At 64.2% G+C, this 54,980-nt stretch carries 53 protein-coding genes and 2 pseudogenes (1 of these 55 running past the window's edge); 29 read left to right on the forward strand and 26 right to left on the reverse strand.

Annotation, left to right across the window (positions count from 1 at the left end):
- Positions 1–451: pseudogene (locus BN2476_RS14365) on the reverse strand (hypothetical protein); the annotation flags it as partial.
- A gap of 1,093 nt (positions 452–1,544) precedes the next feature.
- Positions 1,545–1,757, reverse strand: coding sequence for a hypothetical protein (locus tag BN2476_RS14370; RefSeq protein WP_087734897.1), 213 nt, complete (start codon positions 1,755–1,757; stop codon positions 1,545–1,547).
- 218 nt (positions 1,758–1,975) lie between these two features.
- On the opposite strand from BN2476_RS14370, the gene BN2476_RS14375 reads away from it, so the two are divergent.
- From BN2476_RS14375 to BN2476_RS14385, 3 genes are all read left to right on the forward strand, one after another.
- Complete coding sequence (locus BN2476_RS14375) at positions 1,976–2,935, forward strand: substrate-binding domain-containing protein (protein WP_087734898.1); 960 nt, start codon at positions 1,976–1,978, stop codon at positions 2,933–2,935.
- Positions 2,936–3,023: 88 nt separating this feature from the next.
- The gene (locus BN2476_RS14380) at positions 3,024–4,289 is read left to right on the forward strand and encodes a leucine-rich repeat domain-containing protein (protein ID WP_087734851.1); all 1,266 of its coding nucleotides are present in this window, start codon (positions 3,024–3,026) and stop codon (positions 4,287–4,289) included.
- A 303-nt stretch (positions 4,290–4,592) separates the two neighbouring features.
- Complete coding sequence (locus BN2476_RS14385; protein ID WP_087734852.1) at positions 4,593–5,972, forward strand: MFS transporter; 1,380 nt, start codon at positions 4,593–4,595, stop codon at positions 5,970–5,972.
- Between the two features lie 84 nt (positions 5,973–6,056).
- Here BN2476_RS14385 and BN2476_RS14390 read toward each other — a convergent pair.
- Positions 6,057–6,254 (reverse strand): annotated as a pseudogene (locus BN2476_RS14390) (FMN-dependent NADH-azoreductase); the annotation flags it as partial.
- Between the two features lie 221 nt (positions 6,255–6,475).
- Here BN2476_RS14390 and BN2476_RS14395 point away from each other — a divergent pair.
- The gene (locus tag BN2476_RS14395) at positions 6,476–7,069 is read left to right on the forward strand and encodes a CDP-alcohol phosphatidyltransferase family protein (RefSeq protein WP_173819623.1); all 594 of its coding nucleotides are present in this window, start codon (positions 6,476–6,478) and stop codon (positions 7,067–7,069) included.
- 13 nt (positions 7,070–7,082) lie between these two features.
- Here BN2476_RS14395 and BN2476_RS14400 read toward each other — a convergent pair whose 3' ends face one another.
- Positions 7,083–7,388, reverse strand: a complete 306-nt coding sequence (locus tag BN2476_RS14400; protein WP_087734854.1) for a DUF4148 domain-containing protein — start codon at positions 7,386–7,388, stop codon at positions 7,083–7,085.
- Between the two features lie 364 nt (positions 7,389–7,752).
- Positions 7,753–9,270, reverse strand: a complete 1,518-nt coding sequence (locus BN2476_RS14405; protein ID WP_173819622.1) for a sensor domain-containing diguanylate cyclase — start codon at positions 9,268–9,270, stop codon at positions 7,753–7,755.
- Between the two features lie 10 nt (positions 9,271–9,280).
- Here BN2476_RS14405 and BN2476_RS45485 point away from each other — a divergent pair, with 10 nt between their 5' ends.
- Positions 9,281–9,619, forward strand: coding sequence for a hypothetical protein (locus tag BN2476_RS45485; protein WP_143810965.1), 339 nt, complete (start codon positions 9,281–9,283; stop codon positions 9,617–9,619).
- Positions 9,620–9,748: 129 nt separating this feature from the next.
- Here BN2476_RS45485 and BN2476_RS14410 read toward each other — a convergent pair whose 3' ends face one another.
- Complete coding sequence (locus tag BN2476_RS14410; RefSeq protein ID WP_087734855.1) at positions 9,749–10,396, reverse strand: DsbA family oxidoreductase; 648 nt, start codon at positions 10,394–10,396, stop codon at positions 9,749–9,751.
- Positions 10,397–10,568: 172 nt separating this feature from the next.
- Here BN2476_RS14410 and fusA point away from each other — a divergent pair, with 172 nt between their 5' ends.
- Positions 10,569–12,614 carry an elongation factor G gene (fusA, locus tag BN2476_RS14415; RefSeq protein WP_087734856.1) on the forward strand — a complete coding sequence of 682 codons (2,046 nt, stop codon included), beginning with the start codon at positions 10,569–10,571 and terminating at the stop codon, positions 12,612–12,614.
- Positions 12,615–12,654: 40 nt separating this feature from the next.
- Here the strand turns inward: fusA and BN2476_RS14420 are convergent, their stop codons facing one another.
- From BN2476_RS14420 to BN2476_RS14445, 6 genes are all read right to left on the reverse strand, one after another.
- On the reverse strand, positions 12,655–13,317 hold the full coding sequence (locus BN2476_RS14420; protein ID WP_087734900.1) for a DUF2894 domain-containing protein: 663 nt from the start codon (positions 13,315–13,317) through the stop codon (positions 12,655–12,657).
- A 35-nt stretch (positions 13,318–13,352) separates the two neighbouring features.
- A complete protein-coding gene (locus BN2476_RS14425; RefSeq protein ID WP_087734857.1) occupies positions 13,353–14,000 on the reverse strand; it encodes an OmpA family protein in 648 nt (215 codons plus the stop codon).
- Positions 13,997–16,096, reverse strand: coding sequence for a DUF802 domain-containing protein (locus BN2476_RS14430; RefSeq protein ID WP_087734858.1), 2,100 nt, complete (start codon positions 16,094–16,096; stop codon positions 13,997–13,999). Before BN2476_RS14430 ends, BN2476_RS14425 begins: the two co-directional genes overlap by 4 nt.
- Before the next feature lie 10 nt (positions 16,097–16,106).
- Positions 16,107–16,859 carry a DUF3348 domain-containing protein gene (locus BN2476_RS14435; RefSeq protein WP_087734859.1) on the reverse strand — a complete coding sequence of 251 codons (753 nt, stop codon included), beginning with the start codon at positions 16,857–16,859 and terminating at the stop codon, positions 16,107–16,109.
- Between the two features lie 229 nt (positions 16,860–17,088).
- A complete protein-coding gene (locus tag BN2476_RS14440; protein ID WP_087734860.1) occupies positions 17,089–18,105 on the reverse strand; it encodes an alcohol dehydrogenase in 1,017 nt (338 codons plus the stop codon).
- Between the two features lie 213 nt (positions 18,106–18,318).
- Positions 18,319–19,266: a DMT family transporter gene (locus BN2476_RS14445; protein WP_087734861.1), complete on the reverse strand. Its 948-nt coding sequence runs from the start codon at positions 19,264–19,266 to the stop codon at positions 18,319–18,321.
- A gap of 250 nt (positions 19,267–19,516) precedes the next feature.
- Here BN2476_RS14445 and BN2476_RS14450 point away from each other — a divergent pair, with 250 nt between their 5' ends.
- Positions 19,517–19,858, forward strand: a complete 342-nt coding sequence (locus BN2476_RS14450) for a zinc ribbon domain-containing protein YjdM (protein ID WP_087734862.1) — start codon at positions 19,517–19,519, stop codon at positions 19,856–19,858.
- A gap of 93 nt (positions 19,859–19,951) precedes the next feature.
- Here the strand turns inward: BN2476_RS14450 and BN2476_RS14455 are convergent, their stop codons facing one another.
- Both BN2476_RS14455 and BN2476_RS14460 read right to left on the reverse strand, forming a co-directional pair.
- Entirely contained in the window at positions 19,952–20,461 is a 510-nt protein-coding gene (locus tag BN2476_RS14455; protein WP_087734863.1) for a DUF1269 domain-containing protein, read from the reverse strand.
- A gap of 148 nt (positions 20,462–20,609) precedes the next feature.
- The gene (locus tag BN2476_RS14460; RefSeq protein WP_087734864.1) at positions 20,610–20,894 is read right to left on the reverse strand and encodes a hypothetical protein; all 285 of its coding nucleotides are present in this window, start codon (positions 20,892–20,894) and stop codon (positions 20,610–20,612) included.
- Between the two features lie 254 nt (positions 20,895–21,148).
- Here BN2476_RS14460 and BN2476_RS14465 point away from each other — a divergent pair, with 254 nt between their 5' ends.
- From BN2476_RS14465 to BN2476_RS14480, 4 genes are all read left to right on the forward strand, one after another.
- Positions 21,149–21,634 carry an adenosine-specific kinase gene (locus BN2476_RS14465; protein WP_087734865.1) on the forward strand — a complete coding sequence of 162 codons (486 nt, stop codon included), beginning with the start codon at positions 21,149–21,151 and terminating at the stop codon, positions 21,632–21,634.
- 75 nt (positions 21,635–21,709) lie between these two features.
- Complete coding sequence (locus BN2476_RS14470; protein ID WP_087734866.1) at positions 21,710–22,636, forward strand: ATP adenylyltransferase family protein; 927 nt, start codon at positions 21,710–21,712, stop codon at positions 22,634–22,636.
- A gap of 39 nt (positions 22,637–22,675) precedes the next feature.
- Positions 22,676–23,707: a Vgb family protein gene (locus BN2476_RS14475; RefSeq protein ID WP_087734901.1), complete on the forward strand. Its 1,032-nt coding sequence runs from the start codon at positions 22,676–22,678 to the stop codon at positions 23,705–23,707.
- 191 nt (positions 23,708–23,898) lie between these two features.
- Entirely contained in the window at positions 23,899–24,528 is a 630-nt protein-coding gene (locus tag BN2476_RS14480; RefSeq protein WP_087734867.1) for an MlaC/ttg2D family ABC transporter substrate-binding protein, read from the forward strand.
- A gap of 90 nt (positions 24,529–24,618) precedes the next feature.
- Here the strand turns inward: BN2476_RS14480 and BN2476_RS14485 are convergent, their stop codons facing one another.
- On the reverse strand, positions 24,619–25,299 hold the full coding sequence (locus BN2476_RS14485) for a haloacid dehalogenase type II (RefSeq protein WP_087734868.1): 681 nt from the start codon (positions 25,297–25,299) through the stop codon (positions 24,619–24,621).
- Positions 25,300–25,354: 55 nt separating this feature from the next.
- Positions 25,355–25,984 carry a CGNR zinc finger domain-containing protein gene (locus BN2476_RS14490; RefSeq protein ID WP_087734869.1) on the reverse strand — a complete coding sequence of 210 codons (630 nt, stop codon included), beginning with the start codon at positions 25,982–25,984 and terminating at the stop codon, positions 25,355–25,357.
- Between the two features lie 183 nt (positions 25,985–26,167).
- Here BN2476_RS14490 and BN2476_RS14495 point away from each other — a divergent pair, with 183 nt between their 5' ends.
- The 3 genes from BN2476_RS14495 to BN2476_RS14505 all read left to right on the forward strand — a co-directional run bounded on the left by BN2476_RS14495 (position 26,168) and on the right by BN2476_RS14505 (position 28,874).
- On the forward strand, positions 26,168–27,022 hold the full coding sequence (locus tag BN2476_RS14495; RefSeq protein ID WP_087734870.1) for an alpha/beta fold hydrolase: 855 nt from the start codon (positions 26,168–26,170) through the stop codon (positions 27,020–27,022).
- Between the two features lie 77 nt (positions 27,023–27,099).
- Complete coding sequence (locus tag BN2476_RS14500) at positions 27,100–28,071, forward strand: zinc-binding alcohol dehydrogenase family protein (RefSeq protein ID WP_087734871.1); 972 nt, start codon at positions 27,100–27,102, stop codon at positions 28,069–28,071.
- 32 nt (positions 28,072–28,103) lie between these two features.
- On the forward strand, positions 28,104–28,874 hold the full coding sequence (locus BN2476_RS14505) for an SDR family oxidoreductase (RefSeq protein WP_087734872.1): 771 nt from the start codon (positions 28,104–28,106) through the stop codon (positions 28,872–28,874).
- Positions 28,875–28,938: 64 nt separating this feature from the next.
- Here the strand turns inward: BN2476_RS14505 and BN2476_RS14510 are convergent, their stop codons facing one another.
- Both BN2476_RS14510 and BN2476_RS14515 read right to left on the reverse strand, forming a co-directional pair.
- On the reverse strand, positions 28,939–29,805 hold the full coding sequence (locus BN2476_RS14510) for a DUF2182 domain-containing protein (protein ID WP_087734902.1): 867 nt from the start codon (positions 29,803–29,805) through the stop codon (positions 28,939–28,941).
- A gap of 8 nt (positions 29,806–29,813) precedes the next feature.
- Positions 29,814–30,578: a DUF899 domain-containing protein gene (locus tag BN2476_RS14515; protein ID WP_087734873.1), complete on the reverse strand. Its 765-nt coding sequence runs from the start codon at positions 30,576–30,578 to the stop codon at positions 29,814–29,816.
- Between the two features lie 129 nt (positions 30,579–30,707).
- On the opposite strand from BN2476_RS14515, the gene BN2476_RS14520 reads away from it, so the two are divergent.
- The 3 genes from BN2476_RS14520 to BN2476_RS47440 all read left to right on the forward strand — a co-directional run bounded on the left by BN2476_RS14520 (position 30,708) and on the right by BN2476_RS47440 (position 33,298).
- A complete protein-coding gene (locus BN2476_RS14520; RefSeq protein WP_087734874.1) occupies positions 30,708–31,928 on the forward strand; it encodes a helix-turn-helix domain-containing protein in 1,221 nt (406 codons plus the stop codon).
- A gap of 53 nt (positions 31,929–31,981) precedes the next feature.
- Entirely contained in the window at positions 31,982–32,653 is a 672-nt protein-coding gene (locus BN2476_RS14525; protein WP_087734875.1) for a Vgb family protein, read from the forward strand.
- Between the two features lie 276 nt (positions 32,654–32,929).
- Positions 32,930–33,298 (forward strand): hypothetical protein, encoded by a 369-nt coding sequence (locus BN2476_RS47440; RefSeq protein ID WP_087734876.1) that lies wholly within the window; start codon positions 32,930–32,932, stop codon positions 33,296–33,298.
- 138 nt (positions 33,299–33,436) lie between these two features.
- On the opposite strand, the gene BN2476_RS14535 is transcribed toward BN2476_RS47440, so the two are convergent.
- From BN2476_RS14535 to BN2476_RS14555, 5 genes are all read right to left on the reverse strand, one after another.
- Positions 33,437–34,438 carry a LysR family transcriptional regulator gene (locus BN2476_RS14535; RefSeq protein WP_087734877.1) on the reverse strand — a complete coding sequence of 334 codons (1,002 nt, stop codon included), beginning with the start codon at positions 34,436–34,438 and terminating at the stop codon, positions 33,437–33,439.
- An 85-nt stretch (positions 34,439–34,523) separates the two neighbouring features.
- A complete protein-coding gene (locus BN2476_RS14540) occupies positions 34,524–35,330 on the reverse strand; it encodes a hypothetical protein (RefSeq protein ID WP_087734878.1) in 807 nt (268 codons plus the stop codon).
- Positions 35,327–36,241, reverse strand: coding sequence for a substrate-binding domain-containing protein (locus BN2476_RS14545; protein ID WP_087734879.1), 915 nt, complete (start codon positions 36,239–36,241; stop codon positions 35,327–35,329). The genes BN2476_RS14540 and BN2476_RS14545 overlap by 4 nt, the downstream gene beginning before the upstream one ends.
- Before the next feature lie 88 nt (positions 36,242–36,329).
- Positions 36,330–36,767: a c-type cytochrome gene (locus tag BN2476_RS14550; protein WP_087734880.1), complete on the reverse strand. Its 438-nt coding sequence runs from the start codon at positions 36,765–36,767 to the stop codon at positions 36,330–36,332.
- A 215-nt stretch (positions 36,768–36,982) separates the two neighbouring features.
- Positions 36,983–38,800 (reverse strand): methanol/ethanol family PQQ-dependent dehydrogenase, encoded by a 1,818-nt coding sequence (locus BN2476_RS14555; protein WP_087734881.1) that lies wholly within the window; start codon positions 38,798–38,800, stop codon positions 36,983–36,985.
- A 386-nt stretch (positions 38,801–39,186) separates the two neighbouring features.
- On the opposite strand from BN2476_RS14555, the gene BN2476_RS14560 reads away from it, so the two are divergent.
- The 9 genes from BN2476_RS14560 to BN2476_RS14600 all read left to right on the forward strand — a co-directional run bounded on the left by BN2476_RS14560 (position 39,187) and on the right by BN2476_RS14600 (position 47,594).
- Complete coding sequence (locus BN2476_RS14560) at positions 39,187–39,573, forward strand: 4a-hydroxytetrahydrobiopterin dehydratase (RefSeq protein ID WP_087734882.1); 387 nt, start codon at positions 39,187–39,189, stop codon at positions 39,571–39,573.
- Between the two features lie 394 nt (positions 39,574–39,967).
- Entirely contained in the window at positions 39,968–41,041 is a 1,074-nt protein-coding gene (locus tag BN2476_RS14565) for a beta-ribofuranosylaminobenzene 5'-phosphate synthase family protein (RefSeq protein ID WP_087734883.1), read from the forward strand.
- Between the two features lie 146 nt (positions 41,042–41,187).
- The gene (locus BN2476_RS14570) at positions 41,188–42,114 is read left to right on the forward strand and encodes an NAD(P)-dependent methylenetetrahydromethanopterin dehydrogenase (protein WP_087734884.1); all 927 of its coding nucleotides are present in this window, start codon (positions 41,188–41,190) and stop codon (positions 42,112–42,114) included.
- Positions 42,115–42,142: 28 nt separating this feature from the next.
- Positions 42,143–43,408, forward strand: coding sequence for an ATP-grasp domain-containing protein (locus BN2476_RS14575; RefSeq protein ID WP_087734903.1), 1,266 nt, complete (start codon positions 42,143–42,145; stop codon positions 43,406–43,408).
- On the forward strand, positions 43,383–44,483 hold the full coding sequence (gene mch / locus BN2476_RS14580) for a methenyltetrahydromethanopterin cyclohydrolase (RefSeq protein ID WP_087734885.1): 1,101 nt from the start codon (positions 43,383–43,385) through the stop codon (positions 44,481–44,483). The genes BN2476_RS14575 and mch overlap by 26 nt, the downstream gene beginning before the upstream one ends.
- Positions 44,480–45,502: an ATP-grasp domain-containing protein gene (locus tag BN2476_RS14585; protein WP_087734886.1), complete on the forward strand. Its 1,023-nt coding sequence runs from the start codon at positions 44,480–44,482 to the stop codon at positions 45,500–45,502. Before mch ends, BN2476_RS14585 begins: the two co-directional genes overlap by 4 nt.
- Positions 45,489–46,382: a triphosphoribosyl-dephospho-CoA synthase gene (locus BN2476_RS14590; RefSeq protein WP_087734887.1), complete on the forward strand. Its 894-nt coding sequence runs from the start codon at positions 45,489–45,491 to the stop codon at positions 46,380–46,382. Before BN2476_RS14585 ends, BN2476_RS14590 begins: the two co-directional genes overlap by 14 nt.
- Before the next feature lie 156 nt (positions 46,383–46,538).
- Positions 46,539–47,048, forward strand: a complete 510-nt coding sequence (fae, locus tag BN2476_RS14595; protein ID WP_087734888.1) for a formaldehyde-activating enzyme — start codon at positions 46,539–46,541, stop codon at positions 47,046–47,048.
- Positions 47,049–47,180: 132 nt separating this feature from the next.
- The gene (locus tag BN2476_RS14600; RefSeq protein ID WP_087734889.1) at positions 47,181–47,594 is read left to right on the forward strand and encodes a hypothetical protein; all 414 of its coding nucleotides are present in this window, start codon (positions 47,181–47,183) and stop codon (positions 47,592–47,594) included.
- Positions 47,595–47,711: 117 nt separating this feature from the next.
- Here BN2476_RS14600 and BN2476_RS14605 read toward each other — a convergent pair whose 3' ends face one another.
- The gene (locus BN2476_RS14605) at positions 47,712–48,197 is read right to left on the reverse strand and encodes a dihydroneopterin aldolase (RefSeq protein WP_087734890.1); all 486 of its coding nucleotides are present in this window, start codon (positions 48,195–48,197) and stop codon (positions 47,712–47,714) included.
- Between the two features lie 359 nt (positions 48,198–48,556).
- Between BN2476_RS14605 and BN2476_RS14610 the strand changes: the two genes are divergently transcribed.
- Genes BN2476_RS14610 through BN2476_RS14620 form a run of 3 tightly spaced genes read left to right on the forward strand, consistent with a single transcriptional unit; the run spans position 48,557 to position 52,656 of the window.
- Entirely contained in the window at positions 48,557–50,668 is a 2,112-nt protein-coding gene (locus BN2476_RS14610; RefSeq protein WP_087734891.1) for a sigma-54-dependent Fis family transcriptional regulator, read from the forward strand.
- An 18-nt stretch (positions 50,669–50,686) separates the two neighbouring features.
- Positions 50,687–51,286: a flavoprotein gene (locus BN2476_RS14615; protein WP_087734892.1), complete on the forward strand. Its 600-nt coding sequence runs from the start codon at positions 50,687–50,689 to the stop codon at positions 51,284–51,286.
- Positions 51,265–52,656, forward strand: a complete 1,392-nt coding sequence (locus BN2476_RS14620) for a DUF6513 domain-containing protein (protein ID WP_087734893.1) — start codon at positions 51,265–51,267, stop codon at positions 52,654–52,656. The genes BN2476_RS14615 and BN2476_RS14620 overlap by 22 nt, the downstream gene beginning before the upstream one ends.
- A 129-nt stretch (positions 52,657–52,785) precedes the next feature.
- Here the strand turns inward: BN2476_RS14620 and BN2476_RS14625 are convergent, their stop codons facing one another.
- A complete protein-coding gene (locus tag BN2476_RS14625) occupies positions 52,786–53,658 on the reverse strand; it encodes a phosphoribulokinase (protein ID WP_087734894.1) in 873 nt (290 codons plus the stop codon).
- A 236-nt stretch (positions 53,659–53,894) separates the two neighbouring features.
- Positions 53,895–54,980 carry the 3' portion of a class 1 fructose-bisphosphatase gene (locus BN2476_RS14630; RefSeq protein WP_087734895.1) on the reverse strand. The gene runs 39 nt beyond the window's last position, so 1,086 of the gene's 1,125 nt are visible here — the last part of the coding sequence; the start codon falls outside the window, past its right edge; the stop codon is at positions 53,895–53,897.

Below are 54,980 nucleotides of genomic sequence, written 5' to 3' on the forward strand. Positions count from 1 at the left end.
GGGTGGGCGTCGGAGTCGGCGCGGGTGCCGGTGCCGGCGTGGGCGTCGGCGAGGGCTTCACCGACGGAGCGGGTGACGGTGCCGGCGCAGGCGCGGGAGCAGGCGTAGGAGCCGGTGCCGGTGCCGGAGTGGCCGCGACAGCGCGCACCCAGCACGCCTTGTCATAGCCGACCGCGGGGTCCGTCTGCGAAACCGCGCCGACATAGCAGCCAACGCCGTTGCTAAAAGTACTCGGAGCCGTCAGCATCGCCGATGGCGAATTGGGCGGCACGGCCCCGAACACGACTGACCCCGTTCCGAGGAACGAGCAGTTATCGTTTTCCAGTCCGCACAGCGTGTATTGCTGGCCCGCTACGGTGATCGTCTTGGTCTGAGCCTGCACGTGTTCCGCACCGAACGATGCCAACACGGTTGCCGACGCAACCCCCAGTAGTTTCCAATATCTCATCATTGTCCGTATGTTTCGCTGAAAAGCAGTTGTCCCCGAAGGTCCAGCAAGATCGATCGGAGTCGTCCCGCCTTGGCGTTATCGAATAGAAGGAGAAGTGAAACGGAGAACGCACCGCGTGCGTTCATTGCCTGATCCGCCTGTGCTTGTGCCCGTTGCGTTTTCACGCATTTGCACGAAGACGCACCGCATACAAACCCGCAAACTTGCACCCGTTACCGCTTTGTTGCGCACTTCGTCACTGCGAAGTTCATGGAGTCCGTCGTCCGTGCCGTGACCGAAAAATAGCTAGCGCCACTGTTTTTCAGAAAATTTAGGATCACTGATTGCCGCGCGAAGTACTTCGCGTTTCTTTGGGCAAAACAATGCCATCGCCGAACCTCATCGGTTCAACGACGCTAGACACGATCCCGCGATTGAACAGCCAAGATCCATGCGTCGGTTTCTCGCAAACGAGAACCGGGCAGGAAGTGACAACCGGACTTCAAGAACTTCAGGAACCGCCTCTTCGCCGCTGCAAACGGCGAAGTGATGCCTGGCTATGCGCCATGCCCTCTCCAGCAATTATTACTCTATGGATGGCGGCTTAATGCTTGATCCGGTATTAATTACGGAAGATTTTTTGGGCAGACGAATTATAAACGTTTCATCCGTGTAACGTGACACGTAAAAATGCAGAAAAGAACTAATCTCAATTGCGTGGAGGAAAATCGGCCCGGTATTTTCTTGATCGGCGGGAGTCGGGGGCGATCTGCCTACGAAGGCCCGATAAAAGGTATATCTATGATCGATCTGGATATTTTTTATCGGCAAGCCTATTTATAATATTAATATTAATTACCGATCTGACGCCTTTCTAATCGTAATTATTTAATGAATCCGATAGATCGCGCGAAAACGCGCGGCATTATTTTACTTCACTCATTTACGTAAATAGGCCGGATTTTGCATTAGTGAATTTTTATTCGTCCCATCTGCGCCTGGCATTCAATTCAATCCAGACACACGTGGTCGAGACGCCGCCCACGCGCTTCGCATTTCAAACGAATTGGTTCGTGGTGTGATATGCCGGAATTCCCGCAGAAGAGGCCTGCTGTTACGAACTGCCATTCCGGTGCCCCTTACCGATCGATCTGAGTATCGAGTGTCCGCGGGCCGTCAAATGCACGTGCGCGTGACCCCATGCGAGCTTTTCCAGCGAGACCAACTGGCGCTCGCACAACGCGTGGAGATCGTCGCGGTCCAGATCGTCTGGGTATCGCGTCGTACCGATCAACATGAGCGCTGCGATCTCGTGTGGACTGAGCATGATCGTCTCCATCGGCTTGATGTCCGTTAAGCGCCTGCACATCGTGCGCGAGGCGGGTCACGCTTCAAGCATAGAAGCTCGCCACAGCTTGTCGACGCGCACTTTGTCGCATGGAAAACCCTTCGAATTCCCCCGCAATACCTGCCCTCCCGTTGCTGGCATACACTGTCGTATTCACGCCCGCGCAAGACGCCTTGCTGCCTCCAATTCATTCAGTCATGCCTCACCAACAACGCCGTCGTTTCATTGTCGCGAGCGCGCTTGCCACCATGGGTATCGTCGTTCCCAAAGTATCGAAAGCCGAGAGCCGCCATGGCACGATCGCCCTTGCGCTGAAGTCCATTACCGACCCGTTCACCTCGACGATGATCGACGCCGCCCGCGCATTCCAGAAGCACTCACCTTACCCATTCGACCTCGTCGTGCACGGCACTGCGACGGAGACCGATGTCGAAGGCCAGATACGTATCGTCGAGAACCTGATCGCGCAACGCGTCAGCGCCATCGTGCTCGCGCCGGCCCATTCGACAGCGTTAATCCCCGCCGTGAACGAGAGCATCAAGCGCGGCATCATCACGTTGACCATCGACAACCCTCTCGATCAGGACGCATCGAACGTCGATGGCATGCGCATTCCCTTCGTCGGACCGGACAACCTCCGCGGCGCGAAGCTGATCGGCAACTATCTCGCGCAAAGACTGCATGGCGGCGACCACGTCGGGATTGTCGAAGGCGTACCGTCGGACCGCAACGCGCAACAACGCACGGCTGGATTTACGGACGAGATGAAGGCTGCGCATGTCGAAATCGTTGCCGTCGAAGCCGGCGACTGGGAATACGCGAAAGGCAAGCGAGCCGCTGCTGCGATACTCGCGCGCAGGCCCGAGATACGCGCGCTGCTGTGCGGCAACGATAATATGGCGATGGGTGCGGTCGACGCGGTTCGCGACGCGCGCAAGACAGGCAGCGTATTGATCACCGGCTACAACAACAGCGACGCGATCAAGCCGCTGCTGAAGAATGGCCGCGTGCTTGCGACTGTCGATCAGTTCGCCGCAAAGCAGGCCGTGTATGGCATCGACGTGGCGTTGCAGGCGTTGCTGCAACAGCGCAGACAAGAGGATCTGTCCGCATTCATAGAAACGCCCGTGGCGCTGGTTACGCGCGGCAACGCCTGACTACGCCGACGCAAACGGGCACGACAATCGAAATCATTGCAACGCTCTTCGTGTATAAAGAGAGCAATCCAAAGCAAGCGGAGCTGCCATGCCCGATACGCCAACCCAGGATTCGAAACCGGCCGCCGAAACCTTGCGCGCTTCGCTCCCACCACGAGCGAAGCTGTGGATCATCGGTGGCGGCATCGTGCTCCTGCTTGTGATCGTGTTCAGTATCCTCAGGCCTTCGGGAGAAAAGCGCGACCTGCGCGAGTTGACCGACCTCGGATTCTCGATCGACACGTGCATCGACGGCAATAGTTCAGCTGCCATTCCCAGGTCCGAATGCCTTGCATTTCGAGCGAGGCCTGCACTGACCACATCACAGCTCGCGACAGCGCTGCCGCACCTGAAGGGACTCGATCGCAGGCTCGAACTGAATCTTGCCGGCACGCAGATCGACAGCATCGATTCATTGAACGGACTCGATACGCTCGAATCGCTCGACCTGACGGGCACTTCCGTATGGCGCATCGATGCGCTAAAGGGAATGCATTCGCTGAAGCGGCTCGTGCTTCACCGGACGGAAGTCGAGAACATTGATGCGCTAAAGGAATTAACGGGATTGCAATCGCTCATTCTGTGGGACACGCGGGTTGCAAATCTCGACGCATTGAAGAGTCTCACGAATCTTCAACTGCTCGATCTGCGGGATACGCAGGTTCGCGATCTCGATCCGCTCGAAGACTTGCCTCATCTGGAAACGCTCAAGCTGGGCGGCGCAAGAAACGTCCGTGACATCGATCCGCTGGGCCAGCTGACCACCTTGAAAACGCTCGATCTCAACGAGACTCAGGTCGAGAGCATAGGTGCTTTGAGGAAGCTGCGCGATCTGCAAGCGCTCTATCTCGCGAACACGCCGGTGCGCAACATCGACGCATTGAAGGGAACGACGTCGCTGAAAACGCTGGTGCTCGACGGCTCCAAGGTCGAGAACATCGATGTGATGCGCGGACTGCCCCAGTTGGAAACGCTTGTTCTTGCACGCACGCAAGTCACCCGGATCGATGCGCTCAAGGACCTGAAGAAGCTGCAACGGCTTAACCTTGCTGACACAGCGGTAGACAACATCGACGCGCTCGGCGGCTTGAAAGAGCTTCAATCGCTAAATCTCTTCCGCACGCGAGTTCGCAACATCGACGCGCTGAAAGGCATGACCAGTCTGCGAGAACTCTATCTCGCGAACACGCCCGTCGATGACGTCGATGTGCTGAAAGGCCTGACCGGGTTGCGAGAAGTCGTGCTCTACGGCACCAGGGCGAGAAACGTCGACGAGATCAAATCGGCGCTGCCGAAGACCCGCGTCGTCTGGTGATTGTTCCGTCAGCGCCCGGCGTCGATAAGTTCGACGTCGAAGCGCACGGCACCCATTACCTCATTACATACTCTTTACACCCCGCGACAACCGCTTCTCGCGGACGTCCGCGCACGCATTTGCCCCCACTCGCTTTCCCTTGATGCGCCTTGCCTCAAGGCCGTGGGACGAGCATTCGACAGCCGACGATACAGGGGAAATCCCCAATACGAACATCGTCCTATGACAAAAGGAAATATATCTGGCGACGTTACCTTAGATCACATCAGCGACCCGACGGGCCGCAGCTAAGCGAGGAAGCCAATGCGTTACGCGCAACCCTGGAATGCCACACCCGCCGCCCCGTCCTTCCAGGACGAAGCCGATCAACGTGAACGCGCAAGTGACGCGTCAAACCTGCTGAAACGTGCCATCACCGCCGCCGCACTCGGCAATGCAACCGAGTGGTTCGATTACGGCATCTATGCGTATGGCCTTGCCTATATTTCAGCAGCGCTCTTTCCCGGCAGCGCCGCAAGCGCGACATTGTTCGCTCTCGGCACGTTTGCCATTTCGTTTCTTATCCGTCCGCTCGGCGGCCTCTTCTGGGGTCCGCTCGGCGACCGCCTGGGACGCAAGCGCGTGCTCGCGCTGACCGTTCTGTTGATGTCCGGCGCAACGCTGCTCGTCGGCGTGATTCCATCTTATTCGTCGATCGGATGGCTGGCGCCCGCCGCGCTGATCGTGCTGAGAATGCTGCAAGGCTTCTCCACGGGCGGCGAATATGGCGGCGCCGCGACGTTCATGGCCGAATACGCACCCGACGATCGCCGCGGCTTTTGCGGCAGCTTCCTCGAGTTCGCGACGCTGGCCGGCTTCTCGCTCGGCGCGCTGCTGATGCTCGGCTGTTCGCTCATGCTCGGCGATCAGGCGATGCACTCATGGGGCTGGCGTCTGCCGTTCCTTGTGGCCGCGCCGCTCGGTCTCGTCGGCTGCTATCTGCGCTCGCGCCTCGAAGAAACGCCCGTGTTCCGCGAACTGGAAGAGAAAGCGCACAACAAGAACGAGCAATCCGTTCCGCTGAAGACCCTCTTCGTTCAATACAGCAAGCCGCTGTTTCTGCTCGGCGGACTCGTCGTTGCGCTCAATGTCGTGAACTACGTGCTGCTCGCGTATATGCCGACGTTCATGCACAAGCAGTTGGGCGTCAGCGAGAACATGTCGTTGCTGATTCCCCTGATCGGCATGCTCACGATGATGGCGTTTCTTCCCTTCGCGGGTTCGCTGTCCGATCGTTTCGGGCGCAAGACGATGTGGTGGTTCTCGCTCGTCGGCCTGTTCGTCGCGGCCGTGCCGATGTTCACGCTGATGACGCATGGCGTTGCAGGCGCGCTGATCGGCTTCGCGGTGCTGGGTCTGCTGTACGTGCCGCAACTTGCGACCATCTCCGCGATGTTCCCGGCGATGTTCCCGACTCACGTCCGCTATGCGGGCATGGCCATCGCCTACAACCTGTCGACGTCGATCTTCGGAGGCACCGCGCCGATCATCAGCGACTGGCTCGTGGACAAGACGGGCAGCGCGCTCGTCCCTGCCTACTACATGATGGGCGCATGTGTGGTCGGCGCGATCGCGTTGCTGTTCGTGATCGAGACGAAGGGCTGCTCGCTGCGCGGTCAGACGCTACCGGGAAACAAGCGCTGATGTCACGCGCTTGACGCAAAACAAAGTCGAATGACGGGCGCAGCAGCGCCCGTTTTTCTTTTGCTCGCGGTTATCGGTGGATCGCTATCGACGATGCGCTGAAACAGCAGACGCCGATGCCACTGCCTGTTCACGCGCAGCCTGTCTCGCCACGTGATCCACTGCCGCGCCGAACAGCGTCTTCTCGACGACGATCAATTCGATGTCGGTGACACCAACGAAGCGCGTCCACGCTTCGACATACGGCCGCTGAAAATCGAAAGATCCGGCGGGTGTGGTCGACTGCCCGATGTCCATTTCACGCTGTTCGCGGCGGCGGGGCCCTCCGCGCCTGTAGCCGACGGACTGGGCAATGCGATCATGCTCGCAATCGCGCACAATGGCGAAGCGCTGTCGTTCGCGCAAGGCACGCGCCTTGCATCCGATAGCCGACAACCATGAGGAGAATGACGTTGCCACGTTCACCGCTCGACAACACCACGTCCGGCAAGAAGCGATTCTCGATGATTCGCGAGTTCCATCTCGCCGACTGGTTCACGCTCGGCAATGCGATCTGCGGCACGGGTGCGCTGTTTTCGATGATGAGCTACATCGGCAGCGCCGACGTCATGCACATCTATTTCGCGTGTGCGCTGGTGTTCGCCGCACTAGTTTTCGACGTGCTCGACGGACGCATCGCGCGCTGGCGTCAAACGTCTTCGCTGCTCGGCAAGGAACTCGATTCGCTCGCCGATGTGATTTCATTCGGCGTCGCACCCGCCGTGATCGGCTATGGATGCGGCATGCGCGGTCTTTACGACCGCTTTCTGCTCGCGTATTTCGTCGCGTGCGGCGTGTCGCGGCTCGCGCGCTACAACGTGACAGCCGATGCGATGTCGGGCGGCACCGGCAAGGTCACGCACTTCGAAGGCACGCCTATTCCGACATCGTTCGCGATCGTTCTGCTGCTCACCGTCGCTGCATGGCAAGAAGCGCTCGGCGCGCAACTGTGGCTAGGCGAATGGCGTATCGCGGGGCATGTGCTGCATCCGTTGACGCTCGTCTTTGGCATCTCGGGATCGTTGATGATCAGCCGGATCCGGATTCCAAAGCCCTGAACGCATCGCTTCATCAATGATGCGTGAACGGCGACGTGCTCATCGGTGCTTTTAATGGCGTGCCCGATTGCGAGAAGTTCAAGGGCATTGTTCCGTATGCTTCCGTAGACTGGCGCGCAACACCCGTCTGCGCCGCCGTATAGTCCGGATAGTGCACTTTCGATTGATGCAGCGTGCCGTCCTTTTCGGCCTGAACGATCTGCGCGTTGACTTCGCTGCGCGTGGTCGGGTCCTGAGTGGACTGCGCTGACTGCGCATACGACATCGCGGGCATAGCCAGCGCGGCGACAATCAAAGAAACGGTGAGTGAAGTTTTCATCTCGCTCTCCTTTTGAGCTTGCGAATCTGAAACAGTGCAATCAGCCCGGCAATCATCGCTACGTCATTCAAAAGACATGCGGCGGCCGGGTCTGTCGTGCTGTTCAAGTTCAGATTAGGGCGCTTAACTTAAAGCATCCTTAGTCGCGCCATCGAATTTGCGTTCTATTCACTGCATGTCGAAAGCGGTGAATGACTCGCGTGATCGATTGTCGTCGTGCGACGCTGACCAATGACTGACCAGTCGATGACAATTCTGTTATCCGCCGAACGAACGTTGCTGGCGCAACTGCGCGAGCGCGCCTGTCTCCCCGGGCGGGAGTGCGAAAGAAGGGATTGTCGAAACGCCGGCGAGCGAACGGGCGTTAGCCGTTCGAGACCCGATAGGTGCCTCTGCCCGCCTGCTTGGCGGTGTACAGCGCCTGGTCCGCGCGCCGGATCAGGCCGTCGACGGACTCGTCATTGGCCGCGAGCGCAATGCCGATGCTGGTGCCGATGCTGATCGCTTCGCCCGTCGACAGGTGATACGGCATCGCAATCTCACGGATCACACGTTGCGCGAGTGCGACGATGGAGGGCAGCGTCGCGTAGTCGGCGATGATCGCGAATTCGTCGCCGCCCAGGCGCGCGACCAGTTCGCCTGGGCGCAGCGTGCGTGTCAGGCGCAATGCCACCGTCTCCAGCACTTCGTCTCCCGCGCAATGGCCAAGCCGGTCGTTGACCTGCTTGAAGCCGTCGAGATCGAGATACATCATCGCGATAGCGGCCTCTTTGCGCTTCGGCGCAGAGGCAAGAATGCGCTCCAGCCGATCGCGCAGTTCACGCCGGTTCGGCAGGCCGGTGAGCGAATCGTGCCGCGCCAGATGCAGGATTTGCGCCTCGCTCTCGCGCCGTTTCGTGACGTCTTCGATGATGATGACGGCGCTGCCGTCGGGCACCGGGTTGCGGGTCATTTCGAGCTGGCGGCCGTCTCCCAGTTCGAGATCGAGAGGCCGGCCCTCGTCGGAAAGCCATGCGGTGCATCGTTCGACCATTCGCTTGCGCAGCGTTTCGCCGAACTGCGTGAGCCCCACCTGGCCGATGAACTCGGGCAGCGGAACATTGAGCTTCAGCGTTTCGACGGTCGCGCCGAAAAGCTCCGCCGTCCGGCGATTCGCGATGATGACCTTGCCGTTGGAATCGATCGTGCACAGGCCATGCGGCATGTGGGCGAGCGCCGCATCGAAGCGGGCCGCCAGTTCGGCGTGCCGCTGCTCGGCCGTCATCAGCGCGACCAGGCCCTCGTAGTGGCGCCCGACCACCGACACCATCGCGCCGATATACGCAACGAGCGGCGGGACCAGAATCCACAGGCCGTTCTTCGCGGCGAACAGCGCGCCGACGCCGATCGGAATCGCGCCCAGGCAGATCTGCGCGATGGCAAGCCGCGGCAGCGCCGCGTTGCGTGAAGCGATCCCGCCGAGGATGCCGGCCGTCACCATGATGGCCAGCAACGCAAGCTGCCTGTCCGCCGACATCACGCACGCCATCGTGCCCAGACCGAACACGAGGCACGCGACGAGGCCGACGGGCGCATAGCGTGTCGCCCACGCCGCGGGATGCACGACGCTCGCGCGGCTGCGCATGAGATACAGACGCACGATGCAAAGGCGCGTGAGCAGCAGGCCGATATCGGCGACGAGCCACGCCGCCGTCCACGGCTCGCGCAGACGGATGAACGCGACCAGCGCGACGAAAACGCTTGCGATGCCGGAAAGGAACAGCGGCCACACGTTATCGAACAGCGTCGAGAGCAACGACGCGCGGATCGACGGGCTGATGATGCACTTTCCATGCGCTGGCGTCGCCAGGAACGGATCGAACAGGGAAGGTCTCTCTGACATGGGTGGGGCCGTGGCCAAGAATGTCGAACTCCGGCTCATGGTGGGCAAGCTTCGCTTTCTTTCTTCGCTTTCTGCCTTTGATCTCTGCATTATCGGCACGAATTCGCAATTCTTGATTATTACCCGATTACGGACCGTTTGTTCTTCTCCTTACAAAGCGACAGCCCGCAAAAACGAAGCCCCTTCGCATCAGCGAAGGGGCGACATCGTTTCGCGTGCAATGAAAATGAAACGCGCGCTATCCGACGATGATCTTCTCGCGCGGATGGATCAGTATGATCTCGTAGCGGGATGCGAACGCGGGCAGGATAGCGCCGCGCCCGCTACGAATGCGGTGGCGTTCGAATAGCACGAAGCAAGACCTGGCACCGCTGTCCGCGCACGGCGATGCGTGCGCCGACAGCGATGAAACAACCGGCCTTCACGTGAACGCGCATGCGGTGTAGCGCCGGGCTCACGCGGGCTTGCGCGAAGAGAACTACGCTTGCGGTTCGGCGAGAATCTGCTGAATGGCCTGCTCGAATGCCTCGGGCGGCTGTCCGCCCGTCACCAGATAGCGCTGGTTGAAGATGATCGACGGCACCGACTCAATGCCCATCGACTGAGCCTCGTTTTCTTGTGCGCGGACATCCTCGGCATAGTCGCTGCTTTCGAGCACGGCACGTGCCTGCGCCGCATCGAGCCCAACCGATTGCGCAGCCTCGACCAGCACGTCGTGATTGCTCGGGTCCTTGCCGTCCGAATGATAGGCATGCAGCAGCGCGAGCTTGAGCGGCAGTTGCTTGCCTTCGATGCCGGCCCACTGCAGCAGCCGATGCGCATCGAACGTGTTGTACACGTGCTCGCGCGGCCCGAACGCGAAGCCCACGCTTGCGCCGCGCTCGCGGATCGCCGCTTGCGTTTCGGCGATCTGTTCCGGCGTGCGTCCATATTTCTTGCCGAGATAATCGACGATGCGCTCGCCTTGCGGGCTCATCTGCGGATTCAACTCAAAGGGATGCATGACGATCTGCGCATCGACCGAGTCGCCGAGACGCGTTAGCGCAAGCTGCAATGAAGACAGGCCGATAGCGCACCAGGGGCAGGCGATATCGGAGACGAAATCGATTCTGAGTGGTTGAGTCATTGGCCTTTCGATCAAGGAAGTTGGTGGAGGTCAGCCCACCTTAACAGAATCCGGCGAGATCGTTTTATGCCGCGCCGCAGCACATCTGCCGGCTCGCGAATCGCCGTCCCAGGTGGCGGCCCGCGCCGTTTTCACGAATAATGGCCGAATAACTGTCGCAGGGAGGACGGACATGGAATATCCACCCGAAGCCATCCGTACCATTGCGTTGGTCGGCCATGCCGGTTGCGGCAAGACCTCGCTAATCGAGGCGCTGCTGCATCAGGGAGGGGCGATCCATGCGGCAGGCAGCGTCGACAAAGGCTCGACCGTCTGCGACTTCGATCCGCTGGAGCGCAAATACCACCACTCCCTGACCTCCGCGATCACCCACCTGCATTACCAGAACACCCGCATCTACCTCGCCGACACCCCTGGCTACCCCGACTTCTCCGGTCTCTCGATCAGCGCGCTGCCCGCCGTCGAAACGGCTGCGATCGTGGTCAATGCGCGCACGGGCATCGAGATGACCACGCGCCGCATGATGGCGTGGGCGGAAGCGCGCAAGCTGTGCAGAATCATCGTCGTGAACGGCATCGACGGCGAGAAGGTCAATTTGCCCGAACTGCTCAAAGAGATTCAGGAGACATTCGGCAAGACCTGCTTGCCCATCAATCTGCCCGCGCAAGGCGCGCAGGCGGTGGTCGACTGCTTTTTTAATCCGTCCGGAGCAGCCGATTTTCTGTCGGTCGAATCCGCGCACGACGCGCTCGTCGATCAGGTGATCGAGCTCGACGCGAAGCTGATGGAGCTTTACCTCGAACAGGGCGAGGCGATCAGGCCCGAGCAGTTGCACGAGCCGTTCGAGCGCGCGCTGCGCGAAGGCCATCTGGTGCCCGTCTGCTTTACGTCGTCGGCGACGGGCGCGGGCATCCAGGAACTGCTCGACGTGTTCGTGCGGCTGCTGCCAAATCCGCTCGAAGGCAACCCGCCCCTTTTCTATCGCGACGTCGATGACCGGCGCGAGACGGTGCAGGCCGAGCCGTCCGCCGACAAGCACGTGCTCGCGCATGTGTTCAAGATCGTGATCGACCCTTACATCGGCAAGATGGCCGTGTTCCGCATTCATCAAGGCACGGTGCGGCGCGACAGCCAGCTTTATATCGGCGATGCCCGCCAGCCGTTCAAGGTCGCGCACCTGATGATGCTGCAAGGCAAGGACCACGTGGACGTCACCGAGGCGTGCCCTGGCGACATCTGCGCGACCGCGAAGGTCGACGAGATCGGCTTCGATGCCGTGCTTCACGATGCGCCCGAAGACGGCAACATCCATCTCGCGCCGCTCGCGTTCCCGACGCCGATCTACGGTCTCGCGATCGAGCCCGAGCGGCGCGGCAACGAGCAGCGTCTGTGGGAACTCCTGCAAAAGCTCGCGGCGGAAGATCCGTGCCTGAAGATCGAGCATCCCGTCGGCACTAATGAAACTGTCGTGCGCGGGCTCGGCGAACTGCATCTGCGGCACATGCTCGAACGGCTCGCCGATCAGTACAAGCTCGGCGTCATCACGCGGCCACCGAAGATCGCGTATCGCGAGACCATCGGCGGCAAGGCCGAGGGCCATCACCGGCACAAGAAGCAGACGGGCGGCGCGGGACAGTTCGGCGAAGTGATGCTGCGCGTCGAGCCGCTGCCGCGCGGCGCGGGCTATGAGTTCGTCGATGCCGTCAAGGGCGGCGCCATTCCGGGCCAGTTCATCCCCGCCGTCGAGAAAGGCATCTTGCAGGTGATCGAAAGCGGGCCGCTGGCGGGCTTCCCGATGCAGGACGTGCGCATCACCGTGTTCGACGGCAAGAGCCATCCCGTCGACTCGAAGGAAGTCGCGTTTGTCACGGCGGGCCGCAAGGCATTCATCGATGCCGTGCTCAAGGCCCAGCCGATCCTGCTCGAACCCATCGTCGACATCGAAGTGATGACGCCCGAAACGACGATGGGCGACATCATCGGCGATCTGTCGGCGCGGCGCGCGCAGGTCCAGGGCACGCGCAACCTCGCGGGCCACGCGGTCGTGGTGGCGGGCAAGGTGCCGCTGTCGGAGCTGGCGGACTATCAGTCGCGCCTGAACGCGATTGCGGGCGGGCACGGCAACTACAGCATCGAATTGAGCCACTACGACCCTGTGCCGCCGAACCAGCAGGACAAGCTCGCTTCGCAGTACAAGAAGCAGAGCGACGCCGTGTAGCAGGCATCGCGCCCGCCTGTTTCAGCGCATCAGCGGTGCGTCAGCGCGATCTGCTTCGCGTGCCCTTCTTCGGGCTCGCGGCGCGAGGCGCATCTTTGGCCGGCGACGCGATGCCGCCTGTCATCTGCTCCATCCACGACAAAGCGTCGACGTACGACAGGAACTGCTGCAGATACCCCGGCGACAACTCGCGCATCAGCGAGAGCGACCGGTGCACGAGACTGCTCGAATTGAGCGGCCCCGCGTTGCCGGGCACCTGTTCGAGCGACTGGCGCAACTGTTTCTCGGCGCTGAGCTTCGACCAGGTTTGTCTGAAATAATCCAGTGTTTCTAGCTGTGGGTTTGACGAGACGCGGTGCCATGCATGAGCGATTAGCTGGCTGTCGACTTCCGCCGGCGCCTGGCTTGCCGCGATGTAGTCGGCCAGTTTGCCTAGCGGGCCACGAGCGTGTGCGGGGCTGTTGCTGACCGCATCGGCATCGCATGCGTCGTTCTTGCGGTGCAGATCGGCGGCGTACGCTTCGAGCAACGCCGACAGACGCTCGTCGAGAATACGCCGCGCTTCGCCGTGGTGAGCGGCTGCACGCCGCGCCATCGCGTCGATGAAATGAAAGCGCGTGGGGTCGAGACGATCGGCGCCTTGCTTGCGCCATGCTTCAAGTGTTGCGCGCGCCTGGGTCTCATCTTGCATCTGGCCTTGCATCTCGCCGTCCACGCCGCCTGGCATGTCGTCCACACTCACGGCGCCCGCCCGCCGCTCGACGAAGCCGGCCTCGGCACCGCCGCGATTTCGACGCGCCGGTTCCTGGCCCGTCCCGCGTCATCGGCGTTCGAGCTGACCGGCTGCTCGGAGCCGAACGCCGCCGCAAACACCGACGAAGCGGGGATGCCCGCGTCGATGAATGCACGCGTCACCGTCAGCGCGCGCTGCGCCGACAGTTCCCAGTTGTCGGCGAAGCGGCGATTGCCCGCGCGCACCTGCTGATCGTCGGCAAAGCCGCTCACCATCAGGATCTCGTCGCGCGACTTCAGATACGTGGACAACGGCCCCGACAGGCTCTTCAAGAGTTCGCGGCCCTGCGGCTGCAACTGGTCGGAGTTCAGCGCGAACAGCACGTTGCCGCTGATGCCGATGCGTCCGTTGACGAGCGTCACCCGCCCCGCCGCCAGCGGCCCGGCGAGCGCCTGCTCGAGCGTCTTGCGGCGCTGCGCTTCCATCTGACGCTGCCTGACCTCATCGTGAAGCCTCGTCGTCAGTTCGAGCTGCATGCCGATGACGCCCACCAGGATCAGCACGAACGCGCCCAGCAGCACCGACATCAGATCGCCGAAAGCCGCCCAGATGGGCGTCGTCGGCTCCATGCCGCCGTCGATTTCGTCGCTCATGCCGATTCGGCTCCCGCCGACGCCCGCTGCGCGGCAAGCTGCTGCAGGTCTTCGACGATCTGCTTCTGCGACAGCATGCTCAGATCGATCACTTCCTTCGCCTGCGCGACGTAGTAGGCAAGCTGCTCGTCGCTGCGCATCAGCGACTTGTCGAGCGCGGCTTCGATCCGCTGCAAGTGGGCCATCAGCTTGTCGTTCGACTCGCCGAAGAGCTGCACGGCCACGCCGAACGCGTCGCCGAGGCTCGCCACTTCGACGGCGCTGCCCGTGACCTGCGCGGCCACGTCCTCGAGCTTGCGGGTTTCGGCCTCGACCTTGTCGGTGAATTGCGTGCCGACGCGAGCGAGCATATCCGCCGACGTCGCGACGAGCGCATCGACGGCCGTGCGCTGTTCGGTCGACGCGTGGTTCACGGCGTCGAGCAGGGTGTCGAGCGTTTCGAGCAGGCGGCTGCGCTCTTCGAGCATCGCGTTGTCGCGCGCCATGCTGTCCGTGAGCTTCTGGCGCAGTTCCGCGATCACTTCCGCCGCAGCCCGTGGCGCTTCCGACGCGGCCTGCACGAGCCGCGAGATCTCCGCGATCGTGCCGCTCGCGTGCGCCTGCGTCTGGGCCGAAATGTCGCTCGCCGTGCGCGCAAGCGTGTCGAAGATGTCCTGCTGGCGCGTCGCGGCGCGCGCGCCCGCTTCTTCCCACTCCTTGCTCAGCGTCGCGGCCACTGCGCCGAGCGACTCGCGCCACGCCGCCAGACGCTCTTCGTCGCGCGCGGCCCATTGCGTCTGCAAATCGGCGTGCGACTGATCGACGGCGCGCAGCAGCGCCGCCGCGTGCTGCTCGAAGGTCGCCGCAGCCGTCGCGAGCGCCTGCTGGTTGCGCTCCGCGATGGACTCGCTCGCGCGCTCCTGCCGCGTCAGCGCCTCGTTCCACGCTTGCGAGACGCCGCCCGCCGTGGCTTCGAGACGCGTCGACACGCCGTCGAGCAGACCCGCCGAGCGTTGCTCGAAAGTCTGCGTGAACTGATCGAGCGACGCGCGCAAATCCTGGACCAGCGATTCGCTCGACCGCTGATGTCCCGCGAGCGCCTTGTTCCACAGGTCCGCGACAGTCGTGGTCGTCGCCTGGAAGCCGCTCGACAGCCCGTCGAGTTGTTGCTGCACCGCGTGCGTGACGGTCTCGCGCAACGCGGCCATCTCGCGCGCGTGACCGGTCATCGTGGCCTCCATCGCCGGTTGCAGCGCGGCGCCGGCGGCGCGCGCGCTTTCGGCGGCGCTCTCCTTCAACGACTGCGCCACCGACGATGCAAGGCGCGCATACGCCGCTTCCGTCTTGCTGTGAAACGCTTGCTGGCTGGCCGCGAGGCGCTCGTTCAGCGCGAGGCTCTGGTGCTCGATGGCCGTCATCATCGTCTGCAGACGGTCGACCAGCGCGGGCATCATCTCGGCCTGCCGCTGCATGAGCCTGAAGGTGTCCTCGCGCTGCTGGCCTTGCGAATAGACGCGCAATGTCGTCGCGATCTTCGCGTCGAGCGATTGCGCGGCCTGAGCCCGCTCGCGCCGGCACAACGCAGAGAGCAGCCCGAGCATCGCGGACGTCGCGACACCAGCAATCGACGTGCCGAACGCAAAGCCGAGCCCTCTGACGGGCGCCGCGAGCGATTCGCGTATCGCCTGAATGTCGGCCGCGCTATCGAGCGCCGCGCCCGTGCCCCTCAGCGTCGTGACCATGCCGAGCAGTGTGCCCAGCATGCCCAGCAACACCAGCAGACCGACCAGGTACGGCGTGAGCGCCGGTCCCGGCAGCGCCACGCGCTCGCCTTCGATGCGCAGGCGCACAGCACTGCGCAGGCCGGAATGCAGCCCGTCGAGCCAGGCGGACAGACGCGGCGGCGTCTCGGACAGACCGGCGATGGCGGCCGTCAGCGTCGAGGTCGCCTGCTGATAGCGGTGCAACTCCAGCGCGCCCGCCACATAGCAGGCGGCGATCACCATCGTGACCGTCAGGGCCAGCAGATTCGAGCCGATGTAGCCCGCGCCGACCCAACCCACGGCAACAAGACCCACCAAAAACACAACGACAAAATCAATGCGATATCTGGACATGTTGTCCCAGTTAGCTGATGCGAAGGGCCGCGAGCAACCCTTCGACCGGTTGAAAACGAATCTCCAGTTCGGCGAGCAATACGCCCTGCATGTCCTTGCGGAACACGTCGAGCCATGCGCCGGGCTTGACGGCTGCTTTAGCGCCTTCCGGAGCGTGCGCGTCCGCCAGTTGAGCCAGCGCATCCTGCTCGGCCTGGCGCAAGCGCTCGAAGTGCGCGCGGAGCATGCCCGGCACGCCGGCCAGCAGGTTGTGCTCGCGCGCGCCCAACGCGCGCTCCATGATCGCGTCGACGACCGCGAGCCGCGTCATCTCGGGCGTCTTCGCCGCCAGCATGCTCCGCAGCCGGCCGCGCAGATTTCCGATCGCGGTTTCCATCGACTGCTGCATCGCCAGATAGCGCTGCCGGAAATCCGCGTAATCGGGGGCCGGTTCGGTCGGCTCGCTCTGCGCGGATATCGGCGCGGACCCGCGCCGGCGGACCGAGGCGGACGCGCTATCCCCGGCGATGGCTCTCGCGAGCGACGCGCGCACCTGCGCGCACTCGCTTTCGGCGCCGCCGTGCGGCCGCGCGCCGCCCGCGACGGCGGGCGGATTGCCGTTCAGCGCCGTCGATAGGGCGATAGCGTCGGTCCAGCCGAGCCATTGGCTCAACTGGTCCGACAGCGACTGGCTGGATGCGGGAACGTCGACGGCCGTCAGGCGGGCCAGCAGCCGGATGAGCGACGGGCCGCTGACCGCTGCGCGCTGAGGGGCTTGAACCATACAACCAGAACCGTAAAAAGGCAGCAGTTTACACGCTGGCGGGGTGGCCGCCGCCAGCCGGGAATGATTTCGGCGATACAAAATTGGGCGTTGGCCGCCGACGTTCGCCGTGAAAGCCTCGCGCATCAAGGGCGAGCGCGAGTCGTGGCCGCCATCGCCTGATTTGCAATGGCGGCCAGACGTCCCCATCGGCACGCGTCGACGTGGCTGATTCGCAGCGTGGACCGCGCTAGCTCATCGTCAGCACGACGCGAAAGCGCGCGGCGCCGCTCATCATGCGATCGTAGGCTTCGGCGGCGCGTTCGAGCGGATAGGTCTCGATCATCGGCCTGACACCGGACAGCGCGCTGAACGCGAGCGTATCCTCCGAATCCACCGATGTCCCGGACGGCCATCCCTGCACCGCATTGCGGCCCATGATGAATTGCACGCTCGGCACCTCGATGGGCTTCTCCGCGACGCCCACGATGATCAGCTTGCCGTCGAGCGCGAGTCCGCCGAGTGTTGCCGTCATCGCGTCGCCGTTCGTCACGGTCGCGAGCACCACTTTCGCGCCGCCGAGTGCGCGCAGCGCGTCGGCGACATTCTGCGTGCGGCTGTCGATGTAATGGTGTGCGCCGAGTTGCTTCGCGAGCGGCGCCTTGTCCTCGCCGCGCGCGATCGCGACGGTGCGGAAACCCATCCGCTGCGCGAATTGCACACCCAGATGCCCGAGGCCGCCGATGCCGAGAATCGCGACGACATCTCCCGCGCGCGCTCCGCTGTTTCGCAATGCGTTGAACGTGGTGATGCCCGCGCAGAGCAGCGGCGCGGCATCCACATCGTTGAGTTCCGACGGCATGTGCGCGAGCGCTTCGACAGGCGCCACCAGATACTCGGCGTATCCGCCGTCATAGCTGATGCCTGGCACCTGCGCGTTCTCGCACACCACGAAGTGGCCGCGCCGGCAATTCGCGCAATGTCCGCAGTGGCCGCCATGCCAGCCGACCCCGACGCGCTCGCCCGCCTTCCACCCTTCGACGCCCGCGCCCAGCGTATCGATCACGCCCGCCACCTCGTGTCCCGGCACGCGCGGATATTGCAGGCCCGGCCACAGCCCGTCTTTCGTCATCGAGTCGCTGTGGCAGATGCCGCACGCCTGAACCTTGATCAACACATGACCGGGGCCGGGCGCGGGCACGTCGCGCTCAACTATCTCCAGCGCCCCGCCGGGGCCGCCGACCTGTACCGCTCTCATCTTTCGCATCGAATTTGCTCCAGTCGAAGAACAGTCCCTCCAGCGCGGCCAGGCTCGCGTCGGCCATACCTTCAGACGCGCCGCATCGCGGCGCAACCGGCTGGTCCGACAGAGATAGTAGGTGGAGAAGCGTGCGCCCGCAATTGAACGGTCGAATCGGGGCGACTCCGGGCGCTTCACGATGGCAATCTCGAATGCGATCGCCGACGAACCCTGGCGCGCTCACGCAGAGCCGATTTTCCCGCGGCGTCTTTGTCGTGTGAACACGTTGTACAGCCACTCGCGGCCATTGACGACCATCATGCCCGCGAGCACGAGCACACTGCCCGCGAGAAAGCCCGGATCGAGCCGCTCGCGCAGCAGCAGCCCGCCCATCGCGACGCCGAATATCGGCGACATGAACGACAGCACGCCCAGGCGCGAGGCGAGATAGATGCGCAGCAGCCAGAACCAGACCGCATAGCTGATGAAGCAAACGACGATTGCCTGAAACCCGAGACTCGTCCAGACGAGCGGTGTGCCGTGAAAATGGAACTGGCCGGTGATGGCCGCGAACGGCAGCAACACGACGAAGGCCCATGCCAGCTGATAGAAGAGCGTCTGCGTCGCGGGCGCTTCGCTGAGACGCGTCGCGCGAACCGCGACTGTCGTCATGCCCCACGCGGCGCCCCCGCAGATGCCCAGCAGGTCGCCGAGCATCCAGTTCGACGACGACGGATCGCCGCCGCCCTTCGCGCCCGGGCCGACAAACGTGACGACGATGCCGACGAACGCGATCGCGATGCCCGTCCATTGCGTGCGCGTCAAGCGCTCGGAAGGCAGCGCCATTTGCAGGCCGACTGCGGCGAACATCGGCGCGGTGTACAGGAACACGGCCATGTGAGAGGCCGTCGTCCATCGCAAGCCTTCGGCCACGAACAAAAATTCGGCGGCGAACAATATGCCGACCAGCGCCCCCGGCCTCAGCGCGACGCCCGGCACCCAGTTGTCGCGAACGATCATCCTGCCGAACACCCAGACCAGCACGGCCGCGACGCCCGAGCGCAACGACACCTGAAGCAACGGCGCGACATCGCTCGCTATCGATTTCATCGCGACCTGTTGCAGGCCCCATACGAGGCACAGAATCACCATGCTTGTGACGGCAAAGCCGTCTAGAGTTTTTCTCATCGATGTTCGTCAGCAGGTGTGATGCGAAGCTGATTTGCTCATGGCCCGAAAGGAGCTAGATTTTCAACGATTTGCGCTGCAATGTCGAATTCACGCTCGTGCTGGCGCGGCTGGCCCAAGGTCGTTGCGGAACGGTCCAGTTCGCTTCGAATCGTGGCCGCACATTCCCGAAGTCGACGAACCCGCCATACGACATCGCTATACTCTCGCACTTTCTCTTACTCGCGTCGTCGCGCACCAAGGACTCCCTATGACCGCACTGCCCCCTTGCCCGAAATGTCATTCCGAATTCACGTATGAAGATGCGGGCGTCTTCATTTGCCCCGAGTGCGCGCATGAGTGGACAGCGCAAGCCGCGGGACCTTCGGAAACCACGGCCCGGGTCTATCGCGATTCACCCGGAAACGTGCTGCAGGACGGCGATACCGTTACGGTCATCAAGGACCTGAAACTGAAGGGATCGGGCGGCGTGATCAAGATGGGCACCAAGGTGAAGAACATCCGCCTGGTGGATAGCGATCACGATATCGATTGCAAGATCGACGGCTTTGGCGCCATGAGCCTGAAATCGGAATTCGTCAGGAAAGCGTGACGGGCTTTACGTCACTGCGATTCGATGGTCCGGGAACGGCTCGTTCCCGGACACACCGTGATCCACTGAATGCTCAACGCCAGCAAAGCATGATCACGGGAAAATCGGCGTGGTGGGCTCCGCGCCTTCGAGATCGGCGTTCGGAAAATGCTGCGCGACCATCTGCTCGATCTCATGCTCGCGCGAGCCGGGAACGTCGGCCATGATCAGTATCTGGCCGTCGCGTATTGAGTCGCGGAAGCGTTGGAGTCGCGCGTTGGGTTCATCGACGCCGATCATCGCGGCCGTCCATGCGCCGAAGCCCGCACCCGCCAGCGTCAATCCGACGACGGCGCCGCCCGCAATGGCCAGCTCCGCAGGCGGAAAGACGAGCGCCACGAGCCCGAGCAGCGCGCCCGTCGCGCCGCCGAGCGCCACGCCGCGCTCGAGTGCATGTATGACGTCGCTGCTTTGCAGCAGGGACGCCTGAGGCAATTGCTCGAGCGTAACGCTGTGATTCGCGAGTACGTGGATGTGGCGCCACGTGATGCGCGCCCGCAGCAGATCGTCTACGATCGCCTTCGCTGTCAGCGTGTCAGGTACGAGAAAATAAAGGCGTCTCATGTCGGCTCTCCGTCAATCTTGCGGTGATCCGCGACGGGATGATGCCGTTCATCGTACGCCTGTTACCGCCCGCCAGCGCATGCCTGGCCGCCAATGTCAAGACGCACGGACGGGATTGCGCAACCGCGGACGGATTGCGCAACGAACGTCAGCCGTGTCCCGTCACGAATTTTTTCGTCGCGTGATAGCCGTGCTTCGTCGCATCGGCGACGGCATGTCCCGCCGACTTCGCGCCGTGGCCAATCGCATGACCGGCCGACTTCGCGCCGTGGCCGACGGAGTGCACGGCATGGCCCACCGCGTGGCCCGTGTCCCGGCCCGCTGTCTTGGCGTCTTCCTTGAACTGGTGCGCGCCCGAAGCGAGGCTTGCATGCACCAGCGGACTGGCCATGACCACCGCGGCGACGATGATCGAAATTCTGGTCTTTTTCATGGCCCCGATTTTCCCATATCGAACAATTACGCACGGTATGTGACTGGTAAGCATTCGTCCTTCTTTGTATCGCGATGTTTCCGCTCGCTTCACGCAAAAATATGCGTTTCGTCCGGCGCTTTCACTGATGCGCGGTTGGTACTAGTCTAGAAGGCGGGTCCAGAGCGACGGACGGCATGCGCTGCGCGCCAGCCGCGTTCGTCCATCTGTGACGCGTTCTCACGTCGTTCTGCCGCAACGGAGCGAGGTCCGCCATGCAATTGTCCGCCGTCAAGGTCGTCAAGCCCGAAGCGACCAACTTCATTCTCGGGCAAAGCCACTTCATTAAATCCGTCGAGGATATTCACGAGGCCCTGGTCGGCACCGTGCCCGGCATCAAGTTCGGCCTCGCGTTTTGCGAGGCATCCGGCAAGCGGCTCGTCAGACGCTCGGGCACCGACGAAAGTCTCGTCGAGATGGCATGCCAGAATGCGACGAACGTCGGCGCTGGCCACACCTTCTTTGTGTTTCTCGGTGACGGCTTTTTCCCCGTCAACGTGTTGAACACGATCAAGGCTGTGCCCGAGGTATGCCGGATATTCTGCGCGACGGCGAATCCCGTCGAGGTGCTGATCGCCGAAACGGATCAGGGGCGCGGCATCGTCGGCGTGATCGACGGCTTTTCGCCCGTCGGCGTCGAGACGGCAGACGATGTGCAATGGCGCAAGGATCTCTTGCGCACCATCGGATACAAACTGTAGCGGCCGCGCGTTTGTAGACACTGTGCAGACATATCGTGCACACGTAGCGCGCGCCGCCTCGCCAGCCGATCAGACATGGAACAACGACGACGCCTTGCGCCTGGCACGCTATGGCCGGCCATGCTTCGACAGACGGAACATGCGCTACGCTGCGGCGCGCTGCAACCGATCGACACGCAACAGGCGGTCATCGAAAGTGGCGGTATCCGCTTTCTCGTGCGGCAGGTGTCGAGCCTGACGCGCAAGGAGCAGCAGCGCGCGCAGGCCGTAAAGGTTCAGACGTCCAGGCGCCCTTCCGTGAACCCGTTCCTGCCGTACGACCCTGATCTGTTCGTCGCCGACATCTCCGACACGCATCTCGCGTTGCTCAACAAGTTCAACGTCATCGATCATCATCTGCTGATCGTCACGCGCGCGTTCGAGCGCCAGGAGGGGCTGCTCGATCTCGCCGACTTCGAAGCGCTGCTGGCGTGCATGGCACAGTTCCACGGCATCGGCTTTTATAACGGAGGAAACGCAGCGGGCGCGAGCCAGCCGCACAAGCATTTGCAGATCGTGCCGTTGCCGCTCGGCGATGCCGGTCCGCCCGTGCCCATCGAGCCGATGCTCGCGACGGCTGTCACCACGGGCCCGGCGGAACGCGTGCCGGGCCTGCCGTTTCGGCACGCGTTCGCGCGCTTCGAACCCGATGCCATGGCTTCCGCCGACGCGGCCAGGCTCGCGCTTTCCTGCTATCACACATTGCTCGAAGCTGCGGGCGTCGGCGCGCTCGACATCGACGGAGAACGCTGTCACGCGACGCCGTACAACCTGCTCGTCACGCGCGAATGGATGCTGCTCGTGCCGAGGTCGGCTGAGCGCGTCGAAGGCGTGTCGGTGAACGCGTTGGGATTCGCGGGATCGCTGTTCGTGCGGGACGCGGCGCAGATGGATGTGATCGAGCGGCTCGGCCCGATGACGGTTCTGCAACGCGTCACGCTGCCTGCAAACGCGTCGCGATGATGCGGGTGATTCATGCCGGTGCGAAGGAGGGCGGACATGCTGAAGATCGTCGCGATGGATCGGTTCGTGGCAGCGCTGCGCAAGATTCTCGACGCCCGCAACGCACGTGTTGCCGCGTTGGCGTTCGCGTGCGTCGCGCTCGTGAGCGCGGCACAGACGCAGCCCGCTTCGTTCGACAGCTTCGCTGTCCCGTCGGGCAGCGCGCCGCACGACGTCGCGCCGTCGCCGGACGGCACCGTGTGGTTCACCGCGCAGGCGCGAGGTTCGGCGGGGCGGCTCGACCCGCGAAGCGGCAAGATCGACAGCATTGCGCTCGGCAATGGATCGGCGCCGCATGGCGTGATCGTCGGGCCGGACCTGGCGGCGTGGATCACGGATGGCGGCCAGAACGCGATCGTCCGTGTCGATTCGAAGACACTCGCCGTCACGCGTTTTCCGCTGCCCAAGGACCGGTCGAACGCGAACCTCAACACGGCCGTGTTCGACAAGCAGGGACATCTGTGGTTTACGGGGCAAAGCGGCATCTACGGCGAATTCGATCCAAAGCGCGGCACGATGCGCGTGTTCGATGCGCCGCATGGTGCGGGGCCGTACGGCATCTGCGTGACGCCCAATGGCGGGCTGTATTTCGCATCGCTGGCGGGCAATTACCTCGGCCGCATCGATCCGGCCACAGGCGCCGCGCAAGTCATCGAGCCGCCGACGCCGGATCAGGGCGCGCGCCGCGTCTGGTCCGATTCGCAAGGGCGCGTGTGGATCAGCGAGTGGAACGCGGGACGTGTCGGCATGTTCGATCCGTCGACGCAGCGCTGGCGCGAATGGCGTCTGCCTGGCAACAACCCGCATGCGTATGCGATCTTCGTCGATGATCGCGATATCGTCTGGCTCAGCGAATGGAGCGCGAATGCGCTCGTGCGCTTCGATCCGCACACCGAGCGGTTCGACGTGCTCGCACTGCCGCGCGACCACGCGAACGTGCGGCAGATGATGGGCCGCGCGGGCGAAGTGTGGCTATCCGAATCCGCGACCGACCATCTCGTGCGCTACCCGTCGCGCGCCGCGAAAAACTAACGGGTGACTGATGGATGACTGACGGGCGCGATGTCATCGGCGCACGCGCGCATTGCGTGCGCCACGCCACGGGTAGCTTGTCTGCCAAAAACAGCGGCCGCCCCTACAATAGGCTTCGCCGCGCGATCTCGCGCGCGCCGCGCCGAGCGCGACCTACGCAATCACATGACGAGTTCGCCGATATGAGACTCATGAGACTCCGATTTCTCATTGCCTTTCTCTTTGCCGTCTTTACGTTTTGCAAGGGCGCATCGGCGCAGACCGTCGACAGTTCCGATCCGCAAGCGTTGATCAAGACGGTCACGCAACAGGTGCTCGACGAAGTGCGCAAGCGCGCGATCGAGCCGACCGACATCCCGCGCATCATGGACATCGTGAACCGGGACATCCTGCCGTATATCGACTTCGAGCATACGACGCGGCTCGCGGTAGGCCGTTACTGGCGAACGGCGACGCCCGAGCAGCAAAAGCAGCTCGTGCGGCAGTTCCAGACGCTGTTGATCCACCTGTATTCAGGCGCGCTCGCCCAGCTTCGCCCGGATCAGCAAATCGAATATCCGCCGATACGTTTTTCGCCGACCGATACCGACACCGTCGTGCGCACGATTGCGATCACCAATGCGCAGCCTGTCGAGATCGATTATCGTCTGAGCAAGACGCCGCAAGGCTGGCGCGTGTATGACCTCAACGTGCTCGGTGCGTGGCTCGTGCAGACTTATCGTCAGCAGTTCGGCGAGACGATCCAGCAAAGCGGCGGCATCGATGGACTGATCAGCTTCCTCACTGCGCGCAACGAGCAACTCGCGTCCGGCAAGCAGTGAGACGCGAGGCTCGACGATGCGCGTGCGTTCGAGCCCTGGATACAACGCAATTGATGAAAAGCTCGGCGCGCCGTTGTGTTCGCTGTTGTGTTATTCCGCCGCGCCGAACAGCTTCACCAGCGCATCGAGCCCGTTCACTTCCCAGTCCGGCTTCTGGCCCATTTCTTCGAAGATCTTGCCGCCCCGGTTGATCCATGCCGTCGGAAAGCCGAAATAACGCGCGCCCGTCGCATCCCACGCATTCGACGACACGAACAGGATCTCCGTGCGGTTCAGCCCGAACGCCTGCTCCGCCAGTTCATACACGCGATTGTCCGGCTTGTACACGCGCACGGGATCGACGCTCAGCAGATGATCGAAGCTGTTGCGCAGCCCTGCATGGCCGACCACCGCGCCGATCGAATGCTGAGAGCCGTTCGACAGGATCGCCAGCTTCAGGCCGCGCTGTCGTAGTTCGCGCAACGCGTCGGGCACCTCCGCGAACGGTTGCAGACTGAGATACGCATCGGACAGCGAGCGGCACGTGTTGTCATCCAGCGCGAGCCCGAGATGCCGGCTCGTATAGCGCAACGCTTCTTCCGTCACGTGCTCGAACGGGATATAGCGGTTCATCAGGCTGCGCAGCCACGTGTATTCGAGCTGCTTCTGCCGCCATACGTTGCTGATCTCCTGCCCGCGCCCGGGAAACTGCTCGTCGCATCGGCTGGAAACGGAGTGAACGTCGAACAGCGTGCCGTAGAGGTCGAATGCAATCGCTTTGATGTGGTCCATGCCATGTCCTCCAGATAAACGTGAACGTTTTCATCCGGGCTTTAACCCGCAGGCTTTAACCCTTCGCTTCCTTCAATCGCGCCCGATGCGCCGCCACCTTTGCGCGATTGCCGCAGACCGCCATGCTGCACCAGCGGCGCGCATGGCCGCGTGTGTGATCGGCGAAGAGCAGCGTGCATTTGGGTCCTTCGCACGCTTTCACGTGCGTGAAGTCCTCTTCGCTGACGAGCCGCGCGAGTGCTTCCGCGATCGGCATCAGTAACGACTCCGCCGATTGCCATTTGCGCGTCATGCGAAACGTCAGGGCCGTTGCTCCGTCCGGCCCGTTCGCGACGATCTGGCCGTGCTGTTCGTCGCGCGCGAGCAACTGGTTGAGCGGCTCCAGTTCGCGCAAGTCCTTGACGGCGAGCGCGCGCCCTTTTCTCTTCTGCACGTATCCCCTGAACCATTCGCGCAGACTGCGCGCCTTCGCGGCGACCTCGTCGAGTTCCGCAGGCGTCGACTGCGCGCGCATCGCCGCCAGCACATCGCCCGGAATCATGCCCGCCTGTTCGAGCCAGCCGAGCAGACCCTCGCCGTCGCTGATCCAGTCGACGGGCTCATCGACGGGTGTCGCAACCGAGTTCAGGAAATCAAGGCCGGGCGCATCGGCCACGAACATCGCCGGTATGAGGCGGTAATCCATTTGCGTGTCGATCGTGTGTTGACGATGACCCCATCGTAACCGTTAAAAATCTTCTTGACAAGTTACACCATCACTTCGTAACCTGTATAACGTCGATTTAACGGTTACACGACGGTTGCACGAAACGAGGCAAAAACCTCGGTCCGGAGTCGGTAGAAACCCCAGCCTTTACGGAGAAACGCCATGCCCACGATTGCCCATCGCCACGCCGACGTTGACGGCTTCAACGTGTTCTTTCGGGAAGCCGGCCGCGCCGGCGCGCCGAAGCTGTTGCTGCTGCACGGCTTTCCGAGTTCGAGCCACATGTTTCGCGACCTGATTCCGTTACTCGCGGAGCGCTTCCATATCGTTGCGCCGGATCTGCCGGGATTCGGCCAGTCGGACATGCCCGAGCGCGGCGCTTTCGCGTACACGTTCGACAACATCGCCAATGTGATCGACCGCTTCACGGAAGTGATCGGTTTCGACCGCTACGCGGTGTACGTCTTCGATTACGGCGCACCGACGGGCTTCCGTCTCGCGCTCAAGCACCCCGAGCGGATCACGGCGATCGTTTCGCAAAACGGCAACGCATATGTCGAAGGCCTGAGCGACGGCTGGAATCCGATTCGCGCGTACTGGCAGGACCCGTCGCAAGCGAATCGCAACGCGCTGCGCGCGCTGCTCACGAAAGAGACGACCGTCTGGCAATACACGCATGGCGTGCCCGACACCACGTCGGTTTCGCCCGATGGCTACTCGCTCGACGACTACTACATGAGCCGTCCCGGCGCGCATGAAGTCCAGCTGGACCTGTTCGGCGACTATCGAAGCAACGTTGCGCTGTATCCGGCGTTCCAGCAGTACTTCCGCACGCATCAGCCGCCGTTCCTCGCCGTGTGGGGCAAGAACGATCCGTTCTTCCTGTCCGCCGGCGCCGAAGCGTTCAAGCGCGAGATGCCCGGCGCGGACGTGCGCTTCTTCGATACCGGCCACTTCGCGCTCGAAACGCATGCGGATGAAATCGCAGCGGCCATTTCCGAATTCCTGATTCGCTGATTTGCTGATTTGCGGACTCGCCGTCCGCTTCATCGCATTGCGTCGACCGACGCTGCAACTACCTTAGGAGAAGCTTCATGCGTGCAATCGTGCTCGAAAAATTCGGCGGCCTCGATAGCCTCGTCTATACGGAACTGCCGGAACCGGAGCCGCTGGAGGGCCACGTCGTCATCGAAATCAAGGCGTTCGGCATCAACCACGCCGAAATGCATATGCGGCGCGGCGAGTGGGCCGAAGCCGCGAAAGTCAGCGGCATCGAATGCGTGGGCATCGTCAAGTCGTGTCCGGGCGGCGAGTTTCCCGTCGGCGCGAAGGTGGCCGCGTTGATGGGCGGCCTCGGCCGCACGATCAATGGAAGCTACGCGCAATACACGCGCGCGCCCGTCTCCAACGTCGCGCTGATCGAATCCGATCTGCCGTGGGCCGAGCTCGCGGCGATTCCCGAAACGTATGCGACGGCATGGACGTGCCTGTTCCGCAACCTCGAAATCAGCAACGGACAGACGCTGGTGATTCGCGGCGCGACGTCGTCGTTTGGACAGGCGGCAGTCAAGCTCGCCGTGAACGCGGGTGTGAAAGTGATCGCGACGACGCGCAATCCGGCGCGCTTCGCGATGCTCGAAAAGCTGGGCGCGTCGCGCGTCGAACTCGAAGGCCCCGATCTGTCGAAGCGCATCGGCGAAGCAAAGCAAATCGACGCCGTGCTCGATCTCGTCGGCAACAGCACGATTCTCGATTCGCTCGCGATGTTACGGCGAGGCGGCCGTGCGTGCCTCGCGGGCTGGCTCGGCGGCCTCGCGCCCATCGCAGACTTCAATCCGCTGTTGCAGATGTCGAGCGGCGTGCACCTCACATTTTTCGGCAGCTTCATGTTCGGCACGCCGGGCTTTCCGCTGTCCGACGTACCGCTGCAAGCGATCGCCGCCGATGTCGCGGCGGGCCGTCTCAGCGCGAAGCCGTCGCGCGTGTTCGGTTTCGACGAGATTCGCGAAGCGCACCGCGTGATGGAGGCGAACGAAGCGGGCGGCAAGATGGTCGTCGTCCACTGACGCGCGACGATCGACGAAACCAGGAGACCGATATGTCCAGCAAAATAGCGATCGTCACGGGTGCGAGCCAGGGCATCGGCCGTTCGACGGCGATCAGGCTCGCGCGCGACTTCGACGCGATCGTGCTCGTTGCGCGCAACCGCGAGAATCTGGAGCAAACGGCGGGCGCCGTCAGACAGGTAGGTGCGAAAGCGCTCGCCATCGACGTCGATCTGTCGTTACCCGAAACGGGTCGACAGGTTGTCGACGCAACGCTTGCGTCGTTCGAACGAATCGACGCGTTGCTGAATATCGCGGGCGCCGTGCCGCAGATCGACGTGTTCGACATGACCGATGACGAATGGGATCGCGGCCTCGCGTTGAAGCTGCATGGCGCGCGGCGTCTGACTGTCGCGGCGTGGCCGTCGCTGAAGGAAACGGCGGGGTCCGTCGTAATGATGTCCGGCAATTCGGCGCTCTTTCCGAAGGCCCCGTATGCAGCCGTCGGCACGATCAACGCGGCGATTGTCGCGCTCGCTAAAGCGTTTTCGGATCGCGGCATCGCCGACGGCGTGCAGGTCAACAGCGTGCTGCCCGGACCCGTGATGACGGGACGCCGCCGCTCGTATCTCGAGCATTGGGCGCCGCTGCACGAGATGAGCGTCGAAGAAGCGACGGCGAAGTTTCCAATGGAGGCGGGCATCGCGCGGTATGGCACACCGGAGGAAATCGCCGAACTGATGGCGTTCATCGTTTCGCCGGGCGCGCGGTGGATGACGGGCACGACGCTGCGGATGGACGGCGGAGAAGTGAAATCGATCTGACCTATGAAGGCCGGCAACGCGTTGTGCGCATGCCGGCCTTCTTTTGTGCAAGCGATAAGCCGGATCAACCGAATGCGAATGCGCGCACGAGCATCGTCACACCCATCACCATAACAACGACGCCAGTCGCTCGCGCAACGCGCTCGCCCGCACGTGCAAGACGTTCGGCGGTGATGGCTGCCGTCACGAAGGCCATTGCGTATAGATCCATGATGCCGTCGATCAACAGCACAGCCGTCAGACCGGCGCAGCAATAGCAGCAGTGCACGCCGAGGCGAAGGCCATGCAGCCAGGCCGCGCGAGCATGCGTTGATCGCGCGCGGCCGCTCATGGTCGTACAACGGCAGCACGCAAGATAGCGGGCCTTCCACGCACTGAACTGCACGACGCCTGCAACGAGCACGGCCACGCCCGCCGCGGCGGGAATCGCGTGCGCGAGCGTCGCGAAGTGCAGCGCGAGCGCAGTCGTCGCTGCACCCAGCGCAAACACGGCGACGCCCGCCACGGTCCACACGAAGAAGTAGCCGACACTCACGAGCGCCGTCAACGGCGCGACGCGTCTACCGTCCGTTCCATTCCTTTCGTCTGTCAGGCCGACCGCCTCGTGATAACGCCACAGCACGGGCGCGAGAGACGGCAGCATCATCGCGATCATCATCACGAGCCACATGCCGACGAACGACGCCGCGGCGCGCGGCCATTTCTGCCCGCACATGGGGACCCAAGTCATCGACAGGGTCCAGCCGCCGGGCATCGGCATTTCGCCCATTGACGACATCGACGTGCTCCAGACGATCGTCGATGCCGCGCAGACGGCGAAGACGAGTGCAACGATGGCAAAGAAGGTCCACTGCGAGGAGCGCCGCGAAGTCCGCGACGCAGCCGCACGCCTCGAAACGTCGCGCCCGGTGGCAGCGCCGATGGCGTCCACGATCAACCTCAGCGCTGCGCGTATTCGTCGTGACGGCGCCACCAGATGCCCTGCTCGTTGCGCCCCCTCGGCGCGCGATCGAGCCACTGGTACACGCCCCACAGACCGTCGAGACCGCGCGCATACGTCGAATACGTGTGATACACGACGCCGTCCTCGATGACGAACGCGCTCATGCCGGGCCGGTCTCGCGAGTAGGTCGGCGCATCGGTGCCGCATGTGGCCGCGAACTGGACGACGGGTTCGGGCGCAGGCTCCACGTCCATTGCGTGCCCGCCGCGCTCGAAGTTGTATTCGACGGCGCCTGTGCGCTGCTGCTCTTCGGTGAACGACACGTTGAAGTCGAAGTTGAAGTCGCTGCCGCTCGCCGACGCCCACGGAAACGTCCAGCCCATCCGCTTCCTGTATGCCTGAAGCTTGACGAGCGGCGCACGGGAGACGGCCGTCAGCATCACATCGTGATTCGCCAGATGGACGGCGAAGCCGTTGAAGCCGTCTGCGATCGACGAGCACGACGGGCAGCCCGCCGTATAGTCCGGCCCGAACATGAAGTGATAGACGAGCAGCTGCGAGCGTCCTTTGAACAGGTCCGCGAGCGTGGCACTTCCGTCATCCGTCTCGAACGTGTACGCCTTGTCGACGCGGACCCAGGGCAGCGCCTGACGTTGCCGCGCCAGCTCGTCGCTGCGCCGCGTCAGCGCCTTTTCCGCCTCCAGCAGTTCGAGCCGTGCCGCCAGCCATTGCTCGCGTGTTCCTTTCGCATGAGTGGTCATCGTGGGTTCCTCCGTTGAATGTCGTGCGCCGGGCGATGGGTCGCCGATGCGCCGTTTTCGTGAATCGACGTGTGCTAGATTAGGACCGCCCATCGGATGGATGGGAGTGACAAATGTGACGGGATTCGGATGGACTCACTCATCGCCGCTGCGGCGCGCGCGCTCGCGGCAGGTGATCCCCTCGGTGCGCTGAACCGCGTCGCGTTGCGCGACGACGCACCCGCGCTCGCGCTGCGCGGCATCGCGATGGCGCAGCTCGGCGATCTCGTTCGCGCGAAGGCGCTGGTGCGAAGCGCGGCGCGCGCCTTCGGTCCCAAAGAGGCCGTCGCCCGCGCGCGATGCATCGTCGCCGAGGCCGAAATTGCGCTCGCTTCGCGCGACCTCGGTTGGCCCGCGAAGTCGCTCGACGCCGCGCGCGCCACGCTCGAAGCGCACGGCGATCATCTCAACGCAGCACATGCGCGGTATCTCGAAGTCAGGCGCTTGCTGCTGATCGGCCGTCTCGACGAGGCCGAGCGCCTGCTCGACGGATTCGATCCCGCGCCCTTCCCGCCCGCGTCGAGCGCCGCGCACGAGCTGATCGTGGCCGGCATCGCGATGCGCCGGCTGCGCACGAAGACGGCACGTGCCGCGCTCGTCCGCGCCGGGCGCGCCGCGCGTCACGCGGGCATTCCGGGGCTCACGGCCGAAGTCGAAAGCGCGGCGCGTCTGCTGGACTCGCCCGCAGCGCGTCTGATTGCGAATGGCGAAGAGCGGCTCCTGCTGCTCGACGAAGTGGAAGCGCTGATGGCGTCGAAGGCGCTCGTCGTCGATGCATGCAGGAACGTCGTGCGCGACGCGGGCAGCGTCGTCGCGCTCGCGACGCGTCCCGTGCTGTTCAATCTCGCTCGCGTGCTCGCCGAAGCGTGGCCCGGCGACGTGCCGCGCGACACGCTCATCGCGCGCGCATTCCGGATGAAGCACGCCGACGAGTCGCATCGCGCGCGCCTGCGTGTCGAGATGGGACGGCTTCGCGCGATGCTCGGCGCGCTCGCCGACGTGACGGCGACGCGACGCGGCTTTGCTCTCGTGCCGCGGCGCGCGCCCGAAGTCGTCGTGCTGGCGCGGCCCGTCGAAGAAGAACACGCGGCGTTGCTCGCCTTTCTCGCCGATGGCGAATCGTGGTCGAGCTCGGCACTCGCGCTCGCGCTCGGCGCGAGCCAACGCACGGTGCAGCGCGCGCTCGATTCCCTTGCGGCAGCCGGCAAGGTGCAGTCGTTCGGGCGCGGACGCGCCCGCCGCTGGATGACGCCGCCGATGCCCGGATTCGCGACGGCGTTGTTACTCCCCACGCCGCTGCCCATCGACTAGCATGAGAGGCTCGACTCTTCACCGACCACTTCTTCACCGACCAGGATGACAGCATGAATCGATCAGCCGCTGAAATCGTGCGTGAATATGGACCCTTTCCGGGCATCGACAGCGTGCATGGCGTCACATATGACGGCCAGAACGTCTGGTTCGCCACCGGCGACACGCTGCAGGCGCTGGACCCCGCAAGCGGACAGACGACGCGCTCGATCGGCGTGGACGCGGACGCGGGAACGGCATTCGACGGCCTGCACCTGTTCCAGATCGCCGACGACCGCATCCAGAAGGTCGATCCGCAAACGGGCCGCGTGCTCGCGACGATCCCCGCGCCCGCCGGCAGCAACTCGGGGCTCGCATGGGCGGAGGGATCGCTGTGGGTCGGGCAGTATCGCGAGCGGAAGATCCATCAGGTCGATCCTCAGACAGGAGCGATTCTTCGCACCATCGAATCGAACCGCTTCGTCACGGGCGTGACGTGGGTCGATGGCGAACTGTGGCACGGCACGTGGGAAGGCGACGAGAGCGACTTGCGGCACGTCGATCCGCGCACGGGCGAAGTGCTCGAAATGGTCGAGTTGCCGCAAGGGGTGATGGTGTCGGGGCTCGAGTCCGATGGCGCTGACCGGTTTTTCTGTGGCGGTGGCGATAGCGGGAAACTGCGTGCAGTGCGGCGGCCGAAGCGAGAGAGCGAGGCTGGGGGTACGGTCGGCACAGCGAGAGGGTGAAGGGTGGTGGAGCGCGCGTCAAAATAAGTGCGATGAGGATGTCTATCCTTTACATCGAGACTTTTATCAGATCGCTCATGTGTACGGAATCAATCGTAGACCGCGCCACCACATTGCAACGATCCGTAAGCCAGCGATTCGCTATTGCAAGACACTCCGCCGGCCGCACACCACCCTCGAAACAGCATTTACAGACGATTACACATTCGCCACACCTTTGCGGGACGGCCGCTCATACAATCCGTTGCATCCGAAAACGGCATCAGGGAGACAGCAATGATTCGATCGAAAACGGCCGTCGCCGCTGCGGTGATTTTCCTGGCCTGCGCGTCCGCGCCTGCTTTTGCGCAGGGCGGAGGCAATGGTGGCGGTAACGGCGGAGGCAATGGCGGTGGAAACGGTGGCGGCAATGGCGGAGGCCACGGCGCAGGCGTCGGAGCCGGGATGGGCCACGCGGGCGGCATGTCGGCGAGCCATATGAGCGCGAAAGGACTCGCCAATACCAACAGTCACGTCGCGGCCGACCGCGACATGGGACAAGACCGCGCCGCCGATCGCGCGAGCATTCACTCGCAAACTCACATCGGCCAGCATGTCAATCGCGGCAAGCGCACGGCAACGGGACGCACGGCGACACACACGTAGTGCGGTGTGATTCAGGGGCCGCCTAACGGCGGCCGTTCCCGCTCGGCCGCCGACGATCAATGATGCTCCAGTGCAAGCCTGACCGGCTTCGCTTGCCCATCAATCTTGCGCCCACGCGGTCGACGCCGCGCCCGCCCCTCACCCCCGCTCCACCTTCTCCTCCCGCTTCGCACTGCGCCCGCGCCGCGCGGTCGCCGACGACAGCGGCTGCATCAACTTCGCATACTCCTGCTCGAGAAACGGCTCCGCGTGTTCGAGCAGAAAGCGCCGAAACATCACGCACGTCGGCGACAACTGCTTCGAGCTCAGATGCACGATCTGCCACGTGCGCTCGACGGGCGTCCCGTTCACGTCGAGCAGCGCGATCTCGCCGGTGCGCAGTTCGAGCGCGAGCGTATGCAGCGAGATGAGGCTCACGCCCATGCCCGCCATCACAGCCTGCTTGATCGTTTCGTTGCTGCCGAGCGTCACGCAGCGCGCCGGTGTGAACAGATGCTGCCGGAACGTATGCTCGGTGACGGCCCGCGTGCCCGAACCCGGCTCGCGCAGCAAAAACGTATCGCCCGCCAGCTCCTGCAGATCGAAGCGGCGCGCGTTACGCAACGGATGCGTAACGGGCGCGATGATCACATGCGGATGGTACGCAAGCGGCTCGGCCGTCGTGCCCAGTTCCGGCGGCGGGCGGCCCATGATCGCGAGATCGGTTGCGTTGTCCTGCAACAGCCTCAGCAGCGTCTCGCGGTTGCCGACGGAAAAATGCACGTCGACCTTCGGAAACTGCTTCGAATACAGCGCCAGCAGCTTCGGCGCGAAGTAGGTCGCGGAACTCACGATACTCACCGCGATCGTGCCGCTATCGGCTTGCGCGAGCGAGGACATCGTGTCTTCGGCGTCCTTGATCTCGCCGAGAATGCGGCTCGCGTGATGCGACAGACGCTCGCCCGCTTCTGTCAGCGTCAGCCGCCGCGCAATGCGCTCGAAGAGCGGCATGCCGATCGCCTCTTCCAGTTGCCGGATCTGCATCGACACGGCGGGCTGCGTCAGATGCAATTCTTCCGCCGCGCGCGCGAAGCTCGGCAGTCGGCTTGCGATCACGAAGATCTGCAGTTGCCTGAGCGTCAGCGAGCGGATCAGATTCATGATGCGTTTTCCCAAACGCGTTTCGACGGGCAGCGAGCACGCCGCCCGTCATCTCACGCAGCGTCCATCCAATATTCAGCGAAAATCAGCGGCTCGCACGCGGCGCGTTGGAGGATGGCTTCGGCGTCGAAGGCGCGCCGTGCGCGGGCGGCGACAGCTTGCGCACCGACGTCTCGTAGCTCACCGATTCCGTCTTGACGGGATGCGCGAAATCGCCGTTGTCGCCGGGCACCTCGGTGAGCAGCAACGACACGCCGCCAGGCACGCCATCGGCGAGGATGAACGTGTAGCGCTTGCTCGTGTACTTCGGAAAGCGCTCCGCGTTCGGATCGTGCAGATACGGTTGAATCACGATCTTGCGCGCCTTCACCGGCTTTCCGTCCACCTGCGCAGTCACATCCGTGATGGGCGGCCCCGCCGCGAGCGCGAGCCGGACGCGCTGCTGGAAATAGCGGCGCTGTCCGCCCGTCAACTGCTCCATCTCCGCGATGTCGCGTTCGAGAAAATACAGAATGATCGGGTTGCACGGCAGATTGCCGGGCAACGTCGCCTTGCCCTTCGCATCGGTGACGGTCGCGTCGCTCTTCGCGTTGTCGTCGCTCGCGACGAGCACGCGAACCCGGTCCGTCGACTTCTCGGGCGGCGCCGATACGACGAGCGAATAGTCAAGCTCCGTCTGCGACGCGAGGCCATGCAGATGCGGCGTGAGAAACAGCAGCTTTTCGGCGGGCGCGATGGGCGTAGCATCGTCGGCAAGCGCGGCCTGCGACATAGCCATCGACACGGCCACCGATACACCCAGCGGCGCCGCGACGGCCGCCATCGCGACGACGCCGCGCACGACAAACGCGCGCGCCAGCCCGCGTGCACATCCCGCCGTCTTGCGCGTCATTTCGGCGAGTCCGTTGCGACGGGCGCGCTCGCCAGCGGCAGTAGCGGCACGTCGTAGCTGGTCAGAATCTGGTCGATGTTGCCTTGATGCGTCGCGATCCACTGGTCGATCTTGTCGTGCCATGCCTTCTCACCGTTGCGCACGCCCATCGAGATTTCATAGTCGAAGCGGATGCCCGGCTGCGGCGGGAACGGCACGAGCTTCACGCGATCGCTCGCCTGCTTCGCGAAATAGCCCGCAATCGGCCCCCAGACGAACACCACGTCGACTTTGCCCTGCGCCAGATCGCGCTGGATCATCTCGCCGGGAAACTCGTTCGGGTCGCCGCTTTGCGCGCGATACGACACGGCCTGGTCGATCAGGTTGTTCGACAACAACCAGTCGACGGCCGGCGTCTGCGTGAAGATGCCGAGCTTGAGTTTCTTCAGCTGATCGGGTGGCAGCTTTAGCAGATCAGTTGGCGTGTTGATGTTCGCGAACTCGGGGCGTTTCTGGAACACCATCGCATACGTCGAGTGCAGCCAGGGACGCGTGGTCGCCGTCATGTCGTAGCCGTGCGGCACGCCGATCACGAGGTCGCATCTGAACTGCTCGGTGTTGGGCAGCTTCTCGCGCAGCGTATGCCGCACGAAGCCCATGCGCTGCGGAAAATATGTGTATTCGAGCTTGTAGCCGAAGTCCTTGGCCATCGCAGCCGCGATCTTGTTCTCGAAGCCCTCGCCCTTCTCGTTCGAGAGCGGCATGTTGTTCGGATCGGCGCACACGCGCAACACGTTGTCGGCGCCGTCGTTGTTCGGCAGGTTCGGCGCGGGCGCGCCCTGCGCGCGAGCGGATGGCCCGCCGATGCAGGCCCAGCACAGCGTCAGCATGGCACAGGCAACATGGACGGCTAAACGTCTGCGATCGTACATGGAGGTCTCCCGGGTTTGCGTCATGCGATGCACGGCATACGGTCACTCACGTAAGCGCGTCACGCAGAATCACGTGACGCCATGTAGCTCATTTTGTATCGATCGCCTGCAGATCGCCCGGTTTGATCTTGCCGTCGGAGCGGCCCTTCAGGTACGCGTAGAGGTTTTCCCAGTTCTTCTGCATCATCGAGCTCGAACTGAAGTCGGGCATGCCCTTGTCGACACGTCCGCCGAATACGGTACGGTGAAATTCGTTCTTGTCGAGCGTCTTGAACGCGTCGATCAGCGACGGGCCCACGAGGCCCTCCTGCTTGGCGCCATGACAGCGCTCACAGGCAAGCGCACGCCATGTCTTCCAGCCCAGCAATGTATTGTTGTCGACCTTGTCGCCATCGACGACCTTGTAAGCGACCTGCTGGACCTGTGGCGCGCCCGACGACTGCCCCCAGCTATTGGTGATAACGACAGGTAATGCGCCCAATCCCAGCAATGTACCTGCAAGCGACAGCATAACGCGGCCTTTCATGCGTTCGTCTCCCTTACTCTGGTCTCACGCAAAGACGTTGCGTGTTTTCGATTGAACCTGCTCTTCGACTGCAAAGTGGCTGCCGTGCGGCGCGTCTGCTTCGACGCGCCGGCCGGAGCCGCTTCAAGTCTTCACCGTAGCCGAAGACCGCATACCGGCGTCTTCGGCTACGTCACTGCTGCTGCGAAACTGCTGCTGCGAAACCACCTTGGGGGTCAGCCCTTTTCGCCCGGAATCGCGAACACGAACAGCGTGCCGCCGAGCGCCGTGTACTTCGCCAGTTCACGGTAGCCACCGACAGCGCCCAGGCCTTCCGTCGACTTCTGCAAGCCGGCTGCCATGCCGATGCCCGCCCAGCCGCCGATGCCCGAGTACACGCCGATGTACTGCTTGCCCTGAAACTGATACGTGAACACGTTGCCGATGATTCCCGACGGCGTCTTGAACTTCCACAGCTCCTTGCCGTCCTTGATCCGAACTGCCTTGATGTAGCCTTCCAGCGTGCCGTAGAAGACGATGCCGCCCGCCGTCGCCAGCGCGCCCGACCACACCGAGAACCGTTCCGGCTTCGACCAGACGATCTTGCCCTTCGACGCATCCCACGCGATGAAATTGCCCATCGCGCCCTTTTCGTTAGGACCTGGATACATCGACAGCGTTGCGCCGACATAGGGTTGTCCCGACACGTAATCGACGTCGAACGGCTCATAGTCCATGCACACGTGATTCGTCGGCACGAGGAACAGACTCGACGACGGATCGAATGCCGCCGGCTGCTCGTCCTTCGAACCCAGCGCGGCCGGGCAGATGCCCTTCACGTTGTGATCGGGGCCCGCTTTCTGCGTCGAATAGGTTGCGTTGCGGATGGGAAGACCGCTCTTCAGGTCGACGCTATCCGCCCAGTTCACGGCCGGGTCGTACTTCTGCGCAACCAGCAGCTCGCCCGATTCGCGGTTCAGCGTATAGCCGAAGCCGTTGCGGTCGAAGTGCACGATCGCGGGCGTCTTCTTGCCGTTCACGGCGATGTCCGCAAGGATCATTTCGTTGACGCCGTCATAGTCCCACTCGTCGTGCGGCGTCATCTGATAGACCCACTTCGCCTTGCCCGTGTTCAGGTCGCGCGCGAAGATCGACATGGACCACTTGTTGTCGCCGGGGCGCTGCGTCGGATTCCACGTGCCCGGATTGCCCGTGCCGTAGTAGACCAGATTCAGCTTCGGGTCCCACGCGTACCAGCCCCATGTGGTGCCGCCGCCGAGCTTCCACTGATCGCCCTTCCAGCTCTTGATCGACGAGTCCGCGCCCACCGGCTGCAGCTTGCCTTCGGCCCAGGTCATCGTCTGCTGCGGATCGAGCAGCATCTCGTTGTCGGGGCCCGTGCTGTAGGCGATCCATGCCTGCTTGCCCGTCTTGATGTCGTAGGCGATCAGACGCCCGCGCACGCCGAACTCGCCGCCGGAGATGCCCGTCAGCACCTTGTCGCCGAATACATGCGGCGCGTTGGTGTTGGTTTCACCCGCCTTCGGATTGCCGTTTTGCGCTTTCCAGACGACTTCGCCCGTCTTCGCGTTCAGCGCGACGAGCGTCGTATCCGCCTGTTGCAGGAAGATCTTGCCGTCGCCGTATGCGAGCCCGCGGTTGACGGTATCGCAGCACATCACGGAGATCACGGCCGTATCCTGCTTCGGCTCGTACTGCCACAGGAAGGTCTGGTCCTTCAGGCTGACCGCGATGACCTTGTTGGGGAACGGCGAGTGGATATACATCGTGTCGCCGATCACGAGAGGCGAGCCTTCGTGACCGCGCAGCACACCCGTCGACATCGTCCAGGCGACCTGGAGTTTGCCGACATTGCTTTCGTTGATCTGCTTGAGCGGGCTGTACCGGTGATTCGCATAGTCACCAGCCTGCGACGCCCAATTCGAGGGGTTCTTGAGCAGCGAGTCCAGTTGCGGATCGGCATAGGCCAGGAACGAGTTCAGCGCCGTCGCAACGAACACCGCCAGTCCGAGAACCAGGGTGCGTACGTTCATGTCTCCTCCAGAATGATGTACTGGTTAAACCGTCCAGTTACCGTTGACACGCTACCGGGTCGCTCCAGCCGCGCCTCTGGATGCAGGTAACGCCTTGTGCTGGGCCAGGTCCATTGCCCGACTCATGCGTATGACGGCGGATCGCATATTCCATGCCGGTCGCTATCGCACGCCGCCACGCGGCGCTGCGGCGTCAACGTGTTCCGCTTCTCAAGCGAGCGCGAGACATACTGTGTCAGATACGCAAACAATCGACGGCCCGGCGTTACGCCTGTCAGCGGATTGCAAAGCGGCTTTGCGCTCGAAACAGGAGCCGGCACTGAATCGCCATCGGCACTAAGCTTCCATATGCGACATCCATCACATGACACGAGCGGAGGCCCGCCATGACGCAAAGCGAACAGGTGTATTCCGACGAGGAAATCCAGAAGAGGCTCGAAGGCCCGTTGCAGCACTGGTATATGGAAGACGGCTGGCTGCGGCGCAAGTACCGCACGGAAAGCTGGAAAGGCACGCTGATGGTGGTCAACGCGGTCGGCCACCTCGCCGAGGCCGCGTGGCATCACCCGGATCTGACGGTGTCGTATGCGTTCGTCATCGTGAAGCTGAAGACGCACACGGCAAAGGGCATCACGGACAAGGACTTCGCGCTCGCCCGTAAGATCGAGGAAGTGATCCAGTGGCAGCCGGGCAAGGAAGGCGGCCCGCTCGAAGGCACGCCGTCGGACGATCAGCGTTTCCGCTATATCAAGTACGACGCGCCGAAGAGCTGAAGCGTCGACGCGACGAGAAAAGCGCGCGCGGTCCTGCGGCCGCTCGTGCGCGTGAAGCGCGACGCTGCCGTTTCGCGGCGAGCCGCGCGTGACACGCCGTGCCGCGATCGGCGCTGCGCTGCGGCTGTGTCACGGCTGTGTCGCGGCTTCCTGTATCGAGGCTGTGTCGCGGCTGTGTCAGGGCTGTATCGCATTCGACACGCGATGTCGCCGCGAGCGCGTCGTCTGCCGCGCGCAATGTCGTCAAGAACCCCCGCGCAGCGCCGCCGGGAGGCGTCGAGGCCCGCGCCGATCCGCGCCCTATCGCCAGTGGTACGGCTCTTGCCTGACGATGGGAACGTCCCGGCTCGCCTGGCCGCCCCACGCACACCCCATTCGACAAGGAAGCCTTCGCATGCGGATGTCATCCGAACGCACGTCGGCCTTGCCAGCCCTCTCCGCGATCACCGTCGAAGCGCCCGGCCGCCTGCACATGGGCTTTCTCGATCCGGGCGCATCGCTCGGGCGCGCGTTCGGCAGCGTCGGCGTCGTGATCGAAGGATGCTGCACGCGCGTCACCGCGCGGCACGCCGACGACCGGCTGATCGAAGGCGAGCCCACACCCGCGCAGCGCGAGCGTATCGAACGCTATCTCGCGCTGCTGCACGACGCATACGGCGGGCCGCCCGTTTCCATCCAGGTGGAGCAAGCCGCGCGCGCCCATTGCGGAATCGGCTCGGGCACGCAGCTCGCGCTCGCGGTCGCCACGGCGTATGCGCGTCTCGCGGGCATCGACGCGACGAGCGCGGAACTCGCGCAGCGGCTCGGACGCGGCGCGCGCTCCGGCATCGGCGTGCTCGGTTTCGATCACGGCGGGCTGATCGTCGATGGCGGCCCAGGCCGCGCGACATCCCGCAGCGGCGCACATGCCGGATCGCCTGCGGCCCGCGCGGCGATGCTGCCGCCACTGCTCGCGCGCCAGCCCTTTCCCGACGACTGGCGCATCGTGCTGATCGACGACACCACTCGCGAAGGCCTGCACGGCGAAGATGAGCGGCGCGGCCTCGCCGCCTTGCCGCCGTTCCCGCAGGAACTCGCCGCGCACGTGTGCCACCAGTTGCTGATGCGCGTGCTGCCCGGCATGGCGCAAGGCGATTTCGATTCGTTCGCGGCGGGCGTCAGCGCGATCCAGCAGTCGATCGGCGAGTACTTCGCGCCCGTGCAGGGCGGCGTGTATTCGAGCCGCGCTGTCGCGGCCGCGCTCCATGCGATCGACGCAAACCAGACGGCGGGCATCGGACAAAGCTCGTGGGGACCGACGGGCTTCGCGTTCGTGCAGAGCGCACAGCGCGCCGACGAGGCGCTCGCCGCCGCGCGCGCGGCCACGCGTGCGTTTCCGGGCATCGTCTGCTCGGTCACGCGCGGGCGCAATCACGGCGCGCGCTTCTATGCCGTCCAGCAGCCGCATTTCGGCGTCGACGCCCGATGAGCCGCCCGATGAGCCGCCGATGTGCCCGAACCAGTTCTACTCAGCCCGATCATCGCGAATCGCCGCGCCCGCCGCCGGATCGAATCCGCGCGGCCCGACGGGTCGCGCACGCCCCCGCTACCGACTACCCCCAATGAGCCCATGCCATGTCCACAACTACTGAAAGGCCCTACATCCTGCACATGTTCACGCCGACGCCGCAGATGAGCCCGTTCGACGTCAACATGGCCGCCGATGCCGGTTACGAGATTCTCGTGCCGTACTGCGAGGTCGACGTGCGCAACGTCGTGCAGCTGACGCAGGACGCGATCTTCTCGCGCGGCCCGAAAGGCGTGTCGCGCACGGGCATCTTCATCGGCGGACGCGACGTGATGCTCGCCGCCGACATGCTCGACCGCGCGCGCGAAGCGATGGTGCCGCCGTTCGAAGTCTCCGTGTTCGCCGATCCGAGCGGCGCATATACGACGTCGGCGGCGCTCGTCGCGCTCGTCGAATGTCATCTGAAAGCGCAGTACGGCGACGAACTGAAGGACAAGCAGGTGCTGATACTCGGCGGCACGGGCGCGGTTGGACGGATCACGGCGGCCATCGCGGCGACGCTCGGCGCGCATGTCACCATCGCGAGCCATTCTGATGCGGCCCGCGCCGAACGCGCGAGCCAGGACGTCGACGAACGCTTCGGCATCCGGACGACTGGCGTCGGCACGGGCACGCCCGATACGCTGCATGCCGCGCTCGCGCACGCCGACATCGTATTCGCAACGGCGACGGCGGGCGTGCAGGTCGTGAGCGCCGCCGATCTCGCGCATGCGCAGCGCCTCGTCGTCGCCGCCGACGTGAACGCGGTGCCGCCCGAAGGCATCGCGGGTGTGAACGTGATGGACGACGGCAAGCCGCTCGCGGGCGCGGCGCGGCCGGACGCGATCGGCATCGGCGCGCTTGCGATCGGCAACGTGAAGTATCAGGTCGAGCATCGCCTGTTCACGCGGATGCGCACGGCCGGCAAGGCCGCCTATCTGGGCTTCACGGAAGCGTTCGACGAAGCGCGTGCCGTCGTCGCAGAGCGCAGCTAGCGCGCAGCGGGAGGATGGGATGTCCACGATGTATGCGACGGCCGGCCACTTCGCCGAGCCGCGCGCGCGGCCCAGCGGGGACGCGCCGTTCGTCGCCGTGGCGGGGCTGTCGGGCCGCATGCTGGCGCAGTCGGCGGCGCATGCGGGTTATCAGGTGGTTGCGCTCGATCTGTTCGGAGACCGCGACACGCGCCTTTATTCGAAGCTGTGGATCGATATCGGCGGACAGGGCTTGTCGATCGATCGCGGCAAGTTGCGGGCCGCGCTCGAGCGCGTCGCGCGCTTGCCGCGCCTGCTCGGCTTCGTGACGGGCAGCGGGCTCGAGCCGCATATCGACTTCGTGCAACACGCGGCGCAACTGCCCCGGATGATCGGCAACGATCCCGACGCGACAGCCGCCGTGCGCGAGCCGTGCCGCTTCTTCGCGCTGCTCGACGAGCTGGGCATCGCGCATCCCGACGTGGCGTTCGAGCGGCCCAAGCATCCCGAAGGCTGGCTGCACAAGCTGGCCGACGGCTGCGGCGGCACGCATATCCGCGCTGCGGCAAACGCAAATGCAAACGCGGACACAGATGCAAACGCAGACGCCCGTTCCTCCGGCTACTTCCAGCGGCAGAGCGCGGGGGCTTCGATGTCGGCGCTCTTTCTCGCCGCGCGGCGCGAAGCGTCGATCATCGGCTATGCGGAGCAGCTTTGCGTTCCGAGCGGCGCGTTGCCCTATGTGCACGCGGGTTCGCTCGGGCCGGTCGATCTGCCCGCGCGCGTGACGGAACAGATCGGCTTCGCCGTGCGCTCGATTGCGTCGCGCGCGAATCTGCGCGGACTCCACAGCATCGATTTCCTGCTCGACGGCGATAGCGTCAGCGTGCTCGAAGTCAACGCGCGGCCTTCGTCGACGATGGCGCTGTACGAACGCTCATCGCGCATCGCGTGGCCGCGCGGTCTGCTTGCCGCGCATATCGACGCGTGCCTGCACGATCGCCTGCCCGACTCCCGGATGAATGCGCCGATGAATGCGCCTTCATGCCGCGTCGCGCAACAGGTCGTGTTCGCGCCCGCAGCGTTCACGGCCACGCGCCGCTTCAGCGACACCTTGTACGTCGATCCCGTCTGTCACGACATCCCGAACGCGGGCACGCGGATCGAAGCGGGGCAGCCGGTATGCACCGTGCTCGTCACAGGCGATTCGCGCGCCGCGCTGCAACGCGAGCTGCAACGCCATACGCAGCGTCTCCTGCAACACATCGAAACCTGCCTCGAGCCTGCCCATGAACCTGTCGACTCACATGGCTGAACCCCACGGCAATACGGGCAACGCACCGCCCATCGCCCACGATGCGCCCAGCGTCAACGCTTGCGCCGCACAGCTCGTCGCGCAGCTTCTCGCCGACGCGGCGCGGCTGCGCATCGCGTCGTCGCGTCATGCGTTCGGGCCGACCATCGTCGACGCGGGCGTAGCGACGCCTGGCTGCACCGAAGCGGGCGTGCTGATCGCGCGCATCTGCATGGGCGGTCTCGGCCGCGTCGAGACGCGCGTGAGCACCGAGCTCGAGCCGCTCTGGCCCGCGACGATCGAAGTGCACACGTCGTCGCCCGTGCTCGCGTGCCTCGGCAGCCAGTACGCGGGCTGGAGCCTGTCAGCGACCAAAGAGCAGAACAACGGCAAGAAGTTCTTCTCGCTCGGCTCCGGTCCGGCGCGCGCGCTCGCGGGCAAGGAGACGCTCTTCGACGAGCTCGGCTATCGCGATCGCCACGACGCGGGCGTGCTCGTGATGGAGGTCGGCCAGCCTCCGCCGCAAGCGGTGCTGGAGAAGATCGTCAACGATTGCGGCCTCGCGCCCGACAGGCTGACCGTGATCGTCACGCCGACACACTCTGTCGCAGGCACGGTGCAGATCGTCGCGCGCGTCGTCGAAGTCGCGCTGCACAAGACGCATGTGCTCGGCGTGCCGCTCGCTGAGATCGTCGAAGCGAGCGGCACGGCGCCGCTGCCGCCGCCCGCGCCCGACGGCCTCGCCGCGATGGGCCGCACGAACGACGCGATCCTGTATGGCGGACGCGTGCATCTGACGGTGACGCGCGACGCCGTCGCGCGGCGGCTCGCGGCCGAGTTGCCGTCGTCGAATTCGCGCGACTACGGACGGCCGTTCGCCGACATCTTCGCGTCGTTCAACCACGACTTCTATCAGATCGACCCGTCGCTGTTCGCGCCCGCCGAAGTGTGGGCGAGCAGCCTCGAAAGCGGCACCACGTATCGCGGCGGGCGGCTCGACGGCGCTTTGCTGCAAGCGCTCTGGCAAGGCGACGCGTTCGCTTGCGCCGACGATCCATCCTCTGATGAAAACGCTGCCGGGCCGGAGACGCCATGAGCGATCTGCCATCGGCGAACAGTCTGCGCGTCGCGATCATGACGGACGAAACCGGCTGGCACACGGGCCGCCTCAAGAAGGCCTTTCGCGCACGCGGCGTGGAGGCGCGCTGCGTCGATCTCGCCACGTGCCGGATCGACACGACATGGTCGCCGTATGGCCTCGCGATTCCGGGCTTCGCGCGCGAGTTGCCCGACGCCGTCTTCGTGCGCGGCATCGCGGGCGGCACGTTCGAGCAGGTGACACTGCGACTCGGCATCCTGCATGCGCTGCGCGAATGCGGCATCCCCGTCTATAACGACGCGCGCGCGATCGAGCGCAGCGTCGACAAATCGATGACGAGCTTTCTGCTGCATCGCGCGGGCGTGCCGACGCCCGCCGCCTGGGCGACGGAATCGGCGGCGTTCGCACAACGCGTGCTGATGCGCGAGACGGCTGCGCACCGCCAGGTCGTGCTCAAGCCGCTGTTCGGCTCGCAGGGCAAGGGGCTGCGGCGGCTCGGCGCGAGCGCGGCGCGCGACGGCACGCTAAAGCCGCTGCCGCCGCTGCGGAGCTATCAGCAGGTCGCGTATCTGCAGCGGTTTGTCGGCGCGGCCGGAGCGAGTCGCGCCGTTGGCCCAAGCCGCACGGGCTTCGACTGGCGTGTGCTCGTGATCGGCGGGCGCGCGGTTGCCGCGATGCGGCGCGTCGGCGGTCGCGGCTGGATACACAACGTCGCGCGCGGCGCGCACTGCGAACCCAGCGCACTCGATCCGACGCATGCGGCCATCGCCGAGCGCGCGACGGCGGCGCTCGGCCTCGACTACGCAGGCGTCGATCTGATCCCCGATCCGTCCATGCCCGACGAAGCCGGCGTGCCGCTCGTGCTCGAAGTAAACGGCGTCGCCGCATGGCGCGGGCTGCAATCGGTGACGCCCATCGATATCGCGGCGGCGCTCGTCGACGATCTGCTGGACCGCAAGCTCGCGGGCAGCCGCGCGGCGGCGCCCGCTGCATTGCCGCTCCATGCAGGCCGCTGACGATCATCCGCTCGCGCGCGCGCCCGACGCGTTTCTGCGCGCGTGCCGTCTCGACGTCGAAACGGCGAAGCCGGGCAACGTCAGCATCGCCAGCGCGGGGCATGGGATGCAAGCCGCGCAGTTCATCGACAGCGCACAAGCTGCCGCGCCCGCGCTCTTCGCGCGAGGCGCGAGCGTCGGCGCGCGCATTCTCGATGCGGTGACGCGCACGCAGCAGGTTGCCGGCTGCAACACGAACCTCGGCATCGTGCTGCTGATCGCGCCGCTTGCTGCCGCGCTGGAAGCCGCCCGCATCTCGAAGCATGTCGCGTTGCAGGCATCGGAATGGCACAGCTGTGTCGAACGCGTACTCGCGGCGCTGACGTTGGACGACGCGCGCGCCGCCTATCGCGCGATCGCGCTCGCCAATCCGGGCGGGCTCGGCGACGCGCCCGAACAATCGGTGCACGCGCCGCCGACCGTCGATCTGCGCGCGGCGATGGCGCTCGCCGCCGGGCGCGACAGCATCGCGCGTCAATACGCGAACGGCTTCGCGGATGTGTTCGGCACGGGCCTCGATGCAATCTCGAAGTCGCGTCGCGCGACGCCTGCCGCGCTCACGCTCGATGTCTTTCTCACGTTCCTCGGCACATGGCCCGACTCGCACATAGTGCGCAAGCATGGCGCGGCAGTGGCGCAAAGTGTCACGCGCGAGGCACGGCAGCGTCACGCCCGATGGCGCGCGACGGACGACGCGCAGAGCGTCGCGCAACTCGATGCATGGGATGCCGAACTGAAGGCGCAAGGCGTCAATCCTGGCACGAGCGCCGATCTGACTGTCGCGACGCTCTTCATCGCCGCGCTGCTCGATCCGCCGCGCTTCGCGAGCGGGCACTTCTAGCCCGAAACGGGCGGTCGCAAAACGCAAGCAACCGCCGATTGGCATGTTTCCTGTTAGTCGAGAACGCGGTGCGTCCCCCTCATACAGCTCGCGGCGGGCGCCACGCGTCGCGAGTTCGTCCCACGTAGACAGATCCCAATTCACTGGAGGAACAGCATGGCCAAGATCAACCGCGTCATGGTAGGCGAGTCGCTTATCGGCGAAGGCAACGAAGTGGCCCACATCGATTTGCTGATCGGGCCGAGAGGCTCTGCCGCCGAGTCTGCTTTCTGCCACGCGCTCACCAACAACAAGGACGGCTTCACTTCGCTGCTCGCCGTCGTCGCGCCCAACCTGATGACGAAGCCCAATACCGTGTTGTTCAACAAGGTAACGATCAAGGGCGCCAAGCAGGCGGTGCAGATGTTCGGCCCGGCGCAGCATGCCGTGGCGCTCGCCGTCGCGGATTGCGTCGAGGACGGCACGATCCCGAAGGACGAAGCCGATGACCTGTTCATCTGCGTCGGCGTCTTCATCCACTGGGAAGCCGACGACGACAAGAAGATCCAGGAGTTCAACTACAAGGCGACGCGCGAAGCGCTCCAGCGCGCAGTGGCAGGCGAACCGAACGCCGCCGAAGTCGTATCGAAGAAGTCGAGCGTCGCGCACCCATTCGCGCCGAACTAGGGCGCCGATGCGCACACGGGCAGTGACAGGCGTGTCGCGTGCGCGAGGCGCGGCAGGACGGAAACGTTCTGCCGCGCTTCGCGTCGCGCGCTAATATCGATGTATGCAGAACACTCAAGCAGAGGCTTTGATATGACCTCATGTTGTCGCGCGGGCATCGCGGTCGCGGCGCTCGCGTGTGTTTCGCTCATCGCGCCACTCGCGTCGGCGGCCGGTCCCTCGGGCAGCGGCGCGCCCGCCAAAGGCTACGACTACCCGACGCAAGGCCGCGTCGAATACGTGCTCGGCTGCATGGACGACAACGGCCACGATTTCGCCAACGTCTACAAGTGCTCGTGCGCGATCGACAAGATCGCGGCCGCGCTCCCCTATGACGAATACGTCGAGCAGATGACGTTCTCGAAGTACGCGTCGCTCGGCGGCGAAGGCGGCAACGAGTTTCGCGTCGACCGTGCGCGCGCGCAGACCAAGAAGTATCGCGCGTTGCAGGAAGAGGCCTATCAGGCATGCGGGCTCGCGAAGCCCTCGCCTTCCGCGTCGAAGTGATGCCTGCGCGGTGATACCCGCGCAGTGGCGCGCATGCGCGCATCAAGACGGGCGAAGTGCCGTCGTGCAGTCGACAGCCCGCCGCCGACACCGGCGGGCATAGCGCGTGCATGCATGCTACGCGTGGCCGTCGCCGCGCCGCCGTTCGATGATCACGCCGACGGCGGCGACGTCGTCGAACTTCGCGGGCTTGCACAACTTCACACGCACCCAGTGCGCGCCGAATCTCGCGATCAGCAGTTGCGCGATCCGCTCGGCCAGCGCCTCCAGCAACTGGACTTTGTGCGTTGCAAGAAGCGTGTGCAGCTCCGCGCGCACGGCGGCGTAATTGATCGTATCGCCGATCTGATCCGTCTCGCACGCGCGCAGCGACGGCACGCCGATCGACAGATCCAGCTGTATGGGCTGCGGCTCGTGCAGTTCGTCCGTGTCGATACCGATCACCGTCTGCGCGACGAATCCCTCGATATACACGATGTCGAGCGCGGCGCGCGGCGCGGTGGCCTGTTCCGTCCGCTCAGCGGGTGCGGGCATTGGACGCGCGCTCGACGGCAGCACGACAGTGAAATGGAGGGGACTGCTGGCTGGATTGAAACGGTCCATGTGTGTGCTCCACCGTGGGCGCATTGTCGTTGACGAAGCCGCGCGCAGCGCCGCGGCGCGTTGCCCGGGTTTGATCGGCCTGTGATGCAGGAAAACCCGACCGGCCATGCGAAGCAAAAAGCACGCGCACTGGCCCATACTGGTACGACTATTTATTGATGTATCGCGACACGGGTTGTACAGTGGTTGCTGAGTGCTCTTGAACGCATTCAACCGACATATCAGACGGTTCATCCACGCGCGCGACAGACGCGCGGCACATCGGAAGTAAGCGGGGAAAACACTTACATACAGCGCCGGCCGTCGCGCCTCGACATGTCGAAGCGTGCATCGAGCCGGACGCATCGGAGACGCCCCTGATGTCATCGCTCGTTGACATAAATTCGCACGTCCGGGATGTATTGAACATCGTCAACAACAAGCCCGCCACGTGTTCGATGAGCCCGTCGGTGGCGCAGTCGTGGACGCGCTGCCTCGTCGAGTTCGGCCTCGATCCCGGACGTTTCGTGATGCCGCCCGTGCTCACGCAGCACGAACTGACCATGGCCCGCGAAGCAGCAGGCGATCTGATCGCCTGCTCGAAGCTGGAAATGACCACGCTCTATCAGCAGCTCGCCGACCCGGAGCTGGCCGTGATCCTCGTCGATGCGAACGGCGTGATCGTCCATCAGGTTTCGTCGGTGCCGTTCGGCGAGACGGTCGCCGCCGACGGACTGCGCGCGGGCGCCGTCTGGAGCGAGCGCGAGGCGGGCACGAACGGCATGGGCACGTGCCTCACGGAACGCGAATGTCTTGCCGTCTACCAGCACGAGCATTTCTATCCGCGCTATACGTCGCTCACCTGCTCGGCTGCGCCCATCTTCGACGAGCGCGGCTCGATAGTCGGCGTGCTCGACGTAACGAGCCGCTCGAAGATGCTGCAACAGCATTCGCTGGTGCTCGTCGGCATGTCGCGGCAGATGATCGAGAACCGGCTGATCGATTCACGCTACCGGCGCGCGAACACGGTGCACTTCCATAGCCGTCCCGAGTTCGTCGGCACGCTGCACGCGGGCAAGCTCGCCGTCGACGACGAAGGCGTCGTGCTCGCGGCCAATCGAAGCGCGCTGTTCCAGCTCGATCTGCGCTCGCCCGACCAGTTGTGCGGCAAGCGCATCGAAGAAGCGTTCAGCGCGACGCTCGAAGACATGATCGCGCGCAGCATTCGCGGCTCGTTCCATCCGATCACTGTGTACAGCGCGCACGCGAACAACCGCTTCTTCCTGATCGCGCAGACGCCGCGTGACGCAACCACGCTTGCGGGCGCGAATCACGCAACGTCGAGCATCGCGCGCGGGCCATGGAGCGACGTGTCGATCAACCGCAGTGCGCGCACGAAGAGCACGCGCGACGCACGCGATGCGAAACCCGCCGCAGCGGGACTCGACAAGCTGTCGCATCTGGAATTCGGCGATCCGCGCATGGCCGCGCAGAGCCAGTTGGCCGCGCGCGTGATTCAGCGGAAGATTCCCATCATCCTCAGAGGGCAGACGGGCACGGGCAAGGAAGTGTTCGCGAATGCGCTGCATAGCATCAGCCCGAACGCGGCGGGCAGCTTCGTCGCGGTGAATTGCGCATCGCTGCCGGAAACGCTGATCGAGAGCGAGCTGTTCGGCTATCGCGCGGGCGCGTTCACGGGCGCGCAGCGCGAAGGACGGCGCGGCAAGATCGTGCAGGCGAACAACGGCACGCTGTTCCTCGACGAGATCGGCGACATGCCGATGGCCTTGCAGGCGCGGTTGCTGCGCGTGCTGGAAGAGCACGAGGTGACGCCGCTCGGCGCGGAAACGACGATCAAGGTCGACTTCCAGCTGATCAGCGCGAGCCACCGCAATCTGCTCGATCTGGTGCAGCGCGGGCTCTTCCGCGAAGATCTGTACTACCGTCTGAACGGCATCGAAATCAATCTGCCGCCGCTGTGCGAGCGCGCCGACCTGCTGCCGCTGATTCACCATCTGCTGGAAAGCGAAGCCGACGATCCGCCCGAGCTCAGCGCCGAAGCGCGCCACGTGCTGCTCAATTACGCGTGGCCGGGCAACATCCGGCAGTTGCGGCACGTGCTGCAAATGGCGATCGCGCTGTGCGACGGGCCCGAAATCCGATGCTCGCATCTGCCGGCTGAAATCGTCGGCGAGGGCAACGGCAGCAACGCCGCGCATCCGCGCGCGGCGGCTCCCGCGCTCGCCGGACCAGGACGTACACCAGCGCCGCCGTTCGACGACGACATCGATCTGTCGGCGCTCAACGCGATTCAGATCAAGGAGCGCGAAACGGTGCTCGCGATGCTCGACGAACATCGCTGGAACGTGAGCAACGTCGCGAAGACGCTCGGCATCAGCCGCAACACGTTGTACCGGAAGATGCACAGACTGCACATCCGGCTTTCGCACGACGGCTCGCCTGCTCCGACGGATGTTGCGCCCGGCGCATGAGTGACATGTGAATCACGCATGAATGCACCGTCGCCCGCCCGCCGCCCCGGCGAATTCCGCCCCGACGCGCGCTTTGCGTGGTGCATCACGGGCTCGGGCCATATGCTCGAAGAGTCGATCGACATGGCGCTCGCGTTGCCGGGCGTCGATCTGTTTCTGTCGGCTGCCGGTGAAGAAGTGCTGCCGCTCTATGGCTGGCCCGTGCCGAAACTGCGCGAGCACTTTCGCGTGATGCGCGACAACAGTGCGAGCAGCGTGCCCGTCGGCATGCTGTACGAAGGCTTCTATCACACCGTCGTGATCGCGCCCGCGACCAGCAACACGGTCGCCAAGTGCGCGCTCGGCATCTCCGACACGCTGCCGACCAATCTCTACGCGCAAGCGGGCAAGCAGTGCGTGCCCGGCATCGTTTTCGCATGCGACACCGAGCCGAGCGTGATCACGCAAAGCCCTCACGAGTGGGTCGAAGTGCGCCCGCGCGCGCTCGAACTGGAGAACGTCGAACGGCTTGCGCGCATCGAGCACACGACGGTCGCGCGCTCGCTCGACGAATTGCGCGCGGCATTGAGCGAACGGCTATCGAATCTCGGGCTCGCATGGAACACATCGTCTTCCTGACTGGCAGGCTCGCCGAAAAAAGCGTCGTGCAGGTGCTGGAAGGCATGGCGAACGCGCCGTTCACATGGGAAGTGCGCGAGATCGGCTTGCAGGTCGCCGCGCTGATGACGGCCGACATGATCCGCCGGCGAGTCGCGCTGCCGCTGCGCGCCGATCGCATGATCGTGCCGGGGCGCTGCCGTGGCGACCTCAATGCGTTGAGCGAGCACTTCGGCGTGCCCGTCGAACGCGGACCGGAAGAAGCGAAGGACTTGCCGCAGCACTTCGGGCAGGCCGCGCGCAAGTTCGACCTGTCGCGCTACTCGACGGAAATCTTCGCGGAGATCGTCGATGCGCCGCGGCTCGATCTCGACGGCATCGCGGCGCGCGCGAAGCTGTATGCGGAGCAAGGCGCGGACGTGATCGACGTGGGCTGTCTGCCCGACACGCCGTTTCCGCATCTCGAAGACGCCGTGCGCATGCTGAAGGCAGGCGGCTATCGCGTGAGCGTCGATTCGATGGTCTCCGACGAGCTGTTGCGCGGCGGCCGCGCGGGCGCCGACTACCTGATGAGCCTGAACGCCGACACGCTATGGATCGCCGACGAAGTGAGCGCGACGCCGATCGTCGTCGGACGCGAGCCGCGCGACACGGCGTCGCTGCATCAGGCCATCGACGCGATGCTCAAACGCGGCCGGCCGTTCCTCGCCGATCCCATCCTCGATCCGATTCCGTTTGGTTTCGCCGCGTCGATTGCGCGATATGTCGCGCTGCGCGAGCGGTATCCGGATATCGCGATCATGCTCGGCGTCGGCAATCTCACCGAACTGACCGAGGCCGACACGAGCGGGATCAATGCGGTGCTGCTGGGTATTGCGGCCGAGTTGAACGTGTCCGCCGTGCTGACGACTTCCGTCAGCCTGCATGCGCGGCGCGCGGTGCGCGAGGCCGATGTCGCGCGGCGCGTGATGCATGCCGCGCACGACGCACAGGTGCTGCCCAAAGGCATCGACCCGGCGCTTTCCGCGCTGCATGCGAAGCGGCCTTTTCCGTACGATACGGATGAAATCGCGGAATTCGCCGCGCAGGTGCGCGATCCGAATTTCCGCGTGCAGGTGACGACGGACGGCATTCATGTGTACAACCGCGAGATGCATCTCGTCGATGGCGATCCGTTCGCGCTGTATCCGCATCTGAAGCTCGAACACGACGGCGGCCATGCGTTCTATATGGGCGTGCAGACGGCGCGCGCTGAAATCGCGTGGGAGCTGGGCAAGCGTTTCGATCAGGATCAGCCGCTGGATTGGGGATGCCAGGTGGACCGGCCGGAAGAGAATCTCGAAGTGTGGTGCGGGCCGGGGACGACGAGGAAAAAGGGCACTTCTTCGTAGCCTCGTGCCTCCTTGTGTCTAAGTGTGCAAGAAAAAAAGCTGACGGCCCCGCGCGGGGTACGGTCTACAGGCCGTCAGCCAACCACACACCGAGACGCACGACAACACGCCCCCGCCAGCGTCACATACTCAAGCCCTCGCCTGCCGGTCGCGCAACTGCAGGATCATCGGCGTGAAGATGAGCTGCATCGCCAGCCCCATCTTGCCGCCGGGTACGACGATCACATTTGGCCGCGACATGAACGAGTCGTGCAGCATCGTCAGCAGATACGGAAAGTCGATGCCCTTCGGCTTCGAAAACCGGATCACGACGAAGCTCTCGTCGGGCTGCGGAATCTCCCGCGCGGTGAACGGATTCGACGTATCGACGGTCGGCACGCGCTGGAAATTGACATGCGTGCGCGAGAACTGCGGACAGATATAGTTCACGTAATCCGGCATGCGCCGCAGGATCGTATCGACGACGGCCTCATGCGAATAGCCGCGCAGCGTCTGGTCGCGATGCAGCTTCTGGATCCACTCCAGGTTGATGATCGGCACGACGCCGACGAGCAGATCCGCATGCTGTGCGATGTCGACCTTGCTGGTCACGGCCGCACCATGGAGCCCTTCGTAAAACATCATGTCCGTGTCCGGCGGAATGTCCTGCCACGGCGTGAACGTTCCCGGGTCCTGCTTGTAGACGATGGCGTCCGCATCGTCGTGCACGTACCGGCGGAACTGGCCGGTGCCCGACGCGCCATAGCTCGAGAACAGCTGTTCCAGTTCTTCGAGCAGATTCGCATCGGGGCCGAAATGACTGAAGTTTCGGACGCCGTCCTGCTCGCTCCGCCGCAGCGCTTCGCGCATGTCGAGACGGTCATACCGATGGAACGCATCCCCTTCGATGATCTGCGCATTGATCTTCTCCCTGCGAAAAATGTGCGCGAAACTTTTCATGACGGTGGTCGTGCCCGCGCCGCTCGACCCCGTCACCGCGACGATCGGATGTCTGACTGACATACGTTGTCTCCTGTCGGCTGGAGTTGGCGCTTTAGCGCTTACTCCAGCCCCATGCAGAACTGTCGACGGGAGTTGGCGCTTTAGCTGTCGGCTGGAGTTAGTGCTTCAGCACTTACTCCAGCCCCATGCAGAGCACTTACTCCCGTCCCATGCAGAGCTGTTGGCTGGAGTTAGCGCTTCAGCACATACTCCAGCCCCATGCAGAGCACTTACTGCCTTCCCATGTAGGCAACGCGTCAGACAGACACCTCCGGAAGGAACAACGAGCGCTCACGAAAAAGCGGCGACGTAAAAGGCGCGTCGATGCCCAGATCGTGCTCGCGGTGATAGCGGCCGATGCGAGCCACTTCGTTCGCCGAGCCGAGTATCAGCGGCATGCGCTCGTGGAACGCGCGGGGCGCGGCATGGAGCACGCGCTCGCGTCCTGTCGTCGCCATGCCGCCCGCCTGCTCGACGAGAAAGCCGAGCGGGCTCGCGTCGTAGACGGCGGAGAGCCGCCCGCGCATCGCGGAGCGCGTCCGGTAATCGCGCGGCATCAGGAAGAGGCCGCCGCGCATCAGGATGCGATGCACTTCGGGCACCACCGCATCGCTCCAGCGCAAGCTGAAATCGCGCTCGCGGCAGCCCGCGCGGCCTTCCCTGCACTCGTGCACGTAGCGTCGCACGGGCGGCTCCCAGAAACGCTCGTTGGACGCGTCGACGGCAATCTCGCCCGTGTCCTCCGGAATGCGGATCGACGGATGCGTGAGCACGAACTCTTCTGTCTCGCCATCGAGCGTGAAGCCGTGCGTGCCCTCGCCGAGCGTGAAGATAAGCATCGTCGCCGGGCCGTAGATCGTGTAACCCGCTGCCGCCTGCTCGCGGCCGGGTAGAAGGCACGGCGCGCCGTCAGCTTCGCCGTGGCGTTCAACGCCGGATTTGCCGTCTGGTTGGCCATATGACCCGGCATTCGCGTCGCCAACAGAGTCGCCGTTCGCCGCGTCGCTGCCTTGCGACTGCACACGCGTCACCGAAAAGATCGAGCCCGCGGAGCCGTTGACGTCCGCGCTCCATGTGCAATTCAGCGGATCGAATGCGAGCTGGTATTCGGGCCTGCTCGCGTCGTTCGCGCTGCCGTTGCGCGAAGCCGTTTCGCCCGGCTTGCGCCGACGCGCGGAGTACGCGAGCGCCGCGCCGCCCGCGACGGAATCGGCGTGCGCGCTGTCGCCGAGCGTGCCGCGCGCGAGCGCAGCCGCGATCGTCTTCACCGATGCGGCGACTTCATGCAGCACCGCCTGCAACGCGGTGGGCGGCCGCGTCGACATCAGATGCCCGGCGTCGCC

The sequence above is a fragment of the Paraburkholderia piptadeniae genome (assembly GCF_900007165.1).
Classification (GTDB): Bacteria; Pseudomonadota; Gammaproteobacteria; order Burkholderiales; family Burkholderiaceae; genus Paraburkholderia; species Paraburkholderia piptadeniae.

What these genes read in the sequence shown, in the direction of transcription:
- BN2476_RS14435 (WP_087734859.1), bottom strand. Translation starts at nt 16,859, where the DNA reads ATGGTTCAAGCCCCTCAGCGCGCAGCGGTCAGCGGCCCGTCGCTCATC.
- BN2476_RS14555 (WP_087734881.1), bottom strand. Translation starts at nt 38,800, where the DNA reads ATGAACGTACGCACCCTGGTTCTCGGACTGGCGGTGTTCGTTGCGACG.
- BN2476_RS14470 (WP_087734866.1), top strand. Translation starts at nt 21,710, where the DNA reads ATGGAACAACGACGACGCCTTGCGCCTGGCACGCTATGGCCGGCCATG.
- BN2476_RS14520 (WP_087734874.1), top strand. Translation starts at nt 30,708, where the DNA reads ATGGACTCACTCATCGCCGCTGCGGCGCGCGCGCTCGCGGCAGGTGAT.
- BN2476_RS14480 (WP_087734867.1), top strand. Translation starts at nt 23,899, where the DNA reads ATGAGACTCCGATTTCTCATTGCCTTTCTCTTTGCCGTCTTTACGTTT.
- BN2476_RS14560 (WP_087734882.1), top strand. Translation starts at nt 39,187, where the DNA reads ATGACGCAAAGCGAACAGGTGTATTCCGACGAGGAAATCCAGAAGAGG.
- BN2476_RS14600 (WP_087734889.1), top strand. Translation starts at nt 47,181, where the DNA reads ATGACCTCATGTTGTCGCGCGGGCATCGCGGTCGCGGCGCTCGCGTGT.
- BN2476_RS14485 (WP_087734868.1), bottom strand. Translation starts at nt 25,299, where the DNA reads ATGGACCACATCAAAGCGATTGCATTCGACCTCTACGGCACGCTGTTC.
- BN2476_RS14370 (WP_087734897.1), bottom strand. Translation starts at nt 1,757, where the DNA reads ATGCTCAGTCCACACGAGATCGCAGCGCTCATGTTGATCGGTACGACG.
- BN2476_RS14565 (WP_087734883.1), top strand. Translation starts at nt 39,968, where the DNA reads ATGCGGATGTCATCCGAACGCACGTCGGCCTTGCCAGCCCTCTCCGCG.
- BN2476_RS14440 (WP_087734860.1), bottom strand. Translation starts at nt 18,105, where the DNA reads ATGCGAAAGATGAGAGCGGTACAGGTCGGCGGCCCCGGCGGGGCGCTG.
- BN2476_RS14375 (WP_087734898.1), top strand. Translation starts at nt 1,976, where the DNA reads ATGCCTCACCAACAACGCCGTCGTTTCATTGTCGCGAGCGCGCTTGCC.
- BN2476_RS14450 (WP_087734862.1), top strand. Translation starts at nt 19,517, where the DNA reads ATGACCGCACTGCCCCCTTGCCCGAAATGTCATTCCGAATTCACGTAT.
- BN2476_RS14445 (WP_087734861.1), bottom strand. Translation starts at nt 19,266, where the DNA reads ATGAGAAAAACTCTAGACGGCTTTGCCGTCACAAGCATGGTGATTCTG.
- BN2476_RS14550 (WP_087734880.1), bottom strand. Translation starts at nt 36,767, where the DNA reads ATGAAAGGCCGCGTTATGCTGTCGCTTGCAGGTACATTGCTGGGATTG.
- mch (WP_087734885.1), top strand. Translation starts at nt 43,383, where the DNA reads ATGAACCTGTCGACTCACATGGCTGAACCCCACGGCAATACGGGCAAC.
- BN2476_RS14605 (WP_087734890.1), bottom strand. Translation starts at nt 48,197, where the DNA reads ATGGACCGTTTCAATCCAGCCAGCAGTCCCCTCCATTTCACTGTCGTG.
- BN2476_RS14490 (WP_087734869.1), bottom strand. Translation starts at nt 25,984, where the DNA reads ATGGATTACCGCCTCATACCGGCGATGTTCGTGGCCGATGCGCCCGGC.
- BN2476_RS14385 (WP_087734852.1), top strand. Translation starts at nt 4,593, where the DNA reads ATGCGTTACGCGCAACCCTGGAATGCCACACCCGCCGCCCCGTCCTTC.
- BN2476_RS14545 (WP_087734879.1), bottom strand. Translation starts at nt 36,241, where the DNA reads ATGTACGATCGCAGACGTTTAGCCGTCCATGTTGCCTGTGCCATGCTG.
- BN2476_RS14590 (WP_087734887.1), top strand. Translation starts at nt 45,489, where the DNA reads ATGCAGGCCGCTGACGATCATCCGCTCGCGCGCGCGCCCGACGCGTTT.
- BN2476_RS14575 (WP_087734903.1), top strand. Translation starts at nt 42,143, where the DNA reads ATGTATGCGACGGCCGGCCACTTCGCCGAGCCGCGCGCGCGGCCCAGC.
- BN2476_RS14615 (WP_087734892.1), top strand. Translation starts at nt 50,687, where the DNA reads ATGAATGCACCGTCGCCCGCCCGCCGCCCCGGCGAATTCCGCCCCGAC.
- BN2476_RS14405 (WP_173819622.1), bottom strand. Translation starts at nt 9,270, where the DNA reads ATGTCAGAGAGACCTTCCCTGTTCGATCCGTTCCTGGCGACGCCAGCG.
- BN2476_RS14400 (WP_087734854.1), bottom strand. Translation starts at nt 7,388, where the DNA reads ATGAAAACTTCACTCACCGTTTCTTTGATTGTCGCCGCGCTGGCTATG.
- BN2476_RS14465 (WP_087734865.1), top strand. Translation starts at nt 21,149, where the DNA reads ATGCAATTGTCCGCCGTCAAGGTCGTCAAGCCCGAAGCGACCAACTTC.
- BN2476_RS14430 (WP_087734858.1), bottom strand. Translation starts at nt 16,096, where the DNA reads ATGTCCAGATATCGCATTGATTTTGTCGTTGTGTTTTTGGTGGGTCTT.
- BN2476_RS14505 (WP_087734872.1), top strand. Translation starts at nt 28,104, where the DNA reads ATGTCCAGCAAAATAGCGATCGTCACGGGTGCGAGCCAGGGCATCGGC.
- BN2476_RS14380 (WP_087734851.1), top strand. Translation starts at nt 3,024, where the DNA reads ATGCCCGATACGCCAACCCAGGATTCGAAACCGGCCGCCGAAACCTTG.
- fusA (WP_087734856.1), top strand. Translation starts at nt 10,569, where the DNA reads ATGGAATATCCACCCGAAGCCATCCGTACCATTGCGTTGGTCGGCCAT.
- BN2476_RS14620 (WP_087734893.1), top strand. Translation starts at nt 51,265, where the DNA reads ATGGAACACATCGTCTTCCTGACTGGCAGGCTCGCCGAAAAAAGCGTC.
- BN2476_RS14535 (WP_087734877.1), bottom strand. Translation starts at nt 34,438, where the DNA reads ATGAATCTGATCCGCTCGCTGACGCTCAGGCAACTGCAGATCTTCGTG.
- BN2476_RS14455 (WP_087734863.1), bottom strand. Translation starts at nt 20,461, where the DNA reads ATGAGACGCCTTTATTTTCTCGTACCTGACACGCTGACAGCGAAGGCG.
- BN2476_RS14500 (WP_087734871.1), top strand. Translation starts at nt 27,100, where the DNA reads ATGCGTGCAATCGTGCTCGAAAAATTCGGCGGCCTCGATAGCCTCGTC.
- BN2476_RS14610 (WP_087734891.1), top strand. Translation starts at nt 48,557, where the DNA reads ATGTCATCGCTCGTTGACATAAATTCGCACGTCCGGGATGTATTGAAC.
- BN2476_RS14585 (WP_087734886.1), top strand. Translation starts at nt 44,480, where the DNA reads ATGAGCGATCTGCCATCGGCGAACAGTCTGCGCGTCGCGATCATGACG.
- fae (WP_087734888.1), top strand. Translation starts at nt 46,539, where the DNA reads ATGGCCAAGATCAACCGCGTCATGGTAGGCGAGTCGCTTATCGGCGAA.
- BN2476_RS14570 (WP_087734884.1), top strand. Translation starts at nt 41,188, where the DNA reads ATGTCCACAACTACTGAAAGGCCCTACATCCTGCACATGTTCACGCCG.
- BN2476_RS14460 (WP_087734864.1), bottom strand. Translation starts at nt 20,894, where the DNA reads ATGAAAAAGACCAGAATTTCGATCATCGTCGCCGCGGTGGTCATGGCC.
- BN2476_RS14495 (WP_087734870.1), top strand. Translation starts at nt 26,168, where the DNA reads ATGCCCACGATTGCCCATCGCCACGCCGACGTTGACGGCTTCAACGTG.
- BN2476_RS14420 (WP_087734900.1), bottom strand. Translation starts at nt 13,317, where the DNA reads ATGCAAGGCCAGATGCAAGATGAGACCCAGGCGCGCGCAACACTTGAA.
- BN2476_RS14525 (WP_087734875.1), top strand. Translation starts at nt 31,982, where the DNA reads ATGAATCGATCAGCCGCTGAAATCGTGCGTGAATATGGACCCTTTCCG.
- BN2476_RS14410 (WP_087734855.1), bottom strand. Translation starts at nt 10,396, where the DNA reads ATGACTCAACCACTCAGAATCGATTTCGTCTCCGATATCGCCTGCCCC.
- BN2476_RS47440 (WP_087734876.1), top strand. Translation starts at nt 32,930, where the DNA reads ATGATTCGATCGAAAACGGCCGTCGCCGCTGCGGTGATTTTCCTGGCC.
- BN2476_RS14425 (WP_087734857.1), bottom strand. Translation starts at nt 14,000, where the DNA reads ATGAGCGACGAAATCGACGGCGGCATGGAGCCGACGACGCCCATCTGG.
- BN2476_RS14515 (WP_087734873.1), bottom strand. Translation starts at nt 30,578, where the DNA reads ATGACCACTCATGCGAAAGGAACACGCGAGCAATGGCTGGCGGCACGG.
- BN2476_RS14395 (WP_173819623.1), top strand. Translation starts at nt 6,476, where the DNA reads ATGATTCGCGAGTTCCATCTCGCCGACTGGTTCACGCTCGGCAATGCG.
- BN2476_RS14625 (WP_087734894.1), bottom strand. Translation starts at nt 53,658, where the DNA reads ATGTCAGTCAGACATCCGATCGTCGCGGTGACGGGGTCGAGCGGCGCG.
- BN2476_RS14540 (WP_087734878.1), bottom strand. Translation starts at nt 35,330, where the DNA reads ATGACGCGCAAGACGGCGGGATGTGCACGCGGGCTGGCGCGCGCGTTT.